The following is a 57,671-nucleotide window of genomic DNA, read 5'->3' as shown; positions in this document are numbered from 1 at the left end:
CACTCAGGCGTGATTGTCTGATAGCAGGCTGTCACGCTTTCCGTCATTCCTGCGCTCTTGCTTTCTTGCATTCCTGCAATCTTGCTGGCAGGATAACCTGCCATCTTGAATGTGTGCCGTCAGCTCGTCCTGAAGCACGGGCAGTCTGCCTGCCTGCCAACATTCATGGGCAAAGAACTCATCAAATTCATTTAGTTGTATAGTGGTGGCAGTGTTTGGCGTTCAGAGGCAGCATTTGGCACTGTGGTACAGTGCAACGCTATCGTAAACAGGGCTTTACTTTGTATTGTGATTTTTATTAACGGATTTATGCAAAAGTCTTTTGACATATCAGGGGGTAACGGGAACGGCATCGAGCCGTTTTTCCCTGTTACATTCAATCCGTCCCGCAGGGCGGATTTTTGTGTTCACCGGAACACGGCAAGTTGTGTTTTGAGCATCTCGGAATGATTTCCGATGCTCAAAACAACTTGCCCTTTGCAGGGGGCAGAAAATACCTTCCGAAGTCAGGGTTTTGTATGGATTTTAAAATGGATTAGTGATGAACGATAACAACAAAAAGCAATTGAAAAAGACCGGACGCCGCCCCAAAGAAGATCCGGCGACAATCCGCTATACAATTTCCTTTAACGAGCAGGAACACGCCCGTTTTCTTGCCCTTTTTGATAAATCAGGTATGCAGGTAAAGGCGCACTTTATAACGTCCTGCATCTTTGACAAGACTATAAAGACCATCCAGATTGACAAGGGAACGGTTGATTTTTATATGCGGCTGACCTCTTTTCACAGCCAGTTCCGTTCCATAGGTGTGAACTATAACCAAATTGTAAAGCTGCTGTACAAGAATTTTTCCGAGAAAAAGGCGGCTGCGTTTCTGTACAAACTGGAAAAACAGACGGCTGAAATGGCAATGCTGTGTCAGAAAATCATTCAGATTACCGAAAAATTTGAGGAAGAACACCTAAAAAAATAATGTAATAGTGATAGCGAAAATCGGAAGAAGCGGAAATTTATATGGTGCATTGGCATACAATCAGCTCAAAGTGGAGAATGAAAACGGGCAGATTTTGTTTGCCAATAAGATGATTGAAACCGCAAGCGGTCATTATTCCGTAGCACAATTAGCCCAGTCTTTTGCCCCTTACCTGATAGCCAACCGCAACACCGAAAAACATACGTTGCATATTTCGCTCAATCCTGACCCGAACGATAAGGTAAGCGATGATAAGTTTAGGGAAATGGCAGAACAGTATATGCGGGAAATGGGTTATGGCGAACAGCCTTTTATCGTATTCAAACATACCGATATTGACCGCAGCCATATACACATTGTATCGGTTTGCGTGGACGAGCAGGGCAAAAAGATTTCGGACAAATTCGAGAAAATGCGGTCTATGAACATATGCCGTGAACTGGAAAGAAAGTACCGATTGATACCCGCAACGGACAAGGAGCGCAAACAGACAGATAAGGTTTTCCGTCCGGTAGATTATCGGGCGGGCGATGTAAAAAGCCAAATCGCTTCGGTTGTTCGCCACCTGCCGAACTACTACCAGTACCAAACGTTGGGCGAATACAACGCCCTGCTTTCCCTGTTCAATATAACCGCCGAGAAAATCGAGGGCGAATTGCAGGGGAAAATGCAGCAGGGCTTATTGTATATTCCGCTAAACGAAAAAGGCGATAGAGCAGGGCATCCGTTCAAGGCTTCGCTGTTCGGAAAGAGCGCAGGGCTTCCGGCTTTGGAATTGCATTTTGCGAAATGCAAAACAGCTTTGAAAGACAGCCCGACCAAACAGACCCTAAAATCTGCCGTTACCATTGCCCTGAAAACCACAAACGATGAACAGGCTTTTAAAAAGCAGTTAGCAGCACAGGGCATTAACGTAGTCGTGCGCCGGAATGATACAGGGCGTATTTATGGCATCACATTTATTGACCACAATTCCAAAGCAGTTTGGAACGGTTCACGTTTGGCAACAGAACTTTCTGCCAACACCTTTAATGATTATTGGAACAATAACATCAAACCGGATATTAAAGAACCTGCCGTTTTACAACCCAAACTATCCACATCAAATGATGCGGATCTTCCTGCGGAAGAACCACACCATTTGTTCGACTTCTTAACTACTGACAAGCACGAAGACGGTTTGATTGAAGCATTGGGCGGTTTATTACCCGAAGCCCAGGGCGAAGATTACGAGGAACAGGACTTTGCCAATAAGATGAAGAAGAAGCGCAAACGCCAAAGACGGCAGAAATAATATTTAGCCAAACACTGCCACAGAACGCCACTGGCTGCCACATTTTTAGAGCCACTGCATAGAGCCTTTAAATTCACGCCCGAACATTAAAACTTAAAATAATGCAGGGAGAAGACGATTTAAGAGGACTTGCCAAGATAATGGCTTTTATGCGGGCAGTCAGTATTCTTTTGGTGCTGATGCACCTTTATTGGTTCTGCTACGGTTTCTTTTTAGAACGTGGCTGGACGTTGGAAGTAATCAACAAGATATTAGGCAATTTCGACCGGACAACAGGTTTATTTTCACATACCCTTTATACCAAAGCATTTGCTTTGGTTTTACTTGCTTTGAGTTGCTTAGGCACAAAGGGCGTAAAGAATGAGAAGATAACCTGGTCTAAAATTTACGTGGCTTTGGGCGTTGGCTTTGTGCTGTTCTTCCTGAACACACCATTGCTGAAGCTATCTCCGGCAACAGGCACATTCCTGTATATCCTTACTATCTCTTTAGGCTATATCGCTTTGCTGATGGCGGGGGTATGGATGAGCCGATTACTCCGTACTACCCTGATGGACGATGTTTTCAACAATGAGAACGAGAGCTTTCAGCAGGAAACCAAGCTGATGGAAAACGAGTATTCCGTTAACCTGCCCACCAAATTTTACTACAAAGACAAATGGAACAACGGTTGGATAAACATTGTAAATCCGTTCAGGGCATCAATAGTTTTGGGTACTCCGGGTTCAGGCAAATCTTATGCTATCGTAAACAACTACATCAAGCAGCAGATTGAGAAAGGCTTTAGTATGTACATCTACGATTTCAAGTTCGACGACCTTTCCACCATTGCCTACAATCATTTGCTGAAGCACAGGGATAAGTACAAAGTTCAGCCGAAATTTTACGTGATAAATTTCGACGACCCACGCAAGAGCCACCGTTGCAACCCGCTCAATCCCGACTTTATGACGGATATTTCAGATGCCTACGAAGCCGCATATACCATAATGCTGAACCTTAACAGGTCGTGGATACAGAAGCAAGGGGATTTTTTCGTGGAAAGCCCAATTATCTTATTGGCTGCTATTATTTGGTATCTGAAAATCTATGAGGATGGCAAGTATTGTACATTCCCACACGCTATTGAATTACTCAATAAAAAGTATTCGGACGTATTCACGATTTTAACTTCATACCCGGATTTGGAAAATTATTTGTCGCCCTTTATGGATGCGTGGCAAGGTGGAGCGCAAGACCAGTTACAAGGACAAATCGCATCGGCAAAAATTCCGCTATCAAGGATGATTAGCCCACAACTTTACTGGGTAATGACGGGCGATGATTTTACGCTTGACATCAACAACCCGAAAGAACCTAAAATTTTGTGCGTGGGTAACAATCCCGACCGTCAAAATATTTATTCCGCAGCTTTGGGTTTATACAATTCGAGGATTGTAAAGCTGATAAACAAAAAGGGACAGCTAAAGAGTTCCGTTATCATAGATGAGTTGCCCACAATTTATTTCAGGGGACTGGACAATCTTATCGCAACGGCGAGAAGTAATAAGGTAGCGGTATGTTTGGGCTTTCAGGATTTTTCGCAATTAACAAGGGATTACGGCGACAAGGAAAGCAAGGTAATACAGAATACTGTCGGTAATATATTCAGTGGTCAGGTGGTTGGCGAAACAGCAAAAAGCCTTTCGGAACGTTTCGGTAAAGTATTACAGAAACGCCAAAGTATGACCATTAACCGCAATGATAAATCTACCTCTATTTCGACACAGTTAGACAGCCTTATTCCGGCTTCCAAAATCTCAACACTTACACAAGGTTTGTTTGTTGGTTCTGTATCAGATAACTTTGATGAACGTATCGAGCAGAAGATATTTCACGCCGAAATTGTAGTGGACAATGAAAAGGTAGCGGCAGAAAGCAAAGCCTATCAGCAAATACCGCAAATCTTATCTTTTGTAAATGAGCAGGGCGAGGATAAGATGAAGCAGGAAATAGAAAACAATTACAAGCAGATAAAATCAGACATTCTGAATATTGTTGTTAGTGAAATGGAGCGTATCAAGAATGACCCTAACTTACAGCATTTGGTGCAGAAAGAATGATTATACTAAATATTTTTGTGATTTTTCTATTAATATATTGTTAGAAGAATTAAAAGTAACAGCACCATTACGTCAACATATAAAATGCCAAATTTTAATACTCATAATTTAGCATTTGCTTAAATAAACAAATTAGTTACATTTGCATTATGGATAATACTTCTTGTACACGACAACAGGCAGACATTAAACAAATCAATCGCTGTAAAGAAAGAGTTTCGGAACTCCACAGTTCGTTTGACTATTTGTCGAACGCACTTGAATTGACTGGAAACAATGTAAGACTGAAAATTCTGTTTCTTCTTTATGAAGAAAAACGACTTTGTGTTTGTGATGTGAGTGAAATTCTTGGAATGACAATTTCAGCGATTTCTCAGCACTTGAGAAAACTTAAAGACCGAAAGCTTATTGAAACCGAAAGAGAGGCGCAAACCATTTTTTACTCATTGACAAAAGAGTATGAGAAAATGTTGGACCCATTTTTTAAAATACTTGACGATAAAAAAAATTTAGAAACAATATGGTAACGGACGGAAAACTAATTGGGACTGGACTTTTGACAGCAATAGCAGCTTCATTATGTTGCATTACACCTGTTTTGGCTCTCATAGCAGGAACAAGTGGACTTGCTTCAACTTTCTCTTGGCTCGAACCTTTTCGTCCATATTTTATCGGGTTAACTATTTTAGTGCTTGCTTTTGCTTGGTATCAAAAATTGAAACCACAAAAGAAAATTGACTGTAAATGTGAAACAACTGAAAAACCAAATTTTATGCAAACAAAATCATTTTTAGGAATTATTACCATTATGACGGCTTTACTTTTATCATTTCCAATTTATGCCCACATCTTTTTTCCAAAGACTGAAAGTAAAGCAATTATTACCCAAACTTCAAAACTTCAAAAAGTTGAGTTTACAATTAAAGGAATGACTTGTTCAGGTTGTGAACACCACGTTAAAACAGAGATTAGCAAACTAAAAGGAATTGTCGAAGTTGTGGTTTCCTATGAGAAAGGCAATGCTATTGTTAAGTTTGACAACAAACAAACAAGTATAACAGAAATAGAAAAAGCTATCAATTCGACAGGATACAAATCACTAAAAAGTAAAATTATATCATAATGGAAATTAAATTACAATCAGTAATAACTTGTCCAAACTGCGGATACAAAAAAGAGGAAACAATGCCGACAGATGCTTGCCAATATTTTTATGAATGTGAAAATTGCAAGACGAGATTAAAACCATTGCAAGGCGATTGTTGTGTGTATTGCAGTTACGGGACTGTTCCTTGTCCTCCAATACAACAAGACAAAAAATGCTGTTGACAAACTGGAAGCAACCTCGTCCGAGAGAATGCAGATTTCTCTGGATATTTAATAAATAATTGGATATGTTTTGGTGAAAATAAATGACAATGACTGAATTAGAAAATGTTTTACAACAAAGAAATATAAAACCTACAGCAATGCGTTTGTTGGTGGTAGAAAAATTATTGCAACAAAAATATGCCATCAGTCATAAGGAATTAGCAGAACAGTTTGAAAATGCAGATAATGTAACGCTATTCAGAACGCTGAAAACTTTTTTAGAGCACAAACTTATCCATACTATTGACGACGGAACAGGAGTTGTAAAATATGCACTTTGTCAATCGGGTTGCAATTGCAAACCTTCAGAACAGCATACGCATTTTCATTGCTCCCAGTGCCAGCGAACTTTTTGTCTTACCGATACCGAAATTCCAAACATCAATATTCCACAAAATTTTAAATTAGAAGGCATCAATTTGGTACTTAAAGGACGATGTGACAGATGCAACTAACATGCTATGAAACTTTGCAATCGGATTGCAAGGATTATTTTTCTATATTTGTACTATAAATGAGATGGATAATCACAATATTGACTTTTTACCTGATGGTACTTTCTTCATTGCCTTGTAGCGATGGAAGTAATCAGTGTGAGGATACCATTCCTAAAATTGAAACCGTTCAATCTCACGACCACAATCAAGATAGCGATGACAATTGCAGTCCTTTTTGTTATTGCAATTGTTGTAGTATAAGTATTGCTACTTACCATTTCAAACCTTTTGAAATCAAGCAACCTAAACCCACTCTTGTTGTTAAAAAAATTACACTTCGTGATTTTACTTTAATTTCCTTCTACTCAGGAAGTATTTGGCATCCTCCCAAATTTACTGTTTAATTTTTTCAGATTTTCTTAATGCTATTGATGGTTTGTTGCAAGCCTCAGTAATTGTATGCCTTTTATTAGCTTTACGGTACTGTTAGCGTGATCGTGTTATGTATTTTCTATGAATGTTTGTTTATAGAAATAATTACAGGCATTATCCACTTCATCCAATAGTTATTTGATTATCTGTTGGCTTCTTATGGCAAGAGGCAATAATTTATTTATCAAAAAATTAAACAGATACACGTGTTAGATAACATTATAAAATTCAGCATCAAAAACAAGCTCGTCATTGGGATAATGACCTTGTTACTCATCATTTGGGGAGTGTGGAGTGCCACAAAACTACCCATTGATGCCGTACCCGATATTACTAATAATCAGGTGCAAATAATTACGGTTTGCCCTACATTGGCAGGGCAAGAAGTAGAACAATTAGTAACCTTCCCTATTGAGCAAAGCATTGCCAATATTCCAGATATAGAAGAAACAAGGAGTATTTCAAGATTTGGCTTATCGGTAATTACAGTAGTATTTAAAGATAAAGTAGACATTTATTTTGCCCGTCAGCTTATCAATGAAAAACTAAAAGAAGCAGAGGAAAATATACCTAAAGGTATTGGCAAGCCAGAACTTGCACCAGTAAGTACCGGATTGGGAGAAGTCTATCAATACATCATCCATCCGAAAAAAGGCAGTGAAAAAAAATACAATGCAAAAGACCTACGCACAATGCAGGATTGGATTGTAGCTCGTCAGCTTTTCGGTACACCCGGAATTGCTGAAGTAAATAGTTTTGGAGGCGAACTGAAACAATACGAAGTAGCCGTAAATCCAAATCGCTTAAAAGCAATGGGTGTAAGCGTTACCGATATTTTTACCGCATTAGAAAAAAACAACCAAAATACTGGCGGTGCTTATATTGATAAGAAACCAAATGCTTATTTCATTAGGGGGATTGGCTTGGTTACTTCATTAGATGATGTAAAAAATATCAGTGTAAAAAATAATGTAGGCAGTATCCCAATTTTTATTAAAGATGTAGCAGATGTACGTTTTGGAAATGCGGTAAGATATGGAGCAATGACCTACAATGGCGAAGTGGATGCCGTAGGTGGTGTAGTGATGATGCTTAAGGGGTCAAACAGCAACGAGGTTGTTAACCGTATCAAAGAAAAATTGCCTATTATTCAAAAATCCTTACCCGAAGATATTATTATTGAACCTTATTTAGACCGTACAGAATTAGTTGGCCGAGCAATAAGTACTGTAGAAAAAAACTTGATAGAAGGTGCATTGATTGTCATTTTTGTTTTGGTTCTTTTCTTGGGGAATTTTAGAGCGGGATTGATAGTAGCATCCGCTATTCCTTTGGCAATGCTATTTGCTTTGGCTTTAATGAATGTGTTTGGCGTAAGTGCCAATTTAATGAGTTTGGGAGCAATAGATTTTGGATTAATTGTAGATGGTGCGGTAATTATTGTAGAAGCCACATTGCATCATTTAGGTTTAAGGAAATCTACACAAAGGCTCACACAGCAAGAAATGGATAATGAAGTATTTACCTCAGCTTCCAAAATTCGTAATAGTGCAGCCTTTGGTGAAATCATTATCCTTATAGTTTACATTCCTATCCTTACGTTGGTTGGTGTAGAAGGTAAAATGTTTAGACCAATGGCACAAACAGTAGGTTTTGCAATCTTTGGAGCGTTGATTTTGTCTTTGACCTACATCCCGATGATGTGTGCTTTGTTTCTATCAAAAAATCCTACGCATAAAGAAACTATTTCAGATCGAATGATGAATTGGCTACAAAGAAAATACCAGCCATTGTTAGAAAAAGCCATCAGAATAAAATATTGGCTAGTAGGTATAACCGTTGCCATATTTGCTTTTAGCCTTTTTTTATTCAGCCGAATGGGTGGCGAATTTATACCACAGTTACAGGAAGGAGATTTTGCCTTTCATTGCATTTTGCCACAAGGAAGTTCATTGAGCCAGAGTATAGAAACCTCAATGCAAGCTTCAAGAATTATTAAAGAATTTGACGAAGTAAAAATGGTAGTAGGCAAAACCGGAGCCGCAGAAGTACCAACCGACCCAATGCCACCTGAAGCGACAGATTTAATGGTTATTTTAAAACCGCAAAGTGAATGGAAATCACATAGAACTTATGATGAATTAGCTGATGCTATTAATGAAAAACTGGAAGCAATACCTGGTGTATTTTTCGAAAAGAACCAGCCAATACAAATGCGTTTCAATGAGTTGATGACAGGTATTAGGCAAGATGTTGCAGTAAAAATATTTGGAGAAAATTTAGATACGCTTGCCTTGAATGCTGATAAGGTTAGTAAGGTTATACAAACAGTAGAAGGCGCTACATCTCCACAAGTAGAACGTGTGAGTGGCTTACCGCAAATAAATGTGGAATATGACCGTACTCGCTTAGCCAATTATGGGATAACGGTAGAAGATGTAAACAATGTAGTAAGCACTGCATTTGCAGGAAAAAGTGCTGGTGTAGTATATGAAAACGAAAGAAGATTTGAATTAGTCGTTCGGCTGGATAGTGTTTACCGTAACAGTATCGAAGATGTAAACAATTTGATGATACCAACTTCAACTGGTAATCAAATTCCGCTTTCGCAAGTAGCAACTATTGATTACAAATTAGGACCGGCACAGATAAGCCGTGAAGCAGGAAAACGTAGAATTGTAATCGGGTTCAACGTTGCAGGCAGGGATGTACAAAGTGTGGTAGAAGAAATTCAGCAAAAATTAAATACACAGGTAAAATTACCATCGGGCTACTATTTCACGTATGGCGGTCAATTTGAAAACTTGCAGGAAGCCAGTAACCGATTAATGATAGCCGTTCCAGTTTCTTTGTTATTGATTTTTGTATTGCTCTATTTCACGTTCCGTTCCTTTAAACAGGCAGGCTTAATATTTACAGCTATCCCAATGAGTGCGATCGGTGGTATATTGGCTTTATTACTTCGTGGTATGCCATTCAGCATCAGTGCAGGAATTGGATTTATTGCTTTGTTTGGTGTAGCAGTACTCAATGGAATTGTATTGATAGGCACTTTCAACCAATTAGAAAAAGAAGGTGTAAGAGATGTTTTCAAACGAGTAATAGAAGGAACTAAAATCCGACTGCGACCAGTATTGATGACAGCAACTGTAGCCAGTTTAGGATTTTTACCAATGGCATTAAGCAGTAGTGCTGGTGCAGAAGTACAAAAGCCTTTAGCCACGGTAGTAATTGGCGGATTAGTTACAGCAACATTCCTTACCCTATTTGTACTGCCATTACTCTATATCATTTTCAATTCAAAAATTAAATTAAAAAGAAAGCCACAAGTGAAACCCATTGTAACCATAATTGTATTGCTTTTATCAATGGTAGGCTTTACAGCAAATGCACAGACAAAAAGTTTAACTAACGTTGACGATGCGATAAATATTGCACTTCAAAATAATCAAACCATAAAAGCTTCAGATTTAGAAATTGATGCCAGCAAAGCCTTAAAAAAAACTGCTGGAGAATTACCCAAACTTGATTTTAATGCACAGTTGGGGCAGTACAACAGTATCAAATTCGACCAGTCTTTTCAGGTGTCGCAAACCATTCCATTTCCATCATTATTTGGAGCAAAAAAACAATTGATTAATGCCGAAATAAAAGGTAAAGAATTACAGAAAAATCTTTCAGTGTTGGAGTTGAAAAATCAAGTACGTACTTATTATTATCAAATTTTGTACTTGCAACACAATGAAAAACAGTTACAGCAATTGGATAGTTTGTACAACGATTTTATTAAAATAGCCCAGCTTCGCTATAAAACGGGAGATACCAAAAAAGTGGACATCAGCACCTCGGAAGCTAAGAAAGGCGAAATCAATTTATTGTTAAAACAAAATGGAGTGTTCTTATCCAATGCTGTTGCCAATCTGAAAACATTGATGAACACAAAAGACGATTTTACCATTGCAGAAAACGGAATATTTCAGCCTCTACAAATCAGTAATTTGTTGGATAATGAAGCCGTAGCAAATCATCCTGCCATTCAATCTTTGTATCAGGATGCCATTATTGCCGAGCAAACCAAAAAGGTAGAACGTTCGCAAGGTTTACCAGATTTTACGATTGGCTACGTCAATCAGTCTTTAATTGGTTTTCAAAATGTAAACGGATCCGAACAATTTTTCAATGGTGGAAACCGATTTAGTTCTGTAAACATTGGTATTGCTATTCCCATCACTTATGGTGCTACCAAAGCCAGAATAAAATCTTTAGATTACAGAAAACAAGCAGCCGAAGCCAATGCACAGCAACAGCAAAAAACATTAGCTACGCAAATGCAAAATGCCTTGCAACAATACCAGCAAGACTTACAGCAGTTCAATTATTTTGAGAAAGAAGCATTGCCCAATGCCAAGGAAATTGTATCAGCAGCACAATTGGGTTACAGAACAGGCGAAATCAGTTATGTAGAATATCTTTTTGCACTGCAAACTGCCACCGATATTCAGTTGAATTACCTCAAAAGTATTCAGCAAGTAAACCAATCTGTAATCACTATTTATTCATTCATCAATCAATAAGAAAAAATGAAATTCAATATAAATAAAATCACGTTTATAGCAACGATAGTTGTTTTAATATTTAGCTTTTCGGCTTGTAAGAACGATAAGCAAAACGAAGGTCAATCTACAGAAGCAGCAGCAACCGAAAAAGCTGAAGCTCCTCACGAGGAAGAAGCACCAACCATTGCCACACTAACTGAAGAACAAATAAAAACGGTAGGCATACAATTGGGCGTAGTAGAGCAAAAAGAATTAACGGCAACCATCCGAGCAAATGGTTTGCTGAAAGTTCCCAATAACAACAAAGCCAACGCAACTTCTTTGTATGGTGGTGTAATAAAAACACTGAACGTACAAATTGGAGATTATGTGAAAAAAGGACAAGTAATAGCCACTATTGCCAATCCGCAGTTTATACAATTGCAGGAAGAATACTTGAGTACAGCAAGCAGAATAACTTTTGCTGAACAAGAATTGGCAAGGCAAAAAGAACTAAACCAAGGCAATGCAGGAGCGAAAAAAAATCTACAAAGTGCCACAGCCGAACTCAATAGCTTACGAACCAGAAGAGCTTCCTTACAACAACAGATACAATTAATGGGCATCAATCCAGGTTCTGTTTCAAATGGTAATCTAAAATCGGCATTGGTTGTAACCAGTCCTTTGAATGGTACGGTTAGCAACGTTTTTGCCAAGATAGGAAGTTATGCAGATGTATCTTCGCCTGTGATAGAAATTGTAGATAACAGTTCATTACATTTGGATTTACAGGTTTTTGAAAAGGATTTACCACAGGTAAAAGTGGGGCAAACCATTCACTTTACTATAACAAACAACCCATCAACCAAATATGATGCTACTGTTTTTAGTATTGGTTCATCATTTGAAAATGATAGTAAAACCATAGCCGTACACTGCCGTGTAAATGGCAATAAAAAGGGTTTAATTGACGGAATGAACATCACTGGTATTGTCAGTCTTAGCAATGTAACAACTCCAGCTGTACCCAATGATGCTATTGTAAATGCCGACGGAAAATATTATATTTTTGTGCAAACCGATAAAAAAGCAGAAGAACATCACGAAGAAGGCGAAGAAGAAGGAAGTCAAAAAGAGGGCGAAGAAAAAAAACATAAAAACAGTAAGAATTTTGAAAAAGTAGAAGTACTGAAAGGCGTGTCTGATATGGGTTATACCGCAGTAACTTTTGTAAACGAAATTCCTGCAAATGCAAAAATTGTAACAAAAGGAGCATTCTTTGTAAATGCAAAATTGAGCAATACTGGTGGTCACGAACATTAATTTTTTTGTTATGAAAAATATTGAACAGAAACTTTTAAAAAAAACACCAACCCTACCAGTATGCGGATTTTGGTGTATGACTTTTTGGAAGAACAACAGATAGCGATGTCATTATCTGAAATAGAAAGTCATTTTTATAAAGCAGATAGAATTACTATTTATAGAACCCTGAAAACTTTCGAGGAAAAAGGTATTGTACATAGTATTCAAGACAATAACACGAGTAAGTATATTTTATGTGACGATGGGTGCGATGAGAAAACTCATAAAGATTGGCATCTGCACTTCTACTGTAAAATTTGTAAACAGACAACCTGTAAAGAAGATTTTACAATACCACAGGAAATTAACTATGAGTTTAGAATTGACGAGATAAAACTATTTGGCAAGGGTATTTGCGAGAAGTGCTTAAAGGAGAGTTTGCAATAGCATTGAAGGCTCTCTATAATTAACTTTGATATTAAAAAGAAAGATATGGAACATAAACATAAATATGATGCACAAGGTAAACAGCTTTGTTGCACAGCACAAGAACAAAAAATATATACCGATGCCAACGCTAAAAAGCTATTGGGAAAGCATCACAACGAAGATGGTCACAATCACGAACACAGCGATGATGGCGGTCACAATCACGGAAGTACCGATAAATCTACCTTTCAACTATTTTTACCAGCCATTATCAGTTTCGCATTATTGATGATAGCCATCGCTTTCGATAATTGGGTGCCGCAATCTTGGTTTACAGGTTGGGTAAGAATTGTTTGGTATGTAGTAGCGTATGCACCAGTTGGATTACCCGTAATTAAAGAAGCATTTGAAAGCATCAGAAAAGGCGATGTATTTTCAGAGTTTTTATTAATGAGTATTGCAACCATCGGAGCTTTTGTCATTGGCGAATACCCTGAGGGTGTTGCTGTAATGTTGTTTTATGCCGTTGGTGAAGTATTCCAGACTTTGGCAATAACAAGAGCGAAAGCTAACATTAAAACGTTGCTCGATCAAAGACCAGATGAAGTAACTATTTTAGAAAATAATCAAGCTAAGACCATAAAAGCAGAAACCGCAAGTATTGGCAATATAATTCAATTAAAACCCGGAGAAAAATTAGGACTAGATGGAGAATTATTATCCGAAACCGCTTCATTCAATACAGCAGCACTAACAGGAGAAAGTAAGCCCGACACCAAAACCAAAGGTGAAACCGTATTGGCGGGAATGATAAATTTAACGACCGTTGCACAGGTAAAAGTAACGACTGCTTATACTGATAGCAAACTTTCTAAAATTTTGGAATTGGTACAAAATGCCACTGCACAAAAAGCACCAACAGAATTATTCATTCGAAAATTCGCAAAAATATACACACCGATTGTTGTATTGTTGGCAGTGCTAATTACCATAATTCCTTATTTTTTTGTGAGCGATTATGTATTTAGTCAGTGGTTGTACAGAGCATTGGTGTTTTTGGTTATTTCTTGTCCTTGTGCTTTGGTTATCAGTATTCCTTTGGGTTATTTTGGTGGAATTGGAGCAGCTTCCAAAAATGGAATTTTGTTTAAAGGAAGCAACTTTTTAGATGCCATTGCCGATATTAAAAACGTAGTGATGGACAAAACGGGTACAATGACCGAGGGCGTTTTCAAGGTACAAGAAGTGGTATTAAAATCTGAATTTAATAAAGATGAAATCCTGAAAATGGTCAACGCTTTAGAAAGCCAAAGTACACATCCGGTCGCGACCGCTATTCATCAATACGTAGGCGAAATTGATAACTCAATAAGGTTAGATAATACCGAAGAAATTGCAGGTCACGGTTTGAAAGCCAATGTAAACGGAAAAGAATTATTGGTCGGAAATTTTAAGTTGATGGATCAATTTAACATCAAATATGATTTAGACCCAACCACAATTGTGTACACCCTAATTGCCATTGCTTACGATGGAAAATTTGCAGGATATATTACCATTGCGGACAGCATAAAAGAAGACGCACAGGAAACCATAAATCTATTGCATAAGCTCAATGTTAAAGCTACTATGCTTAGCGGAGATAAAAGTACGGTTGTAAAGTATGTAGCGGAACAGTTGGGGATAGATAATGCTTTCGGAGATTTATTGCCTGAAGATAAAGTAAACAGAGTTAAAGAAATTAAAGCCAAAGGCGGAAGCGTTGCTTTTGTTGGCGACGGTGTAAACGATGCGCCTGTTGTGGCTTTGAGCGATGCGGGTATTGCAATGGGCGGTTTGGGAAGCGATGCGACCATTGAAACGGCAGATGTGGTAATACAAGACGACAAACCGAGTAAAATACCTATGGCAATCAATATAGGCAAGCAGACAAAGAAAATCGTTTGGCAAAATATAGCTTTAGCATTCGGAGTAAAAGCTATTGTACTAGTTTTGGGAGCTGGGGGCTTAGCGACTATGTGGGAAGCTGTTTTTGCCGATGTTGGGGTTGCCTTATTAGCTATACTAAACGCAGTAAGGATACAGCGGATGAAATTTTAAGATTAGAACATCCTAATGATGAATAAAACAGACAATTCGTAAGAAAGGCAAAAGTTATCAAATGTCAATTTGTCGAAGGAGAAGAAGAAGAAGAAAAGACCTTCGCTCTTTATGATACTTTTTGGGATATTTTTTAGCTCTGTGTCTTATTGCTTTGATATACATAAAATTAGACACTATTATATCTATCCCTATCACTAAAAATGGACTTATTAGTTCTGTATCGAGCAAAAACCAAAGTTCCAAAAGAGAAACCCGAAAATGCAAATTTCTTTCAAATATGACAGTATTTGGGCTTCTCTATTATTGTTTAAAAAATAGATTTAGGATAACGGATGGATAAATTTTATAACGAAACGCTGGCTAAGCTGGAAAACGAAATCAAAGAATTTGAGATTGAAGCAGACTGTTCGATAGAACGCATTGAAGCAGTTATACAACTTATTATCAAATGTTTATTCGACGTAAAAAAATATATTTTAAAAAGAGGATTTAAGAATGTTGATGAAGAAATTCGCTTTTTTAAATATCAAAAGCCAATTATCGTTTCAAAGCTCATCTATTATAATGCCATCTATAAAATCGAAACGAGAAGACCGTATGGAAATAAGCGTACCAAGAAATATTTTGTCAAAGAACTGAAAAAGCTAAAAAGGTTCTTTGAAAATAACCTTGATTTTTATAAGTATTACCGTAGCAATAATTCTTTCTTTGACGAACAATTTTTTGTACGTGGCAAGCACGATATAAGACTATGGTTAGACACTTTTTATTTTGAGGCAGACCATCGCTTTTCTACTTCGCACGATTATAAGGTTGCCAAGATAATTGCTAATGACCTGATACAGGTATATTTGGAAGACAGGTTAAATAACATCAACGTTAAAAAGGTTTCAGATAATTCGTTGATATGGACAGCAAGCAAAACTGCACTCACGGAACTCATTTATGCACTGTACTCCCACGGTGCATTTAACAATGGGAATACAGAAATAAAATTGATAGCCAAAACGTTTGAAGATGCCTTCAATATTGAGTTAGGCGACTTTTACCATACGTTTATGGAACTTAAAGCCCGCAAAATAAACCGAACGAAATTCCTCGACAGGCTGTGTGAAGCACTGATAAAGAAAATGGACGAACAAGATGAAAAACAGTAAGTATATATGTACACAGGCTTTATTCCTCTTGGCAAGAAGTCAGAGTAATTAAACTTAAATTGTAAATTTGTTTATTGCTTATGTATTAAATACTAAACGTAGTCAGTAAATAAATATGAATACAATCTTTATTAAAAATATGGTTTGCGACCGTTGCATTATGGTGGTACAAAACGAATTGGAAAAACTGGGATTAGATGCTAAAAATATAAAACTGGGCGAAGTTATTCTTTCCAAAGAAATAACATCTCTGGAAAAAGAGAATTTGTCCAAAACTTTAGAGCCATTAGGATTTGAAGTAATTGACGATAAAAAAGGCAGGATAATAGAAAAGATAAAGAACATTATCATTGACCTGGTACACCATCAGGATAGTGATGTAAAAACCAACCTTTCCGATGTATTGAGTGACAAATTGCATCACGATTACAATTACCTGTCCAATCTGTTTTCAGAGGTAGAGGGTACAACCATTGAAAAATACTTTATCGCCCAAAAGGTGGAGAAAGTCAAAGAATTGTTGGTGTATGATGAGTTGTCATTAAGTGAGATTGCGAACCGCCTAAATTATTCGAGCGTGGCATATTTGAGTAACCAGTTTAAAAAAGTTACCGGGCTAACACCAAGCCATTTCAAACAGATTAAAGAGGATAAAAGAAAACCGTTGGATAAAGTGTAAGTAAATCTTACAAATCAAATCCAAAATTTCACAACAGTACCCATAAATATAATAGCCAATTTTGTATTGTAAATTAAAGCAGGCAAATATGGCGACAAACAGAGAAAATATATACATTCCATTGGAGGATGTAGAAAGCGAACACTGTGCACTTATCGTTGATAAGGGGTTGGCACAGGTAAAAGGAATTGAAAGCCACAATGTAGAGTTGAACAACGGTAGGGCTGCCATTACCGTAAAGGACAATGCCGTTATAGGCGAAGCCGTGAAAGCTATCAAGGATCTCGGATATGGAGTTCCAACCGTTAAAAACACATTACCTGTACTTGGAATGACCTGTGCATCCTGTGCGGGCAGTGTGGAAACGTCCGTAAAAAACACACCGGGCGTATTGGCTGCATCCGTGAATTTTGCTACCAGCAATCTTTCGGTTGAATACCTGCCCAACATGACGAATGCTTCTTCGCTTCAAAAAATTGTTCAGTCATCCGGTTATGACCTGTTGGTCGAAGATGAGACCAAGCAGCAGGAAACACTGGAAGCAATCCATGCACAGAAATTCAAGGCACTGAAGAACAAGACCATCTGGGCGATAATTTTGTCACTTCCCGTTGTGGTAATCGGTATGTTCTTTATGGATATGCCTTATGCGAACCCGATCATGTTCGCATTCTCTACCCCGGTGCTTATATGGTTGGGAAAAGACTTTTTTATCAACGCATGGAAACAGGCAAAACACCGTTCTGCCAATATGGATACATTGGTGGCATTGAGTACGGGTATTGCATACCTGTTCAGTGTCTTCAATATGCTGTTTCCGGAGTTTTGGCACAACAGGGGGCTACATGCCCATGTTTACTTTGAAGCGGCAGCAGTTATCATTGCATTCATTCTACTCGGAAAACTGTTGGAAGAAAAAGCCAAGGGCAACACTTCGTCTGCCATCAAGAAACTGATGGGACTACAGCCCAAAACGGTTATCATCATCCAAGCTGACGGAACAGAAAAGCAGACCGCCATTGACGATGTGAATGCAGGCGATATAATTCTTGTTAAGCCCGGTGAAAAGATTGCGGTTGATGGTATCGTCACTTCCGGTACTTCGTATGTGGACGAAAGTATGCTGAGCGGAGAACCTGTGCCGGTGATGAAAAAAGAAAACGAAAAAGTTTTTGCCGGAACGATCAACCAAAAAGGAAGTTTCCAGTTCAAAGCCGTTAAGGTCGGCAAGGAAACCATGTTATCTCAGATTATAAAAATGGTGCAGGATGCACAGGGAAGCAAGGCACCCGTACAGAAACTCGTGGATAAGATCGCAGGGATCTTTGTTCCGGTAGTGATGGGAATTGCCGTTCTAACCTTTATTATCTGGTTGGTATTAGGTGGAGATAACGGTATCGTTCAGGGGCTACTTGCAGCCGTTACCGTGCTCGTTATTGCCTGTCCGTGTGCCCTGGGACTTGCCACGCCTACTGCAATCATGGTGGGCGTTGGAAAGGGAGCGGAAAAAGGTATTCTTATCAAAGATGCCGAAAGCCTTGAACTGGCAAAAAAAGTAAACGCAATAATCTTAGATAAAACAGGAACCATTACCGAGGGAAGACCAGAAGTAACCGGTATCCAGTGGCTCAATGATGACGACAGAGCAAAAGACATCCTGTTAAGTATCGAAAAACAATCCGAGCATCCATTGGCTGAAGCCGTAGTAAAACATCTCGACGGAGTACAGCCTACAACACTGTCACTGTTCGACAGTATAACCGGTAAAGGGGCAAAAGCAGATTATAATAATGAAACCTATTTTGTAGGCAATAAAAAGCTATTGGCTGAAAACAACATCACTATCGCTGAGGTATTGCTACAGCAGGCTGTCGAATGGGGCAATCAGTCCAAAACGGTCGTATGGTTTGCCAGCAGCAAAGAGGCACTTGCAGTCATTGCCATTGCCGATAAGATCAAGGAAACTTCCGTTCAGGCAATCCGTGAAATGCAGGAAATGGGCATTGACCTATATATGCTTACCGGAGATAACGAGGCTACGGCGAAAGCCATTGCCCAGCAAACAGGTATCAAACATTACAAGGCAGAGGTTTTGCCACAGCATAAGGCAGACTTTGTAAAAGAACTGCAACAGCAGGGAAAAGTAGTCGCAATGGTTGGGGATGGTATCAACGACAGTACAGCATTGGCAACAGCCGATGTAAGTATAGCAATGGGCAAAGGTTCGGACATTGCGATGGACGTAGCCAAAATGACTATCATCTCTTCTGACCTGACCAAGATACCTATGGCAATGAGATTATCAAAACAAACCGTGGCTACCATAAAGCAGAACCTGTTTTGGGCATTTATCTACAACCTGATCGGTATTCCCATCGCTGCGGGTATCCTTTATCCTATAAACGGTTTCCTGTTGAACCCGATGATTGCAGGTGCGGCAATGGCGCTGAGCAGTGTGAGTGTGGTGAGCAATAGCCTGTTACTGAAATGGAGAAGATAAAACAGTAAATATCACAAATCAAACAAAGAATATCGCAAGGGTTTCGACCTGATTAATGGCGACCTTTACACTATAAAATAACAATACAATGAAACAGTTTAAAATAAGCGTTCCCGACATGCAAAGTACACATTGCCAAACAAGGGTAAGCAACGCAGTCAAGGATATCAACGGTGTACAGATAGACAATTTGCAGGCAGGTGAAATAACAGTTTCGGTTGCATCCGAGGACACAAAGGAGGAAGTCGTAAAAGCCATCGAAAAAGCAGGTTATTCCGTTTCCGGTAAAGAAAATTGCGACACTTCGGAAAAGTCCAAGGGAGGCTGTTGCAGTAAATAAGAATTAATCACTATAAAAAATTAAGACAATGGAAAATAAAGCAATTCAATTCAAAACCAACATCAACTGCGGTGGTTGTGTGGCATCGGTAAAACCTCATTTGGATAAGACCGTAGGTTCGGGGCAATGGCAGGTAGATACCGCCAATAAAGATAAGATACTTACAGTTACATCCGAAGCCGTAACGGAAAACGAAGTGATCGAGACCGTGAAAAAAGCAGGATTTAAAATAGAGGCTTTGTAAGCGTTAACAATCCTCTAAATATAGAATGCCCACTGTTAAAGGATGTAAATCTTTTAGACAGGGGCATTCGTTTTTTATTACCAATGCAAATTATTAAATAATATTTTGGCAAATATTCATTCCACAATCTTCAAAAATGATAAATAAATGGATAAACTTCTGTAAGTGAATAATTTTATTTCTAAATTTGCCGAGTTGAAAAATGTGAGCATACATATCGGGATTATTACGTTGTTCTGTTTGGGCTTCTTTATGATGCCCAGCCAAAGTTTTGCATGCTCCAAACATTCTGCTAAAACAGAACAGAAGTCCTGTCATAAAGAGAAATCTAAAGATAATAAAGAGAAAGATTGCTGCAAGACCAAATCCTGCAAAAAAAGCAAGAAGGAAAACGGACATTGCAGCGGTAATTGCAACGACAAATCCTGCAACAGTACGTCCTATTCTTCAATGGGGCTTCCTATATTCCTTGAGATCAAAACAAAAAGCTATTTTGCAGATGCAAAAAAGCAAAAATTCGGATTCAAAGAAGCCTACTATTCTTCAGGCTATTCCTCTATCTGGCTACCGCCTAAAATAAGCTAAAAACCACCCTGTATAGCCAATGGTGTGACCTGTCGTATCTACACGCTATACCTTCCAATTACTTTTCCGGTAGTGGTGCATAGCTTTTTAGTTTCGTAAATGTTTAGCTACTGCTTTCTTGGCGTTTAATATACTTTAGAAATGTGTTTCTAAAGTATTGCTGTCCGTCATTGTTTTAACAGAACAGAGATGGCGTACGGCCATCAACCTACAAAGAATTTTACCGGACCAACCCGCACAGATACAGCATTGCCGTATCTGATACGACATATTGCTTAGTCAAATCAATTTAAAACATTCAAAATTATCATACAATGAAAAATAGATATATCTCAGGCCTGATGGCTTTATTCACTCTTTTTATGGCAGCATGTAATCAGAACACGGGAAATAAATCGGAACAGGCAAAACAGGACGATCCGGCCAATGTTTCAGCTACACCTGCATCCCAACAGGAAAACCAAGCTGCTAAAAAAGACAATTTTGCAGAACTCTTTTCACATTATCAACATCTTGCCTTAGCCCTATCTTCCGATGACGACAAGGAAGCCGCACTTGCTTCCAAAGGAATTTTAGAAGCTATACCAAATATAAATACCGGGAATTTTACTGCCGAGCAAAATTCCAAGTACGATGAAATCATAGCAGATGTAAAGGAACACGCAGAACATATACAGGAAAACATCGGAAACATTGCACACCAGAGGGAACACCTGGTCGGACTAAGCGACGACCTGTACGACATTACCAAAACCTTCGGTTCGGAAAAGACCATCTATAAAGTCTATTGTCCGATGTACAACGACGGAAAAGGTGCTTTCTGGCTGAGCAGCATCAAAGAGATCAAGAACCCGTACCACGGTCAGGAGATGCTGGGTTGTGGCGAGATTCAGGAAGAGTTAAAATAGTACCAACAAAATTCCCCGGCATACAGGGCGGAACCTGTATGCCGATTGTAAAACTGAATATGTTATGCTTAATAAAATAATCAAGTATTTTCTTGAAAACAGGGTAATAACATTGTTATTGCTTGTAGCGCTGATTATATGGGGACTATCAACAGCTCCATTTAATTGGCAGGCAGGGGTACTACCGAGAGATCCGGTACCTGTCGATGCCATTCCCGATTATGGGGAAAACCAACAGATCGTTGCCACAGAATGGATGGGGCGTTCTCCCAAAGACATACAGGATCAGATAACCTATCCGCTCACCACCTCACTTTTGGGTATTTCGGGAGTGAAAACCATTCGTAGTACATCGATGTTCGGTATGTCTTTCATCTACATCATTTTTGAAGAGGATGTAGAGTTCTATTGGAGCAGGTCAAGGATTTTGGAAAAACTGAATTCCTTACCGCCCGGCACCTTGCCCGAAGGCGTTCAGCCAGGTCTTGGACCCGATGCTACCGCACTTGGACAGATATTCTGGTACACACTGGAAGGACGAAATCCCAAGACCGGGGAACCTGCTGGAGGATGGAATCCCGATGAGCTCAGGACGGTTCAGGATTTTTATGTCCGCTATTCGGTTTCGTCCGCTGATGGCGTTTCCGAGGTTGCTTCCGTTGGAGGTTTTGTAAAGGAATATCAGGTAGAGATTAATCCCAATGCCATGCGGGCTTTCAACGTTTCCATTATGGATGTGATGGGAGCCATTCAAAAAAGCAACCTGGATATCGGTGCAGAAACGGTCGAGATCAATAAAGCAGAATATCTTGTCAGAGGATTGGGATATATCAAGAACGTATCCGATCTGGAAGAGGCTGTGGTCGGTATTCAGAACGGAGTGCCCGTAAAAATAAAAGATGTAGCATTTGTCAATCTCGGGCCTGCTACCCGCAGGGGCGGATTGGACAAAGAAGGTATCGAAGCGGTGGGTGGCGTTGTTGTAGCCAGATATGGTTCAAATCCACTGCATGTTATTGAAAACGTCAAGGAAAAAATAAAGGAGATAGAAGCGGGTCTTCCGGAAAAGGTACTACCCGACGGTACTGTTTCCAAAGTAACGGTCGTTCCGTTCTATGACCGCTCCGGTCTGATTATGGAAACCATAGGAACGCTTGAAACAGACCTTTCTCACGAGATACTGATCAGCATCATCGTCATCATTATCATTATTGTCAATCTACGTGCATCTGTAGTCATATCGAGTTTGCTCCCCATAGCGGTGCTGACCACATTTATAGTCATGCGGCTGTTGAATATCGATGCCAATATTGTTGCTCTTTCCGGTATTGCCATAGCCGTTGGGGTTATGGTCGATATAGGTGTGGTCTTTGTCGAAAATGTCATACAGCACATGGAAAAACCGGAGAATAAAGGAGTTACCAAAGGAAAGGCATTTGTGGATCTCATATTCAGAAGTGTGAGTGAGGTGTCTACACCTACAATCGTTGCGATGCTGACCACTATTATCAGCTTCCTGCCGGTATTCTTCTTGGAAGCACAGGAAGGTAAACTTTTCAAACCATTGGCCTATACCAAAACAATTACCCTGATATCGGCTCTTGTACTTGGGATGATGATCGTTCCAACACTAACGTATTATTTCTTTTCGATAAAGGTATCTTCAAAAAAAATCCGTAAAATACTGAACATATTGCTTGTCGCCGGAGGAATTATACTATTTCTGGCAACAGGTACCTATATCGCTCTGATCCTGCCATTATTTGGATTGAATAACCTGTTCGCCCATAAATGGAAGGATGAAAAGATCCCGAACTATATCAATGCCGGAATTGCAATATTGGGAGCAGTGTCATTCCTCACTTCCGAATGGCTCCCGGTCGGTCCGCAGGCAGGGTTCATTTCCAACCTGCTTGTTGTAGCGACCTGTATCGCATTGATATTGGGCTTCTTCTCATTGCTTATTGCTAATTATGAACGCCTGATAAGATGGTGCCTGGACAATCGTCTTAAATTTATGATGATCCCTGTCCTGACCCTATTGTTCGGTATTACCATCTGGCTTGGTTTCAATACCGTTTTCGGCTTTGCCGCCAAAGGCTTTGAAACATTGGGATGGAAAAATTTCAGGCAGACCGCCTTCTGGGAAAGTGCATCCGGCAAATTCCCCGGTATCGGACAGGAGTTCATGCCGAGCCTGAACGAAGGTTCATTCCTGTTGATGCCAACAAGTATGCCCCACACAGGCATTGAGCAGAACCTTCAGTTCATAGGAGCGTTGGACAAACGGATCAGCAGCATTCCCGAAGTGGTCACTACAGTTGGAAAATGGGGACGGGCAAATTCGGCCCTCGATCCGGCACCGACCCAGATGTTTGAGAATGTGATCAATTACAGACCTGAATTTATCGTGAATGAAGACGGGCACCGTATGAGGTTCAAGGTGAATAATAAGGATGAGTTCATACTTAAAAATGGAGGCATCTACAATCCCGAAAACGGATTCCGTCTGATTCCTGCCGACAGTTTGATCATTGATGAAAAAGGCGATTATTTCAGGCAATGGAGACCTCACATCAAGACAAGCGATGATATCTGGCAGGAAATAGTTAACGTATCCCATATGCCAGGACTGACCTCTGCACCCAAATTACAGCCTATAGAAGCAAGACTGGTTATGCTTTCTACAGGTATGCGGGCTCCGATGGGGCTAAAGGTGTCGGGTCCTGACCTTGAATCCATTGAAGCGGGTGGAAAATTACTGGAAGCTGCTTTAAAGGAAGTTCCGTCCGTACTTCCTTCAACGGTCTTTTATGACCGGGCTGTTGGTGCACCGTATATAGAAATCAAGCTCAACAGACAGAACATGGCCCGTTACGGCATCACTGTGGCTGATTTGCAGGAAGTCATCAGTGCTGCTGTCGGAGGTATGCCACTTACCACTACGGTTGAAGGTCGTGAACGGTTCCCTGTAAGATTAAGGTATCCAAGGGAATTACGGGAGAATCCAGAAGAACTCTCCAAACTGCTTATTCCTACAGCCATCGGAGCACAGATACCGATGAAAGAGGTTGCCGATATCCAATACACCAAGGGGGCACAGATGATACAGAGTGAAAATACCTTCTTACTCGGCTATGTCATCTTTGACAAGGTAGCGAATGCCGCAGAGGTTGATGTGGTCAGGGAAGCCGACAATCTGCTGAAGCAAAAAATAAGCTCGGGAGAGATAAAACTACCTAAAGGAGTCACCTATAAGTTCGCAGGAAACTATGAACAGCAACAAAGAGCCAGCGACCGTCTGATGATATTGATACCATTATCACTTATCCTTATACTGGTCATCCTCTATTTTCAGTTCAAGAGCGTTACGGCATCCCTGATACATTTTTCGGGCGTATTCGTGGCATTCGCCGGAGGTTTTATCTTCCTGTGGCTCTATGGGGAACCTTGGTTCCTCAACTTTTCGATTGGCGATGTGCAGATGCGGGAGCTGTTCCAAATACACCAGATCAATCTAAGTATAGCCGTTTGGGTGGGCTTCATCGCCTTATTTGGCATATCTACGAGTGATGGTGTGCTGATGGGCTCATTCATACACGACACCTTTGTCGAGCGTAATCCACGTACCAGGGAATCCATCAGGGAAGCTGTTGTTTATGCAGGTAGAAGACGTGTCAGACCAGCTGCCATGACCACCGGAGTTACCCTTATAGCCCTTTTGCCTATTCTGACCTCTGTCGGTAAGGGTTCCGATATTATGGTTCCCATGGCCATACCAACTTTTGGCGGTATGCTGATCCAATCCATGACCATGTTTGTCGTACCTGTACTGCAATGCTGGTGGCGTGAATGGGTCATTAAAAAAGAGGGGCATATTAACGAATAAAACGAAATAAATTATGTCAAAAAATAAGATCAAATATTTAATAACGATGCTTCTGTGTTCGGTCATAACGGGCGTTACGTTTGGGCAGACCGATTCATTGAGCCACTACCTGGAAGTAGCCGCCCGAAACAATCCGGGTGTAAAAGCCAGCTTTTCGGCCTATCAGGCATCGTTACAAAAAATCCCGCAGGCAGGAGCCATTCCCGATCCCCAATTGGATATGGGATTTTTCCTTCAGCCAATGGAGATTATAGATGGAAGACAATACGGGAATGTACAGGTGATGCAGATGTTCCCTTGGTTCGGTACACGAAAAGCAGCCCGTACCGAAATGACACATATGTCCAAAATGGCTTTCGAAGAGTTCCGGCAAAGCAGGGATAATCTTTACCTACAGGTATATACACAATGGTTTATACTATGCCGTTTGCAGGAACAGCTGAACAACAACCGTGAAAATAAAAAATACCTTGAACAGTTGGAACAGCTTGCATTGAGAAAGTTTTCGGCATCGGGAGGAAAAGGCACTACCAATACACCGGTGCCGTCTCCACAGCCTGTAATCACCTCTCAGGGTAGTTCTAACAGTGGTATGTCCGGCATGGGTGGTATGGGAGCTAAAAGCAATCAGCCCGGCAACCGTAACCAGCCCGCAATGGCTCCGATGGGCGGTGGTATGGGAGATAATATGCCCGCATCTTCCGGTATGTCGGATGTACTTCGAATCCAACTGGAAATAGCAGAGATCGACAATAACATAGAAAGTTATCTTTCGGAAATTAAAGCAGCGGAAGCAGCTTTTAATGCCATAATGAACCGTCCTGCACACCATGAGGTCATTTTGCCCGATAGCCTTACCCAAATTCCATTTTCGCTCGATATTGCATCCGCAATGGATCAGATAACTGAGCAGAACCCCATGCTGGGGATGCTGGTCGAAAAAGGAGAAGCTTTTAAGGCCAAAGCCGAAATGGACAAAAAAATGAGCTATCCCATGATTGGCGTAGGGCTTCAGTACATGATGATCGGAAAGCGTAAGCCGATGGGAATGGGTATGGGAATGGATGAGTTACCTATCACCAGTATGAACGGAAAGGATATGATTATGCCAATGGTTTCTTTAACGATACCTATTTATCGTGGCAAGTACAGGGCACAGCAACAGGAAAGTAAATATTGGTGGCAGGCCAGCCGTGATGAATACGACAATACACGGAACTCTTTGGAAGCAGAACTATATCAATCCAAACATCTTTTGGATAATGCTTCACGAAAAATAGAGCTCTATGCAAAGCAGTCCCAGCTTGCCCAGGCTACCTATAATTTAATAACCCAGGAGTTTATTACAGGTAAAAGCGACCTGAGCGATGTGATACAGGTACAACGTCAGTTATTGGACTATCAGTTGAAAAAAGCAGAGGCTATAGCTGAGTATAACACAATGGTTGCAGGTATCCAAAAACTGATTTCATTCAAAGACGATGAACAAGCAAAAACAAATTAGATTATGAAAACCAAGATAATGAACATCATACAAAACAGGTATTTAAAATACGGTACGATCCTTTTGGTCGGCCTGCTGCTGGGCTGGCTGATTTTTGGTGGCTCATCAGGTGAAGTAGATCATTCTACGCACGACCATTCAAAGGAAGGAGCGGAAAAAGAAGTCTGGACCTGCTCCATGCACCCACAGATAAAAATGGATAAACCGGGGAAATGTCCCATCTGTGCAATGGATCTGATTCCATTAAAAACGTCGGGGGGTGGTGATGAGGCCATAGACCATAATGCTATCCAGCTTTCAAAAGAAGCAGTAGCATTGGCTAATATCCAGACATCCGTGGTCAGTCGCCAAAATCCCATTAAAGAAGTACGGCTGTATGGTACGATACAGGAAGATGAACGTCTTTCGCAATCCCAGACATCACACGTAAACGGAAGGATAGAAAAACTGTTCATCAATTTCACGGGAGAAACCATACGTGAAGGACAGACCATTGCCACAATATATTCACCTGAACTACTTAGTGCACAGCAGGAACTATTGGAAGCCGTAAAAATGCAGGGATATCAACCTGCATTATTGGCCGCCGCAAAGGAAAAACTTCGTTTGTGGAAATTGACGGATAGACAGATTGCTGCAATAGAAAAATCAGGGGTAGTGAATCCCCTTGTTGAGATCAAAGCTACTTCAAGCGGGATTGTTACAAGTAAGAAAGTAAACCAGGGAGACTACATTGGTCAGGGTAGCGTATTGTTCAGCGTAGCAAACCTTTCAAGGGTTTGGGCAATGTTTGAAGCTTATGAAACTGATCTTCCATTCTTAAAGGTCGGAGAGAAATTGGAGTTTACCTTACAGGCCATGCCGGGAAAATCTTTCTCAGGTACAATATCCTTCGTTGACCCATTGCTCGACCCCACAACACGTACTTCAAAAGTTAGGGTGGAAACTGCCAATCCGGGAATGCAGCTAAAACCGGGGATGTATGCCAATGCTATCGTAACTGCCGCATTGAAGCAGTTCAATAACGAAATCGTTATTCCAAAATCGGCTGTTCTATGGACAGGGAAACGTTCCATCGTTTATGTCAAACAACCCAATGTTGAATCTCCTGCATTTTTATTGAGAGAAGTAGATTTAGGACCTTCCCTTGGGGATAGCTATGTCGTTACCGGAGGGATCAATGACGGAGATGAAATCGTAACCAACGGTGCTTTCACCATAGACGCAAGTGCGCAGCTGGAAGGCAAACAGAGTATGATGAACAATGACGGCTCTTCGGTAGCAAGTACAGGGCACAATCATGGCACTGCCGAACACAAAGAGCACAAAGGCGAGAAATCCCATGAAATGTTTAAGGTTTCGGGATTATGCGAGATGTGTAAAAGCCGTATAGAGAAAGCCGCAAAAGGAGTGAAAGGTGTAATCAACGCAAATTGGGATATGAAAGCTAAGGTCATACATCTTGATTTTGATCCAAAACAGACATCAAAAAGTAAGATAAGTAAAGCTATTGCCGGAGCAGGACACGATACGGAATTGGATAAAGCCCCAAAATCTGTTTACGATGCTTTACCAAGTTGCTGTCACTATGACCGATAAGCGTAAAACGCAAAGCGTAATTTTTGTAAAACAAACAAAGAAAAACGCAACTTGTAAAATCAAGGATATGCCAACTTTGTACTGTTAGAAAGTAAGAACAAAGATTTTGAATGCCCTTTGTTGGAAGATGAAAATCTTTTTAACGGGGCATTCAATTTTTAAAACAATTAATAAGAATGAATATGATATTGCTAATATTTTATCATATACGCCTGTAAAACGGCAAAAAAAAGATACAAACTACTGTAACAGAATAATTTTATTTTTAACTTTGTCATGTTGAAAAATTTGAGCATACATATTGGCATAATTATTTTTTTCTGCTTAGGTTTCTTTTTGATCCCTAACCAGTCCTATGCCTGTGCCAAACATTCAGCAAAAACCGAAAAGACATCCTGCTCAAAAACAAAATCCAAGGATTCCAGGGAAAAAGATTGCTGTAAAACCAAGTCCTGCAAAAAAAGCAGGGAAGACAAAGGGCATTGCAGCGGAAACTGTAAAGACCAATCATGTCATAACAGTAATTCCTATTCTTCCATGGGGCTGCCCGTAGTTTTGGAAATCAGAGACAAGAGCTATTTTGCGGAAGCAAAAAAACAAAAATTCGGATTCAAGGAAACCTACTATTCTTCAGGCTATTCCTCTATCTGGCTCCCCCCTAAAATAAGCTAAAATGGTGGCTGTATAGCCAAAAGTACGTCCTTTCATATCTTTTTTGAAAGAATAGACTATCAACATTTTATCTAATTCAGTAATTTTTATTTTAATGAAATCCATAAATAAAATATTTATGGCGATGGTACTATCGCTATATTCAGTTGTCAGTTTTGCCCAGATCAAAAATGCCAAAACAGAAACCCTACACATCTATGGCGAATGCGAGATGTGCAGGGCAAGAATCGCAAAAGCAGGCAATGTTAAAAATATTGCACTGGTAAATTGGGATGAAAAGACCAAGAAAGCCGAAATTACCTATGACAGTGAAAAGACCAATACCGACGAGATCCTCAAACGCATTGCGCTGGCAGGTCATGATAACGAAAAATTCTTAGCTCCGGACGATGCCTATGCTAAGCTGCATGGCTGTTGCCAATATGAGCGGACACTAAAAGCTTATGTCAACAAAGAGCAACAGAAAGCTTCTGTACCGGATGAGCATATAGGCCATCATGCCAACCAGGCAAGTAATGCCGAACCTGCACAGGACATCCCACAGTTAAAACAGGTATTCGATCACTATTTTTCCCTGAAAGATGCGCTGGTAAAAACCGATGGAAATACGGCAAAGACAAACGCTACAGAGCTTTCCAAAGCGATCAAGGCTGTGGATATAGCGAAGCTTTCTGCCGAAGAACGTACAATATGGGAAAAGTATGTAAAGGATTTTGGCGCAAGCGTGGATAAGATTATTGCTGCAAAAGATATTTCGGGACAAAGAAAATCTTTCTCTGAACTTTCAAAAACCGTTTATGAGCTTGCTAAGGTTTCCAAGCAGGACAGCCCTGTTTACTATCAGCACTGTCCGATGTTCAATGGTGGTGCTAACTGGCTCAGTAAAGAAAATACGGTCAAGAATCCTTACTATGGTTCCCAGATGCTTACCTGCGGAAGTATTGTTGAAACCATAAAATAACACGCCCGTTACATGAAGAACAATACAAATTGGTACGTCATTACCGGAGGACCTTCTACAGGAAAAACTACGGTAGTGAACCTCTTATCCGAAAAGGGATATAATACGGCAATTGAACACGCAAGACATTACATCGATACGATGGCCGTCGGTGGTAAAACCGTAGAGGAAATAAGGGAAAATAAGCTGGAATTTCAGCAGGGTGTACTCAGGATGCAGATTGAACAGGAAGCAGATCTTGATCCAAAAGAAACCGTGTTTCTGGACAGGGCAATTCCCGATGCCCTTGCCTATTATCGTTTTTTGGGTCTGCAACCCGACGACCTTATAAATGATGCCTTAACAAAAGTTGATTACAAAAAAGTATTCATACTTGAAAGGCTACCTTTTATCAAGGATTACGCACGTACGGAAAATGAAAGTGAACAGCTTCACATACATTCACTGATCATAGAGGTCTATGAATCCCTGTCCCTGCCCGTAGTCCACGTTCCCGTACTTCCGCCGGAAGAACGGGTTCAGTTTATTCTTAACAATCTTTAATTTTCAATCGATCATGAAAAAATATACGTGCCCGATGCACCCACAGGTGATAAAAGACGAACCCGGCAAATGTCCGCTCTGCGGAATGGACCTGGTGCCAATGGGTGCAGGCAATCACCACGATGATACCGCTCACCACGGGCATCATCATGGACATGACCATCATCATGACCACGATAACCATAGCGATTACAACAAACATGCGGGCCACCATACAGGCGATTTCCTGAAAAGGTTCTGGGTCAGTCTGGTCATTACGGTTCCTATCCTGCTGTTATCGCACATGATACAGCACTGGCTTGGTTTTAACCTGAAATTTACGGGCGACAACTATGTGCTGCTTGCCCTGGGAACAATAATCTATGTGTATGGCGGTATGCCTTTCCTAAAAGGCATGGTCGGAGAAATCAGAGCCAAAGCTATCGGCATGATGACTCTGGTAGCCATCGCTATTACCGTTGCCTATGTATATTCGGTAGCCGTGGCACTGGGATTGAAAGGTATGGATTTCTTTTGGGAGCTGGCTACCCTTATAGATATCATGCTCTTGGGACATTGGCTGGAAATGCGTTCCCAAATGGCGGCATCCAAAGCATTGCAATCATTGGTCGCATTGCTTCCCAACAGTGTTACCGTAGAGCGAAACGGTGAAGCTGTAAAGATAAAACTGGAAGAACTGCAAAACGGAGAAACGGTTATTATCAAACCGGGTGAAAAGACTCCTGCCGATGGGCTGGTTACCGAAGGGCTTTCTTATATCAACGAAAGTATGCTTACCGGAGAAAGCGTTCCCGTTAAGAAAGAGGTAAATGATAAAGTAATAGCAGGTTCCATCAATGGTGACGGTGCCGTTAAGATCAAGGTAACGGGAGTTGGTAAAGACAGTTACCTGAATAAGGTCATCAACCTTGTACAGGAAGCCCAGGCAACAAAATCAAATACCCAGAACCTTGCAGATAAGGTAGCGAAATGGCTGACCTTTATTGCCATAGCCGTCGGGATCATTACATTCGTTTACTGGTTCTCCAGCACGGGCGATATGGCTTTTGCCCTGGAAAGAATGGTAACGGTAATGGTAACAGCCTGTCCGCACGCTTTAGGGGTAGCTATACCTTTGGTAGTCGCTATTTCCACGACCCTATCGGCCACAAACGGACTGTTGATCAGAAACCGTACTGCATTTGAAACCACAAGAAAGCTTTCCACCATTATTTTTGATAAAACGGGAACACTTACCAAAGGCTCCCATGCGGTAGAAAAGGTTATTCCTTTAACGGACGAGTACAGTGTGGACGAAGTGATCCAATACGCTGCCGCTGTACAGCAAAACTCTGAGCATCACATCGCTAAAGGTATGATCGCTAAACTGAAGGAAAAAGGACTTGCTTTATGGAAATCCGAGAACTTCAGCTATATGCAGGGTATTGGCGTACGGGGAACTGTCAACGGTAAGAATGTCGTGGCGGCAGGTCCGAACTATTTTAGCGAAAACAAGCTTTCATTGCCCGAAATCCCAGCTGAGATCAACCAGGAGGCAGAAACCGTAAATTTCGTACTGATCGAAAACAAAGTTATCGGAATCATTACCCTCGCCGACAGTATCCGTGAGGGTTCACAGGCTGCGATTGATGAGCTGAAAAAAATGGACATCAAATCATTTCTCCTGACAGGGGACAATGAGAAAATTGCTGCCGCCGTAGCCGGAAAATTAGGTATGGATGGCTATCTGGCAAATGTGCTTCCGCACAACAAGCAGGAAAAGGTAAAGGAGTTTCAGGCAAAAGGAGAAATCGTAGCCATGACCGGTGATGGTGTGAACGACGCTCCCGCACTTGCACAGGCTGACGTGGGGATCGCAGTTGGTTCAGGAACCGATGTAGCGGCAGAAACGGCTGACATTATACTGGTCGATAGCGACCCGAAAGACATCGTGAAACTGATAGACTTTGGAAAACTTACCTACAAGAAAATGGTTCAGAATCTGATATGGGCCGTTGGCTACAACGTGGTAGCCATCCCCCTTGCAGCAGGTCTGCTTTACCCGAATTTTGTTTTAAGCCCTGCTATGGGTGCTGTACTGATGAGTGTGAGCACAATTGTTGTGGCTATCAATGCAAGTTTATTAAAAATCAAAAAGTAACAGAAAATGAAAAATATAACACTATCCATATCCGCTGCTGTACTGATGACAATAGCAGTATCTTGTAACCAGTCGTCCAATAAAAATTCGGAAAAATCTGAAAACGGTTCAACGGCTGTAGCAGAAGATCAATCTACACAACAGTCAGAAAAGAAAGCAACCGATTCAGCTACTATTGAAGACGGGACATCAACAGCACAGGGCGATAACAATAGCTTTTCCATTGCACCTATCGTAACAGATTACCTGTCATTGAAGAATGCTCTGGTATCGGATAATGACAAAGCTGCCGCAAGTGCGGGCAAAAAACTGTTGGCGACTTTAAACAAAGTGGACATGCAGTCCGTACCTGCCGATAAACATCAAAAATATATGGATATAGCTGATGACGCCAAGGAACATGCAGAACATATCGGTGAGAATGCAGGCAACATTCACCACCAGCGTGAACATCTTTCATCCCTTAGTGAAGACCTGAAAGACCTGATAGCATTGTTCGGTGCGTCCCAGATCTTATATCAGGATCATTGCCCCATGTTCAATGATAATAAGGGAGCGATATGGCTGAGTGAAAGCAAGGACATCAAGAATCCATATTATGGATCAGAAATGTTGACTTGTGGTAATGTGCAGAAGACCATTGCTGCCAAGTAAACCCAATATGGATCACATTGCCGGTAGTATAGCTTGAATTTGCAGATGGGCTTAATTGTGTGAGATTTACTGAGAAATCAGTAAATCTCACAAATCTAACAAGAAAAATCACAATAGCCGGGTCTGTTAGAATCCTCAATTTTGTACTGTTGCCCGGTAATGGATAAGCAATGTAATAATGGGTCTAAAAAAGAAAATTATTTTGGGGGTGGCTGTCATCCTGATCGGTATACAGTTCTTCCAGCCGTTGCGAAACCAGTCGGAGGAAGTAACTGAAGCTCATTTTGAAAAAGTATATGCCGTACCCCAAAATATAAAGGCAATCCTTGTTCGATCCTGTTATGACTGCCATAGCAATAATACCCGGTATCCATGGTATGGTCGCATCCAGCCGGGAGCATGGTATATGGCAGACCATATCCGTAAAGGGAAACAGGAACTGAATTTCAGCGAGTTTGGCGATTATTCTCAACGTAGGAAACGCAGCAAACTGAGATCTATAGCCGGACAGATAAAAGATGGAGAAATGCCACTGTCGTCTTACACCCTGATCCACCGTGATGCCGCTATTTCAGAGGAAGACAGACGGACTTTAACGCAGTGGTTCGAAGCTATGGAAGACAGCGATAAATAAAATTTGGAACAATGTACAAACATCAAAATATAATTATAAAAACAGTACAGACAGTATTTATGCTACTGTTTACACATACACTATTCGCCCAGAAAGTAGTGCATTACGATCTTTATGTTAAGGATACCCTTGTGAATTATGCAGGTAAGGAAAAAAGGGCCATTGCGGTAAACGGGCAGATCCCGATGCCGACATTAACCTTTACGGAGGGCGATACTGCCGAGATAGTCGTGCACAACCTGCTGAAGGAAAGCACATCACTACATTGGCACGGCGTATTTTTGCCCAATAAAGAAGATGGTGTGCCCCATCTTACCCAACAGCCTATTCCCCCCGGTTCTACCTATACATATCGTTTTCCCATTATCCAGAACGGTACCCATTGGTATCATTCCCATTCAGGATTGCAGGAACAGATCGGGATGTACGGAAATTTTGTCATGAAGAAACGTGAAGATGACAAAACCTTCAGGAAAGGGATCGATGATCTGCCAACGGTACCTATTATCCTTAGTGAATGGACAAATTTGAACCCGAACAACATCAACCGGATGCTGCACAACGCCAACGATTGGGCCGCTATCAAAAAAGGGGCTACGCAATCCTATGGTGAGGCTATCAGTGAAGGTCAGTTTGGCACAAAGGTGAAAAATGAATGGAAGCGAATGCTTGCAATGGATGTAAGTGATGTGTACTATGACAAGATACTTATCAACGGAAGCAACTCGCCCCAGCTGAAGTCCGTGGACGGCAAGCCGCTCAAAGCAGGCGATAAAGTACGCTTACGTATTTCAAATGGTGGCGCTTCCTCTTATTTCTGGTTACGCTATGCAGGCGGTAAGATAACCGTGGTAGCCAGTGACGGAAATGATGTGGAACCGGTTGAAGTAGACAGATTGATCATAGCCGTATCGGAAACCTATGATATTGTGGTTACGATTCCTAATGAAGGAACTGCGTACGAATTATTGGCTACTACGGAAGACAGAACGCAATCGGCAAGCTATTACATTGGAAATGGCGTAAAACAACTGATTGCCCCCTTACCAAAATTGAAATATTTTGAAGGGATGAAGATGATGAACGACATGATGAAGATGAACGGCGACCTGGATGATATGGGAATGAACATGAGCCTGAACCAGATGGATATGAATGTGGTGATGTATCCCGAAATTACAGGAGAGGCAGGAAAAAAAGCTGACCATAGCAAACACGGCGGTATGGATATGAGCAATGACCCCAACCGCTATAACGCCAATGCACTTGGCGATATCGTTACCCTGAACTATGCGATGCTAAAATCTCCACAAAACACTACACTTAAAAAAGATGCCCCTGTCAGGGAACTGAAATTTACACTTAGCGGCAATATGAACCGCTACGTGTGGAGCATGGACAACAAAGTACTTTCAGAAGTTGACAAAATTCCGGTAAAGAAAGGTGAGATATTGCGTATCACGCTCCATAATAATTCCATGATGCGCCATCCGATGCACCTGCACGGTTTCGACTTCAGGTTATTGAATGGCAAGGGTGATAATTCGCCTATGAAGAACATCATAGATATTATGCCGATGGAAACCGATACGATAGAGTTTGCGGCAAACGAGGAAGGCGACTGGTTCTTTCACTGCCATATCCTTTACCACATGATGGCGGGCATGAACCGTGTTTTTGCTGTGGGCGATTATGAAAACCCTTATCTCCCTGATAAGCAAAAAGCATACAGGGCATTGCAGAAAGAGGCCAATATGCCGCACTTCATGGCACAGAATGATTTTGCGACCAATGGTAATGATGGTGAAGCCATGCTTCAGAATGCCAGATGGAGCCTGGGAACGGAGTGGCGATTAGGGTATAACGATATGCACGGATACGAAGTGGAGACCCATTTGGGAAGATACATCGGCAAGATGCAATGGCTGATGCCTTTCATCGGATTTGACTGGCGTTACCGTAAAATGGGTATTGATGAGCACGAAAAAAATATTTTTGGGCAGACCAACAAAAAAGACAACCGGAGTGCCGTTAGCCTTGGGGTAATGTACACCTTGCCCATGCTGGTAAACTTCCAGGCCGAGGTGTATCATGACGGGATTGTCCGGCTATCATTGATGCGGGAGGATATCCCGATATCCAAACGCTTGCGTGCAGGATTTATGGTCAATACCGATCTGGAATATATGGGTGAACTCAGGTATATTTTTACCAAGAATATCGGCCTGAGGGCACATTACGACAGCGATATGGGATTTGGTGCAGGGATCGCATTGACATACTGATAATTTAAAATTTATAAACAATGAAATTTTTAAAATGGATCTATAATACATTCTTCAAAAAGAAATGCTGCCGTTAAAAACGGTCAAAAGAACAGTTGAAAAAAAGCAAATAATTTAAACGAACAGATATGATCACAACAGAGAAAACTTTATCGGAAGTTATGGAGATCCTCAGACAGCGGGGTTATACCGAAGACTTCAACCTATTGGAAGTTTCCGCATCCTATACGCCGGAAAAACATTGCATCAACATCAATGATCTGGTCATTGATAAGATCTACCGTTTTACCGGGCAGAATGATCTGGATGACGAAGCCATCCTTTACGCTATGCACAATAAGAGCGATGGGGCAAAAGGCGTTTTTGTAAACGGTTACGGGACTTACACGGACACTGAAGCAGACGAGATCATCAGTAAAATTTCCGTACATGAAAATGATGCGGATGATTGGACAATTGATTGCTCAGGTAACTGCTAAAAATGTATAATTAACTGTAATTTTTATTAAATTTGCATAATAATTCATGAAAAAACTATTCGTCATATTCCTTTCCATGTTATATCTGGTATTGTCTACGGGCTTTATCCAGTACTCACATATGTGCAAGGGAATGGCTGTAAAACTTTACAGTCTGACGAATAGTAATACCCATGCCGATTCGGACAAACCCTGTCCGATATGTTCTAACAAGAATAAAGAACTAAAGGAAAAAAAGAAAGGCTGCTGTAAGCACGAAACCAAAATCGTTAAGGTAGATAATGCAGCACATAAGTATTCAGGATTTGACCTGTCGGTTAAATTCTGGGGCGAAGCGATCCCGAATGAAACATTGGGAGCCTTGTTTGAATTTTCAGGAATATACCCTGAACCTTCCAAACCGACCTACCTTTCTACCAAGATCCCGATAAGGGGCAATCCACTCTACATACTTCACTGCGTTTATAGAATTTAGGATCTGACGTTCCGAAACTAAGAATTGCATGCCCATACTTAGGGTTATGCCTTAATTCGTTATGTCTAATTTCTAATTTTTATAACAATGAACATAAAGATCATTGCATCTGTTGGTGTAGTGCTCCTGTGCAGTCTTAATGGCTATGCACAGGTACTGCATCTGGACAATGCACTCCAACGTTCCGCTGAAAACTATGACAGGATAAAATCCAAAAAATCGATAGTTTCTGCGTTTGAACAAAATACCGTTTTTCAAAAACAACAATACCTGCCTGATGTAACCCTTGCAGCACAACAGAGTTTCGGAACCATCAATATGGTACACGGTTCCATGTACGCCTACGGAGGTCTGGCTTCTGCATCCACTTCGCTGCCACTGGCGGAACAGAACTGGAATGCCGCTTTTGGGTCACTCTATTTTGCCAATGTAAACTGGAACCTGTTCACTTTCGGCAGGATAAAGAATGAGGTAAAACTGGGACAGTCCAAAGAAAAGACTGCCATTGCAGATCTTGAACAGGAGATTTTCCAGCTTCAGGTGAAAACGAGTGCTGCCTATCTGAACTTATTGGCCAGCCAGCGCCTACAGTTTGTGCAGGAAAAAAACCTCGAACGGGCACAGGTATTTTTTGAAATGACCGACTCCCGTGCAAAAAGCGGCCTGATCCCTGAAGTAGATGCTTCATTGGCCAAAGCGGAAGTTTCCAACGCAAAATCCTTGCAGATTAAATCTTATGATAAGGTATTGGAATACTCGAAGCAGCTTGCCGTATTCTTGGGTGAAGAATTTCAGACCTATCAGCTTGATAGCCTATACAGTACAACCATACCAAAAAATATACTCAGCCCTGAAAATAGTGATGTCAGCAAACATCCTCTGCTTCAATTACAGCAAAGCAAGGTAGACCAGAGCCTTCAATCCGAATCCTTGGTAAAGACCCAAAGGCTTCCCAATTTGTCTGCCTTTGGCGTACTTCAGGGACGTGGATCAGGTTTTGAATCCAATTATATGCAGGATAACAGTGCCTATTCAGGCTCGTACCTGAAAGGTGTCGGTATTGACAGGGGAAATTACCTGCTCGGTTTTACGTTAAGCTGGAACATTACCAATCTTTACCGTTTCAACAGTAAGGTAAAGGAACAGCAGTATTTTACCCAATCATTGAAGCAGGATTATGATCTCCTGCACAAGGAGCTTAACGCCCAGTCCAAGCTTGCCCAGTCACAGCTGGCCAATGCTTACGAAAACTTTGAGGAAACCAAAGTGCAGTTATCCGCTGCACAATTGGCCTACAGACAGCACACGGCATTGTACGAAAACGGACTGACCACGTTAGTGGATTATACGCAGGCATTATACGCACTGAACCGTGCCGAGATTGACTACGAGATTGCCCAGAACAATGTATGGCAGGCACTCTTGCTGTTGGCATCATCACAGGGCGATCTTGAAATATTGACCCAAAAACATTAACTAAATAATTTAATCAATGAATTTGATAAGTTTTGCTTTAAAAAAGCCACTTTCCATATTAGTCATTGTACTTGGCTTACTGTTCTTTGGGATCAAAGCGACCAGAGATGTGAAAGTGGACATCTTGCCGGAGATGAACCTGCCGGTAGTTTATATAGCCCATTCCTTTAACGGTTACACACCGCAACAGATGGAGGGGTATTTTACAAAAATGTACGTGAACATGATGCTGTTTGCCAACGGTATCAAATCCATCGAAAGTAAGAATACACAGGGACTTACCCTGATGAAGATTACTTTCTATGAAGGTACCGAAATGGGTGAAGCGATAGCCAGTATCAATGCACTGTCCAACCGTTCTCAGGTATTCCTGCCACCGGGCGCTCCGCCGCCGTTTATCATCCGTTTTGATGCTTCATCACAACCGGTTGGGCAGTTGGTATTCCGCAGTAACACAAAAACAAATAACCAGTTACAGGATATTGCAAACTTCAACGCCCGTCCGTTCCTGATTAAGATACCCGGTTTGACAACAGCCCCACCTTTTGGAGGGAGCCCCCGTACCATTGAGATCAATATCGATCCCTACAAGTTGCGTTCACATAATCTATCTCCGGAACAGGTTGTTGAAGCCATCAGCAGGAACAATATAACATCCCCTTCAGGGAATATCTATATTGGGGATAAAAATTATCTGACCCCGACCAATAATACGGTAAAGAATATTGAAGAACTGGGTGATGTGCCGATCTTCAAGGGTACAGTGGATAATGTGTATATCCGTGACGTAGCAACCGTTAAGGACGGTGCGGATATTGCGACGGGCTATGCCCTTATTGACGGAAAACGTTCCGTATATATCAATATTGCAAAGGCCGGTAATGCTTCTACACTCGATGTGGTCAACACACTGAAGAAACAGTTGCCGGACATTCAGCGTAATATGCCTGATGACGTGAAGATATCCTACGAATTTGACCAATCGGTGTATATTTCCAACGCCTTGAAAAGTCTTGTCGTAGAGGGCGTACTGGGAGCTTTGCTGACCGGATTGATGGTATTGTTGTTCCTGAATGACCGCAGGGCGGCACTGATCGTGATTATGACCATTCCGATCTCTATTATCTCTGCTGTCCTGTTCCTTAAACTTTTCGGACAGACCATCAATATCATGTCGCTTTCAGGCCTTGCACTTGCAATTGGTATATTAGTGGACGAGAGTACGGTAACCATCGAGAATATCCACCAGCACTTTGCCATGGGTAAAACAAAGGCACAGGCAATATGGGATGCGTGTAAGGAGATTGCTTTTCCAAAACTGCTCATCATGCTCTGTATCCTTGCCGTATTTGCTCCGGCCTTTATGATGACAGGCATACCAGGGTCGCTGTTTATGCCATTGGCAATGGCTATTGGTTTTTCGATGATTATTTCCTTCCTTTTATCACAGACTTTCGTTCCGGTGATGGCCAATTGGATGATGAAACATAATATTGAAAACTGCGAAAACCCTGCACATAAAGAAGACAGGTTTACAAAGTTCAGGGAGAAATTTGCAAACTTCCTTTCGGGTCTGATGAAATTCAGAAAACCTGTTGTGGGAATTAGCCTGATTGCCGTTATCCTTGCCGGAGCCGGTCTTTACCTGATTACCGGAAAAGACGTACTTCCTGCCTCTAATTCCAAACAATTTCAAGTAAGGCTTAAAGCTGCCGACGGAACCCGCATAGAAGTAACCGAGAAAAAGGTGAAGAATTTCCTTGAACTGCTAAAAGCCAAGGTCGGTAAGGATAATGTTGCCATATCATCGGTTTTTATCGGACAGCACCCTTCAACATTTGCCGTGAGCCCGATCTATCTGTACAATGCGGGACCGCATGAAGCCCTGATGCAGGTTGCCCTTAAAGAATTTAACGGTAATTCAGATGAGCTGAAAGATGAACTTCGTCAATATTACAAAGAAAAAATGCCCGATCTGCAACTGTCATTTGAACCAATTGAACTGACAGAAAAAATCCTGAGCCAGGGAGCTAATAATCCTGTTGAGATCCGTGTTTCGGGGATGATGAAGAAAATGAACATGATGACGGCAAATAAGCTTCTTGCAAAACTGAAGGAACTTGACTACATGCGTGATCAGCAGATCCCACAATCCATGAACTATCCGGCAATGCAGATCAATATTGACCGGACAAGGGCTGCCCAGTTGGGACTGGACGCACAGGATATCGCTAAATCACTGGTTGCCGCAACAGCTTCGACACGTTATACCAATAAAAACTTTTGGGTTGGAGGTATGATGGGTATTGCATACGATGTACAGGTTCAGACCCCTCAGAATATACTGAACAGCAAAGAGGAACTGGAAAATCTTCCCCTGACCAAAAATCAGGACAGACCTGTATTAAGCGATGTTGCTACGGTAATGCCTACCAAGGAAATGGGAGAAAGTTATAACCTTGGAACAATGGGCTATACAACGGTAACAGCCAACTTGCATAAAAAAGACCTTGAACAGGCATCCAAAGACGTAAAAGCAGCAATAGCTTCTCTTGGTGAATTGCCAAAGGGTATCAATATTGAGGTTGCAGGACTTGCTCCTGTTCTGGACGAGACATTAGGAAGCCTTGCTTCAGGACTATTGATCGCTGTCGTAGTCATATTTCTGATGCTTTCTGCCACATTCCAATCCTTCAGGGTTTCGTGGGTAATTTTATCAACTGTTCCTTTTGTAATCGTGGGTGCGTTGGTTGCCCTGAACCTGACAGGTTCTACGCTGAACCTTCAATCCTATATGGGAATGATCATGTCGGTCGGGGTATCGATTGCAAATGCAGTGTTATTGATTTCAAATGCCGAAACGATACGCAAATCTTCAAATGATGCACTTGGAGCCGCAATAGAAGCAGCCAAATTACGTATCCGTCCGATTGTCATGACCACATTGGCAATGGTAGCCGGTATGTTACCGATGGCCATCGGATTTGGAGAAGGCGGAGATCAGGTATCTCCGTTGGGACGTGCCGTGATTGGTGGTTTGATTTTCTCTACTTTTTCGGTATTGATCGTTCTCCCACTTGTATTCGGTTGGGTTCAGAAAAAAGCATCCATCGTATCCAATTCGCTGCATCCAGAAGATGAGGAAAGTATTCACTTTGTAAACCTAAAAAAATAAAGAAATGAAATATATAAAAATATTGGCAGCTTCATTTATAGTGTTGCTGACCGCCTGCAACAACGAAACAAAAGAAGCAGCAAAGGAAGAACCTAAAAAAGGCGGCATGCCTGGTATGGGAATGGGAATGGGAATGATGATGAACCCATGGGAAACTGTTGAAATATCAAAGTCCAACCCTAAGGTTATGCTGAAATTAGCCGGTGAGCTAAAACCCGACCAACAGACGGCCCTGTTTGCAAAAGTAAACAGTTATGTAAAAAGTATCCGTGTAGATATCGGAGATAAAGTATCGGCAGGTCAGGTTCTGGCGGTATTGGAAGCACCTGAAATCCAGTCGCAGGTAGCAAGTGCCAAAGCGAAATTGGAAGCTCAGGAAGCCATCTATTTCTCGACCAAAGCTACTTACGATAGAACGATGAAGGCCAACGAGACACAGGGAGCTATTGCAAAAGATGCACTTGACCAGATCAAGGCCCGTAAACTTTCCGATGAGGCTCAGTTGAATGCAGCAAGATCTGCCTATAATGAGATCAAGGATATCAACAATTACCTGGTGATCAAAGCTCCGTTCAGCGGAACAATTACAGATAGAAACGTGGATCTGGGTGCCTATGTAGGACCAATGAACAAAGAGCCTTTGTTGGTGGTCGAGAACAACCAGAAATTACGTTTAAATCTTTCCGTTCCGGAAGCCAATACCCCTTATCTAAAATTGGGTGACACCATCCGTTTCCACGTGAGATCACAGCCCCAGCAAAAGCATATCGCACTGGTTAGCAGAAAATCGGGAAGCCTTGATTTAAAACTCCGTTCTGAAAAGATAGAAGCGGATTTCATCAACAAGAATAATATCCTGAAACCGTATATGGTTGCTGAAACGACTATCCCTTTACAAAATACGGAGCCTACATTTTTTGTTCCTAAAACGGCAGTTGTTGAAAGCGGAATGGGTGTATACGTGATACGTGTTGAGAACGGGAAGACCAAAAATGTCCCGGTGAGCAAAGGACGTATAATGCCGGAGCAGGTAGAGGTTTTTGGAGAACTTAATCAGGGAGACAAAATATTAAAAATGGGATCAGAAGAAGTTCAGGAAGGTACTGAAGTTCCGAACAAACCAAATAATCCTAATAAAAAATAATCAAAATGAAAGTACAGTTCAAATTTTTGAGTATCGTGGCACTTGCCACGTTACTTTTCATCGGATGTAGCCAGAACAAAAGTAATGAAGCAACTTCCACTAATGAAGTTTCAACAGCTACGCAAACAAGCAACGTAAAAACTAACGAACCTAAAAAAGGCGACCATGTTCCAAGCAATCTTGTCTGTATGGTAAATGATGCCTACATGGGAAAACAGCAATTGGAAGTTCCCTTTGATGGAAAGACCTATTATGGATGTTGTGAAATGTGCAAGAAACGTATTCCACAGGATGAAAGTGTGCGCTATGCCATAGACCCACAGAGCATGAAAAAAGTGGATAAGGCAACAGCATATATCGTCCTGATTGCAGATGGTGGTGAGGTCGCCTACTTTGAAAATGAGCAAAATTATACGGCATTTAAAAATGGGGCGAAATAACACGAGGTTATTGGTCATATCGTCTGTCCAACATTTGGGCAGACGATTTCTATTATAATCATCAAATCATACAATCCTTATGAAAAAGATTCTGAATATAGTTCAAGATGTGGAAGATGAGATAAATTCCATTATACTGGAAGCGAAGTACCCCGTGCATCAGGTAGAAGATACAATCAATATTATTTTACGTCATTTGACCACCTTACGGAAATATGTTCAGGAAAATGGCTTTAAATCTGAGGAAGATGAAATCCACTTTTTCAAAAACGTAAAACCAAAGGTAGTTTCAAGGCTTATATTTTTTAATTCTGTTTTTAAGATCGAGACAAAAAGGCCAAATGGAGGTAGAAAGATAATCAGAAAATATCTGAATGCGGAACTTCATAAACTGCAACGCTTTTTCGAGAACAATCTCGAATTTTATAAGTATTACCGAACCAACAATACTTTTTTAGACCGTAAGTTGTTCTTAAGAGGTAATGCCGATGTAAAACTAAACCTTGATACATTCTTCTTTGAGGCAGATCCTACCTTCTCAACTTCACATGATTATAAGGTTGCCAAAATCATCGCCAATGATATGATCCAGGTTTATCTGGAACATCAACATGATCTGAATGAAAAGGGAACCAATATATTACCAAGCCCGGCATCAGTTAATTGGACAGGTAGTAAAACTTCACTCATTGAATTGATATACGCTTTACATCACAGCGGGACTTTTGACAATGGTAATGTCGAAATAAAGGTGATTGCAAAGGCTATGGAAAATGCTTTCAATATTGACTTGGGAGATTTTTACCACTCTTACTTGGAGATCAGGAATAGAAAAGTCAACCGAACCAAGTTTTTGGACACCCTGAAAGATACCATGCTATCAGCGATGGATGAACAGGATGAGAAGTAAATTTTGAAGAAGTAATGATCTAAATTTATAAAACAATATCATGGCAATAGATACAAAAGTTAAAGTAGGTGTTGTACAGGCAACTCCGGTGCTGTTTGATATAGAAAAAACAGTCGAAAAAGTAATCCAATGGATACAGAAAGCAAAAGCCGAAAATTGTAAGTTACTGCTTTTTCCCGAAGCATTCATACCTGCTTACCCACGTGGGCTCTCTTATGATGCCGTAGTCGGTAAAAGAACAGAAAGAGGACGGGAACTGTGGCTGGACTATTGGAACAACAGCATTGAGGAAAATTCCGGGTATGTTAAGCTAATCCAGGAAGCTGTCAAAGAGGCCGGTATATTTGTTGCCCTTGGTGGGCACGGAACGCAGGTTGTACGAATAAATAACACATACTATGTAGCAGCTGGATGTGCACATCGTGGCGGGTCACCTGAATTAAATGATATTGAGGTAATATCCTTAGACGATAAAAATTGATGGTGCTTTTCAAATTTATCCACGTAAAAAATGGGCAGATAAACTAAAATTATCTGCCCATTTTTTTATCTTTGTCTTTAGATTTACAAGGAAAGTTAGTGAGAATGAATGCATTAAGCACCATTACCAAATCGTTACCGATTGCAATTCAATCCATCGTAAACTACTCACGATAAACCTACTTGTCTTTTTTAAAGTTTTTCTCAAAAAAAATTTTTAGGCCTATTTTGGGTTACTTTTAATAGACAAACGTATTAAAGACACAGACAGTGAAAGGAGATACGAACGAACAAGCATTACTGAAAGGTCTGGCTCACAACGACTCTAAAGCAATTGAGATCATATATAAAGATAATTTTAATATGATTCAGGCTTTTATTCTGAATAACAATGGGAGCTACGACGAGGCTAGGGATATTTTTCAGGAAGCAATGATTGCTTTATACGAAAAGTCCCAAACAGATTCTTTTGTATTGACTTGTCAGATTAAAACCTATCTCTATTCCATTTGCCGGAGATTATGGTTAAAAAGATTACAGCAAATGGGAAGATATACTGGCTCAATTGACGGATTTGAAGAAACGGTAGCTGTTGAAGAGGACTGGGAAAACCATGAGAAGAGAAATGCAGAGTTTGCTATAATGGATAGGGCTTTGAATAGTTTGGGGGAACCCTGTAAGAGTTTATTGCAAGGTTACTACCTGAAAAAAATGGACATGAATGCACTGGCAGCTGAATTTGGCTACACCAATGCAGACAATGCCAAAAACCAGAAGTACAAATGCCTGATGCGATTGAAGAAACTTTTCTTTTCACAATATAATATTGGTGAATAGGCCTTAATAGAAGATTTACCAGATAAAAGAATAGAACCTTGATGGATGATATTTTATTACTAGACGCAATTGAACGATATCTCAGCGGTGAAATGAGTGCTGAAGAGCGCAGCTATTTTGAGAACCTGAGAAAAACAACACCTGAAATTGATCAGATGGTGGTTGAGCACAATATGTTCCTTCATCAAATTGCGGACTATGCCGCCAATATTCAGATCAAACAAACTTTGCATGAAGTTCACCAATACCTGTTAGAAAGAGGTGATCTAAATGAAGGTGGAGCCATAAGCACAAAGGGAAAAGTAATTCAATTCTGGAATAAATATAAAAGAGTTACCGCTATTGCTGCCTCTGTAGGCGGTGTTATTGCGCTGTTTATTAGTGGGCTGGCCATGTATTTTTCTACTTCGGTAAATGATCCAAAATTAGAACAGTTAGGTAAAGACCTGGAAGTGGTAAAAAAGAATCAGCAGGCACAGGTAAATATAATTAACGAAGTGACTTCCAAAATTCCAACCAACGCAAGATTATTAAGCGGAGGTTCAGGATTTCTGGTTGATCCCAAAGGCTATATCGTTACCAATGCGCATATCCTTAAAGGAACAGGAGCCATTGTAGTAAACAGCAAAGGCGCTGAATTTAAATCTTCAATTGTATTAATTGACCACGATAAAGACCTGGCCATTTTAAAAATCAATGATGAAGAATATGAATCTGTAAAGTCCATTCCTTACAGCATTCAGAAAACCAACTCTTCTTTAGGAGAGGAAATATTTACTCTGGGTTACCCAAGAAATGAAATCGTTTACGGAATGGGGTATCTGAGTGCTAAAACAGGCTTTAACGGTGATTCATTGTCTTACCAGATTCAGATAAGTGCAAACCCTGGCAACTCCGGAGCACCTGTATTTAATAAAAACGGAGAAGTAATTGGCGTACTAAGTACCAGACAGGCACAGGCAGACGGAGTGGCATTCGCTGTAAAATCAAAAAATATTCATTCCATCATTGAAGACCTGAAGAAATCGGATACAGCATTCAGGAAAGTAAAACTTCCATCCAAGTCGGCGCTTAAGGGCGTTGAGAGAAAAACACAGATTACCAAAGTAGAAGATTGTGTGTTCTTTGTAAAAGCCTACACCAAATAAACCCACCATTTAGGGTATTCAATTCAGCCAGAAAGTACACAAAGAGTCTTCATATCTTAAACTCATAAACACAAAAAACCCGATCAAATTTTGATCGGGTTTTTAAATATTGCGTGTTGTTATTTCCAGAGTGAAGCAGGATATACTTTAGCATCCACTAGCGCATTAATTGCCGCCTGAACACCGGGAGCATCTTCCTTATAGGTAACACCGAACCATTGCGCTGATGTAGGAAGTACTTTTAAAACGCCTTTTCCGGATTGTATGAACTCATTGGCTGCATAAGGAATAAAGAATTCTGACTTTAGTTCCTGACCCTTCGCCTGAAGAAATGCAGTAAACATATCTTCGCACATATCAATAAAATCTGGTGAAAAACAGAAGTAATTCATGCTTACTAGACTATTTCCTGGCAATGGGTGCTTACCGGCTTCATCTTCGTAAACTATTTCTCCATTCTCCCGGTAAATTTTAGTTCGCTCGTTAATTTCTGTCAGGTTATCATTGGCATCCGCAGTGCAAACCCCACGACTGACGCTTCCGTTTTCACTAAGCGTTTTCTGTAACTCATAACCCACCAAAGCAAAAGTGGATGCGTTGCATTGGTTATTTAAGAAGTGAACTGCCTTATCAAAAGCATCCCTTCCATAATAATCATCTGCATTAATTACAGCAAAAGGCTCGTTTACCTTACCCTTACAGCATAATACTGCATGAGCTGTACCCCAAGGCTTAGCCCTGTCTGCAGGGATGGTATAGCCCTTGGTATAATCTTCTAGATGCTGGTATACATAGTCGGTTGCAATTTTCCCAGCAAGCTTGGGTTCAAAGATGGCTTTGAATTGTTCGGCAAATTCTTCACGAATGATAAATACAACTTTACCAAAACCCGCTTTGATGGCATCATAAATGGAATAATCCATTATGGTCTCTCCATCCGGGCCAAAAGACTGAATTTGTTTCATACTTCCGTAGCGACTGGCCATACCAGCAGCGAGAATAACTAGGGTAGGTTTCATAGTTTTATTTTACCTATCAAAGTTAAAACAATTAACATTGCAACAATTCATTATAATATGTTTCCTGACATAAATCATATACGGTTAGACAGATTGGGTAATTTAAACGGCAGTAAGATTGCAATGTCTGTATTGAGAACCGACCTGATTCACCCTATTATAAGTGGAAATAAGTGGTTCAAGCTTCGGTTTTACTTGGAAGAAGCGGTAAAACAAGGCTACAAAACAATTGGAAGTTTTGGTGGGGCTTACTCCAACCATATTGTGGCATTGGCTGCCGCAGCCAACCTGAATGGGCTGGCATCTGTTGGTATTATCCGGGGCGAAGCAGACGACTCCCCTACTTTACAGGAAGCCAGAGAATGGGGAATGAAAATCATACCAGTATCCAGACAATCCTTTAAAGTAAGAGAAGAAATCATAGAATCATATCCCAACCACCATGAAATTTATTGGGTGGATGAAGGGGGCTATGGAATGCAAGGGGCAAAGGGAGCAGCCACCATCTTATCTGCAAAGGATTGTAATGAGTTCACCCATATTCTCTGTGCCTGCGGAACAGGTACAATGGCAGCCGGGTTGATAATGGGAGCTGCTGAATATCAGAAAATTATTGGGATCAGTGTGTTAAAAAATAATACAGCACTGGAAGACAGTATTGCCGGATTGTTACCGGAAACCCTTCATAATAAGATTACTTGTCTGCACGATTATCATTTTGGTGGTTATGCCAAGCATCCCAAAGAGTTAATTGCCTACATGAATGATTTTTACCAAAGAACCCAGATTCCTACAGATATTGTTTACACTTCTAAACTTTTCTATACCGCAGAAGAGCTAATACCAAAAGGGTATTTTGAAGAGAATGCAAACCTATTGTTAATACATAGCGGCGGATTACAGGGCAATAGAAGCTTATCTAAAAACACCCTTTGCTTCTAAAGACTTCAAATTATATTTGCATTCGTATGAAAGTCTTGTATTTAATTCTCTTCCTTTTTTTGTGCACTCAAACAGCAACAGCTCAAAAAAGAGGCAAATTAAAGCGTAATACCAAGTCAGATACACAAAAGGTTTTATTAAACAATAAACTCTTTAAGGAGCTAAAACAGCAAGACTACAAGAAATTCAGAGACTCTATCTTTAATTTTACAAAAGACAGTTTAAGTCGCATCAATAAAAATACAGTTGCTTATTTTCCTGCCAAATCTGATAGCCTTGCCGTAAGCTGGACTCCTTCCCCATATGTATATACCAACAACTTTGGCAATTTAGTAATCAGCCTGAATAATACCCAACATAAAAGATACAGTTTGTTTATCTACAGCGGGATGAAACTTTTAATCAACCTTACCAATATTAAGGAAGACAAAATCATTCTGGAAAAAAGCAATTTTTACCACAGCGGATGGTATCAGTTTGAACTGTATTGCGATGGTATCATACTGGAAAAAAATAAATTCCTGTTACAATAACTATACCCAGCTTTATGAATTGATTTGTAGGTTTTACTGAGACTAAACCAACTTACAATTGAAGAGCTTTTCGAAATGCTTTTTCACCCTGTATTTAACTTCTGACAAGTCTACTACCTTTCCTAATTCTTGTGCCAATGAAGTAACTTGTTTATGCTGAATACCACAGGGGACAATATGACTAAAATAACTTAAATCGGTATTTACATTAAAGGCAAAACCGTGCATGGTAATCCATCGGCTACATTTGATTCCCATGGCACATATTTTCCTTTCTTTTCCTTTTATATGAGCATCCAGCCATACACCGGTCTCTCCAACACTTCTCTCTCCTTTTAATCCATAATCGGCCAATGTATTGATAAATACTTCTTCCAATGTTCTTAAATACCAGCCGAGGTCTGTTTTAAACCTTTCCAGATCCAGGATCGGATATCCCACCAATTGACCGGGACCATGAAAAGTAATATCCCCCCCACGGTTAATATGAAAATATTCTATGCCCTTTTTCATTCTTTCTGCCTCAGAAATTAATACATGCTCTTCCTTCCCATTCTTACCCAATGTATAAACGGGTGGATGCTCTACGAACAACAGGTGATGAGTTGTTGGAATTTGATCTGGCCTTGTTTGGGCTGCTTCCCCGAATTTAAAATTCATCTTAATATCAGCATTGGCCTTCAACAGCTTCTCCTGATTATCCCAGACTTCTTTGTATGGCTTTACACCCAAATCTTCAAAAAGGACTTCTTGTAGCATACCGCAAAAATAAAGCTAATTTTGCCCTATGCACGTAGATACAGAATTAATTTCAGAAGAACAGTCTGATGCATTATATGAACGTAAGGCCTTTATTGTAGATAAAGGTCAGGAACCTTATAGAATTGACAAATGGGTCCAGATGCACATGGAAGGATCTACCCGTAATAAGGTGCAACAAGGCATTGAATCAGGATTTTTAACCGTTAATGGCAAAACAGTTAAAAGCAATTATAAAATAAAACCAGGTGATGAGATAGTGCTGATGAGTCTGGTAAATCCGGAACATACCGTCTTAAAAGAAGAGCCCATACCCCTGAATATTGTTTATGAAGACGATGCATTGATGGTGATTAATAAGCCAGCCAATATGGTTGTTCACCCGGGAGTGGGGAATTTTAGCGGGACTTTATTAAACGGTGTTGCCTATTATCTGCGTCAGCAAAATCCAAATATCAGCGAAGAAAGTTTACCCAGGTTTGGGTTGGTACACCGAATAGACAAGAATACAACTGGTTTGATTGTACTAGCCAAAACAGGAGAAGTTGCCGCGAAATTAGCAAAGCAATTTTTTAATCATACTGTTAAAAGGAAGTATACTGCACTGGTTTGGGGAAATATGGAAGCCGAAGAAGGAACTATCAACGCCCATATTGCACGGCACAAACAACACCGTAAAATGTTTGATGCTTACCCAGACGGTGAAACCGGTAAACATGCCATTACCCACTATAAAGTAATGGAAAGATTTAATTATGTTACACTGGTTGAATGTCATCTGGAAACAGGCAGAACCCACCAGATCAGGGTCCACATGAAACATATTGGTCATACCCTATTTAATGATTTTGAGTATGGGGGGGATAAAATTTTAAAAGGCACTATTTATGCCCGGTATAAACAATTTGTAGACAACTGTTTTGACATTTGTAATAGGTGCGCATTACATGCAACTACGCTGGGATTTGTGCACCCGATTACCGGCAAGGAAATTTTCTTTGAATCTGAACTTCCACAAGACATGAAGCAGGTAATAGAAAAATGGAGGTCGTACAGTAAGGTTTAACATTTTATTAGCAGCCGCTTCATTGAACAGCTCCTTAATGAATTGATAAATAAAACCGGAAGCTGAAAAAAATCCGTAGTATTACGCAAATTTGTACGGAGAGAAAATTTACACTACATGATTCGCGGAAATGTGCTTGCCACCGTTATAGGGATGTGCTTTACGTATGCTACTTATGCTCAAACGGAAACACCTAAGGGTTGGCATCTAATGGATTGGGAAACCAGTAAGTTGCATGGGATTAGTTTGAAAAAAGCTTACGATTTATTGCAGCAAAAAAACAAGAAAGCACAACAGGTAATTGTTGCAGTGCTAGACTCTGGCGTTGACACCACACACGAAGACTTGAAAGATATTTTATGGAAAAACCCAAAAGAAATTCCGGGCAACGGTATAGACGATGATAAAAACGGATACATCGATGATATTTATGGCTGGAATTTTTTAGGAGGTCCAAATGGCAAGAGCCTGAAAAAAGCAGGAGACGAAAGGGCACGTGTTTACCACAGATGGAAAGAACAGTTTTTAGGAAAATACATTGACACTGCTCAATTGGATCTTCAGCAAAAATTAAATTACAGAATGTGGCTGAAAGCAGCCAATGAACTCAATTTCAGTCAGGAGGAAATGACCGAGCTTATGTTCATTGAAGTTACTGCGAAAGCATTGAAAAGACACGATAAGGTTTTAAGGCAGGAAATGGGGGTTGAAGAATATAGTTGTGAAAAATTGGAAAAATTTGATCCCATTACTAAAACAGCAAGGGATGCCAAACTTGGCTTTTTAACAGTGATGAAAATGTTGCAAATGGATCCTGAAGAAAAAAACACGCTTGCGCTGAAGGAACTAGATGAATACATTGAAGGGAAAAAATTGGCATTTGAATCAAAGGAAGTGGCCCCTTATAATTTCAGAGCTGAAATTGTAGGTGATAATTATTTTGATTTCAACGATCGATATTATGGCAATAACGACGTAATGGGACCAGGCCCTACACATGGTACACACGTTTCAGGAATCATTGCTGCAAAAAGAAATAATATTGGAATTGATGGAGTTGCAGACCAGGTTAAGCTCATGACATTAAGAATAGTTCCGGATGGTGACGAATATGACAAAGATGTAGCATTGGCTATTCGTTATGCGGTAGACAATGGCGCAAAAATTATCAATATGAGTTTTGGTAAATCTTTCTCTCCAGAAAAATCCTGGGTAGACAGCGCCATTAAGTACGCAGAACAAAAAGATGTATTACTGATTCACGCTTCTGGTAACGATGCAGAAAATATTGATTCGGTTGAAAATTTTCCCAACCCATGGCTAAGTCCTTGGAAAGTATTTGCTAAAAATTATGTTACAGTAGGTGCAAGCAGCGATTTAACCTTGGGACCTAGCATAGCTGCTGATTTCAGCAGTTATGGAAAAACACAGGTAGATTTATTTGCTCCTGGAGTTAAAATTTACTCAACCATGCCAGGTGGAAATAACTATGGAAATCTGAAAGGTACCAGTATGGCAACTCCTATTGTTACAGGAATCGCAGCTATTTTAAAATCCTATATCCCTCATCTGTCGGCTATAGAAATAAAAAATATTCTAGAGCAATCTGTATTTAAACCAGAAGCCGATATCGCTTGCATTAAACCTGGATCTGACCAGGAAAAAGTCTCTTTTGCAAACCTCTCTAAGACTGGAGGTATTGTAAACGCCTACAATGCTGTTAGAACAGCACTAGAATATAAACCTGTTATACCAGCAAAAAATAATAACAACACAAAAAAGTAAAATGGCCAAACCTCAATCGGGAGATTACCCCTCCTACTTCAACGGTTATATCCAAAAAGTTGAACAGGACAATGTTCAGGAATTGGTGAATACCTTATCGCACCCATTAACCTATTTCTTTTTAAATTTAGCAGACGAAAAAGCCGATTACCGGTATGCTGAAAACAAATGGACATTGAAAGATATGTTACAACATATCATTGATACAGAAAGAATCATGCAATACAGGCTGTTGCGAATTTCCAGAAATGACCAGACCCCTTTGCCAGGTTTTGACGAAAACCAATATGCAGCTTCAGCTGAAGCCAATAGCAGAACATTTATTGAACTGAAAGAAGAATTTAAGGCGTTGAGAAAATCAACCGATTTGTTGCTGAAATCATTAAAAGAGTCGCAATTACAGCAGTCAGGGATTGCGAGCAATCTTCCGGTAACCGCAACTGCAATTGCCTTTATCATATTCGGTCACTTGCTTCATCACAAACAAATAATTGAGGAAAGATACCAATAGCTTAATTGCTTAAAACCAACCGACTTATAAAAATAAAACCCGGATCAAAATGATCCGGGTTTTTCACATAGTCTTTTTCACTTATCTAGTTGGGGTATATACCTTCATTATTTAGTAGCGAACAAGTGTACTGCTACCTGTACTTCTTTAGCGATATTACCAATTCCGTAGTTGATACCGAATAAAGTTCTGTCCATTGAGAAGAAAGCTTCGGCAAACAAACCCTTATCATCAGCACTTCTGATAACCGCATTAAAACTTACTGGTAAGCTTGCGCCTTTTAAATTCAATGTACCGTTGATGGTTGCATTGTTCTCATCAGCGTAGGTTACAGTATTGATCTTGTAAGTAGCTTCTCCGAATTTAGCAACTTCAAAGAAATCAGCAGCCTTTAAGTGACCCTCCAGTTTTGCTCCTGCAGCATCCGTAACTTTTAAGTTTGCCAAATCAATTACAAACTCACCTCCGGTAACTTTACCATTGTTAACCTGAACCGCTCCGCTCTTTACAGTGAAGTATCCTGTATGAAAATCATTTTTCTTAGAGCCTACCCAGTCTACTCTGCTTTTACCTGCTTCTACTTTGTAAGTAACTACATCCATTGTTTTATTCACTGTAGTAAATGAATAAACACCCGCTAAAAAAGCTGTACCTAACAGCGCTAATGCAATTTTTTTCATGTTGATTTTGTTTAATGTTTCAAAAATAGTGAAATTTAATGTTACAACAACAAATTTTTTAAAAGGTTTAAAATCTGCATGTTGGATTATCTTATCTTCGCAAAAATTGTTCCATATGAATCTTCATGAGTACCAGGCAAAAGAATTACTCAAAAAATACCAAGTTCCAGTGCAGGAAGGTATTGCAGTAGATACGGTGATGGCTGCAGAGGAAGCTTACCGTCAAATTAAAACCCAGACTGGCAATAATTTTGCAGTTGTGAAAGCCCAGATTCATGCTGGCGGACGCGGGAAGGGTAAAATTGTGGGAACCGAACAAAGAGGGGTTGCCGTTGCAAAAAGCGCTGAAGATGTAACCAATATTGCAAAAAATATTCTTGGAGGCACATTGGTTACCATCCAAACAGGTGAAGCAGGTAAGAAAGTAAACAAAATACTGGTTGCCCAGGATGTTTATTATTCTGGCCCCAATCCTGTTAAGGAATTTTATTTGTCTATCCTGCTGGACAGGGCTACTGGAATGAATGTGGTAATGTACAGTACAGAAGGGGGAATGGATATTGAAGAAGTGGCACACAATACTCCTGAAAAGATTTTTAAAGAGTGGGTTCACCCTGGAGGCGGTTTACAAGGTTTCCAGGCAAGAAAAATAGCCTTCAATCTTGGCTTAAGCGGAGAAGCTTTCAAGAACTGCGTAAAGTTTGTAACCAACCTGTACAATGCATATGTTGGTTTAGACTGTGGTATGTTAGAAATTAATCCACTGTTTAAAACAAGTGATGAAAAAATCATTGCAGTAGACTGTAAAATGAATATTGACGATAACGCATTGATGCGTCATCCTGATGTTGCTGCGCTAAGAGATGTAACAGAAGAAGATCCTACTGAAGTTGAAGCAGGTCAGTACAACCTTAACTTTGTAAAATTAGATGGCAACGTAGGTTGTATGGTAAATGGTGCAGGTCTTGCTATGGCTACCATGGACATGATTAAATTAAGTGGAGGAGAACCCGCCAATTTCCTTGACGTGGGTGGTACAGCGAATGCCCAAACCGTTGAGGCTGGATTCAGAATCATCATGAAAGACCCTAACGTAAAAGCAATCCTTATCAATATCTTTGGTGGTATCGTAAGATGTGATCGTGTTGCTGCGGGGGTAATTGAAGCCTATAACAAATTAGGTAACATTAATATCCCGATTATTGTAAGATTGCAAGGAACCAACGCTGTTGAAGCTAAAAAATTAATTGACGAAAGCGGACTTAAAGTACAATCTGCTATCCAGTTAAGCGAAGCAGCTGCCTTAGTAAAGCAAGCAGTAGCCTAATTTCAATTAGCTAAATATATCAAAGCCATAGAAAAATCCTCTATGGCTTTTTTATTACCCCTTATTTTCCGGAATGGGCTTAACTTCAGTGATGGCGCTAATGGTGTACAATAGCCCTGTCTTTAATTCTGCGCAAACATATCTTTTTCTGCGAAGCTCCCCTTTTTGAAAAATTTTTCCATTAGAGATCATGAAAACCGTACCAAGGGGAACATCACAAAGCAAGCAAATGCCTTCGGGTTTATGGGGATTATACTTACGAAGCACTTTTAGTAATTCTGTTTCCCCGTTGGCAGTTGCCGCAGGAGAAATGATGGATTTTTCCAGGGCTTTTACTATATCATCGGGAAATACTTTCAGCTGTACAAAATGTACCAGCAACTGACTGTATAGTTTTTTCCACTCTGTTCCATGCGCAGGAACGGTATTCCTATACTGTTCAAAAGTTAATAAATGTGCCAGTTCATGAAGGAGTGTAATCAGAAATTCATACTTATTCAGATTCCCGTTAACGCTGATTCGGTGATTGTTTCCACGAAATGCATGCCTGTAATCCCCAAGTACCGTTTTACGGCTTCTTGCAACAGTAAGATGTACTTTATATTGATACAGGTATTGAACTACGTGATCAAAACTGCCTTCAGGCAAAAACTCAGCTAGGTCTTTCAGCGGATGTTCAGTTGCCGCCATCTTTACTTGAATGATTTATTTTCAGTGAAAGTTTAACTTCCAGCCATGTATACATAATATATAAAGCCATTCCTAAAAAAATGGCATTCACACTTTTATTTTCTCCTGCATTGTAGAGGTAAACAATAGCAGCAGATCCCAGCACAAACAATTTAAGTACTACCGTACTCATTACACCTCTTACCATGGCATGAGGATTGGTATCTTTCGACTGTTTCAATTGTTGTTGCAAACTAAACATGCTGATGGCAAACAACAACAAATTTGTAGAAGCAACTACCCAGGGATTAATATCCTGCTTTTTAAAAAAAACGCCGAGAAACAAACACAATAGATTTACCAGAATAAATAAATAAAGTACAGGTCGGAATGGCTTTATGAAAATTGACGACATAGTAATAAATTAATCATTTGAAGCTTCCACTTTTGGCAGGGCCAGCGGAACAGTATCCAGTGTTGCAGGCTTATCCCCTGCCAATACTTTCTTAATGCCCTCTAGGTATTGTTCCTTGTATCGTATTTCATTTTCCAAGGAATCTGTCCTGATCTTTAAAAGCTGAAGTGCGGTTCTGCTTTCCTTGGTTCCATAACCAGGGATATAGTATTTTAAAGGAGAAAAGGCAATTAATGCTATGGTGAGGCCAATTAACAATACAAAAACAGTACTCAAACCTATGTAAACACTTAATCTGGATAATCGAAACGCAATCATTTCCTCATAGGTATCATCGTTCATGATAACCAGCCGATAGGTATTGCGCAACCTTTTAAAAGTACTTTCTTTATTTATTTTGTCCATACTATAAAAACTGGGTTAAAGGTACGGATTGGTATGGTTTTATATGGGTATGCTAAAGAAATAACTGTAATTTTAATGGATTTTATGCACTATCGGAAATTTAGACATAACTGGATCCTGACAGGTATTTTACTATTTTGTTGCTCACTGATTAATGCGCAACCCAATACTTCCGTTGAAATACCCAAGCAGGAGAAATACCAGAACAGGGTATTGGCTTCTGAAAAAACGGGGAACAAAAAATTTACCATACCCAAAAGGCTGTACAATAATACTGTAAGTCACTACAATTATTATTTTAATGCCAACAGCAAATTAAATGACATCATAAGCACTGCAAAATTGCAGCATAAAGAAAACTACAGGGAACTTTTACCTTTCTATAATTATTCCCTGAATGAAACTTCAAAAGGGCAAATAGACAGCATTATTTATAAATGTACTGCGGGTATCCTTTTACATGACCTCAGAAGCGACTGGGTTGATCAGTTTTATTTATTAATGGGTAATGCTTATTTGCATCGCAAAGATTTTGACTCTGCTACTTACGTATTCAATTACATCAATTATGCTTTTGCAAACAAAGAAGATGGATATGATATTCCCATAGGAAGCAACGTAAGCAGCAAAGGAGGTTCCTTCTCTGTGAGTACGGATGAAAAACGCAATTTCTGGAAGAAAATATCATCTCCTGCTCCGGCCAGAAACGAAAGCTTTCTTA

52 protein-coding genes (1 of these 52 only partly in view) are annotated in these 57,671 nt (G+C 40.4%); 45 read left to right on the top strand and 7 right to left on the bottom strand.

Annotated elements, in window-relative coordinates:
• Nucleotides 1–541: 541 nt before the first annotated feature.
• The 22 genes from mobA (at nucleotide 542) to P767_RS0102000 (ending at nucleotide 28,386) form a co-directional block, all read left to right on the top strand.
• The gene (gene mobA / locus P767_RS0102105) at nucleotides 542–973 is read left to right on the top strand and encodes a conjugal transfer protein MobA (protein WP_026763222.1); all 432 of its coding nucleotides are present in this window, start codon (nucleotides 542–544) and stop codon (nucleotides 971–973) included.
• 7 nt (nucleotides 974–980) lie between these two features.
• A complete protein-coding gene (gene mobB, locus P767_RS0102100; RefSeq protein WP_026763221.1) occupies nucleotides 981–2,267 on the top strand; it encodes a conjugal transfer protein MobB in 1,287 nt (428 codons plus the stop codon).
• Between the two features lie 101 nt (nucleotides 2,268–2,368).
• Nucleotides 2,369–4,369, top strand: coding sequence for a conjugal transfer protein MobC (mobC, locus tag P767_RS0102095; RefSeq protein WP_026763220.1), 2,001 nt, complete (start codon nucleotides 2,369–2,371; stop codon nucleotides 4,367–4,369).
• A gap of 149 nt (nucleotides 4,370–4,518) precedes the next feature.
• On the top strand, nucleotides 4,519–4,896 hold the full coding sequence (locus P767_RS0102090; RefSeq protein WP_024566613.1) for an ArsR/SmtB family transcription factor: 378 nt from the start codon (nucleotides 4,519–4,521) through the stop codon (nucleotides 4,894–4,896).
• Nucleotides 4,890–5,492 (top strand): mercuric transport protein MerTP, encoded by a 603-nt coding sequence (gene merTP, locus P767_RS0102085; RefSeq protein ID WP_026763219.1) that lies wholly within the window; start codon nucleotides 4,890–4,892, stop codon nucleotides 5,490–5,492. Before P767_RS0102090 ends, merTP begins: the two co-directional genes overlap by 7 nt.
• Nucleotides 5,492–5,698 (top strand): GDCCVxC domain-containing (seleno)protein, encoded by a 207-nt coding sequence (locus P767_RS19030; RefSeq protein WP_071840018.1) that lies wholly within the window; start codon nucleotides 5,492–5,494, stop codon nucleotides 5,696–5,698. The genes merTP and P767_RS19030 overlap by 1 nt, the downstream gene beginning before the upstream one ends.
• 89 nt (nucleotides 5,699–5,787) lie before the next feature.
• Nucleotides 5,788–6,195 carry a Fur family transcriptional regulator gene (locus P767_RS0102080; RefSeq protein ID WP_026763218.1) on the top strand — a complete coding sequence of 136 codons (408 nt, stop codon included), beginning with the start codon at nucleotides 5,788–5,790 and terminating at the stop codon, nucleotides 6,193–6,195.
• Between the two features lie 59 nt (nucleotides 6,196–6,254).
• Entirely contained in the window at nucleotides 6,255–6,581 is a 327-nt protein-coding gene (locus P767_RS19115; RefSeq protein ID WP_051416991.1) for a DUF6660 family protein, read from the top strand.
• 234 nt (nucleotides 6,582–6,815) lie between these two features.
• Nucleotides 6,816–11,183, top strand: a complete 4,368-nt coding sequence (locus P767_RS0102070; RefSeq protein WP_026763217.1) for a CusA/CzcA family heavy metal efflux RND transporter — start codon at nucleotides 6,816–6,818, stop codon at nucleotides 11,181–11,183.
• Nucleotides 11,184–11,189: 6 nt separating this feature from the next.
• Nucleotides 11,190–12,467: an efflux RND transporter periplasmic adaptor subunit gene (locus P767_RS0102065; RefSeq protein WP_026763216.1), complete on the top strand. Its 1,278-nt coding sequence runs from the start codon at nucleotides 11,190–11,192 to the stop codon at nucleotides 12,465–12,467.
• Nucleotides 12,468–12,527: 60 nt separating this feature from the next.
• A complete protein-coding gene (locus P767_RS15350) occupies nucleotides 12,528–12,896 on the top strand; it encodes a Fur family transcriptional regulator (protein WP_037351553.1) in 369 nt (122 codons plus the stop codon).
• A gap of 45 nt (nucleotides 12,897–12,941) precedes the next feature.
• Nucleotides 12,942–14,978, top strand: coding sequence for a heavy metal translocating P-type ATPase (locus tag P767_RS0102055; protein WP_026763215.1), 2,037 nt, complete (start codon nucleotides 12,942–12,944; stop codon nucleotides 14,976–14,978).
• 335 nt (nucleotides 14,979–15,313) lie between these two features.
• Nucleotides 15,314–16,138, top strand: coding sequence for an RteC domain-containing protein (locus P767_RS0102045; protein WP_002981101.1), 825 nt, complete (start codon nucleotides 15,314–15,316; stop codon nucleotides 16,136–16,138).
• Between the two features lie 115 nt (nucleotides 16,139–16,253).
• Nucleotides 16,254–16,817: a helix-turn-helix domain-containing protein gene (locus tag P767_RS0102040; protein WP_024566623.1), complete on the top strand. Its 564-nt coding sequence runs from the start codon at nucleotides 16,254–16,256 to the stop codon at nucleotides 16,815–16,817.
• 88 nt (nucleotides 16,818–16,905) lie between these two features.
• Entirely contained in the window at nucleotides 16,906–19,317 is a 2,412-nt protein-coding gene (locus P767_RS0102035) for a heavy metal translocating P-type ATPase (RefSeq protein WP_026763213.1), read from the top strand.
• A gap of 88 nt (nucleotides 19,318–19,405) precedes the next feature.
• Complete coding sequence (locus P767_RS15345; protein ID WP_051416988.1) at nucleotides 19,406–19,657, top strand: heavy-metal-associated domain-containing protein; 252 nt, start codon at nucleotides 19,406–19,408, stop codon at nucleotides 19,655–19,657.
• Nucleotides 19,658–19,685: 28 nt separating this feature from the next.
• A complete protein-coding gene (locus tag P767_RS0102025; protein WP_026763212.1) occupies nucleotides 19,686–19,901 on the top strand; it encodes a heavy-metal-associated domain-containing protein in 216 nt (71 codons plus the stop codon).
• A 165-nt stretch (nucleotides 19,902–20,066) separates the two neighbouring features.
• Nucleotides 20,067–20,486 (top strand): hypothetical protein, encoded by a 420-nt coding sequence (locus P767_RS18570; protein ID WP_216593183.1) that lies wholly within the window; start codon nucleotides 20,067–20,069, stop codon nucleotides 20,484–20,486.
• A gap of 314 nt (nucleotides 20,487–20,800) precedes the next feature.
• Nucleotides 20,801–21,394, top strand: coding sequence for a DUF3347 domain-containing protein (locus P767_RS0102015; protein ID WP_026763211.1), 594 nt, complete (start codon nucleotides 20,801–20,803; stop codon nucleotides 21,392–21,394).
• 64 nt (nucleotides 21,395–21,458) lie between these two features.
• On the top strand, nucleotides 21,459–25,283 hold the full coding sequence (locus P767_RS0102010) for an efflux RND transporter permease subunit (protein WP_026763210.1): 3,825 nt from the start codon (nucleotides 21,459–21,461) through the stop codon (nucleotides 25,281–25,283).
• A gap of 13 nt (nucleotides 25,284–25,296) precedes the next feature.
• A complete protein-coding gene (locus P767_RS0102005) occupies nucleotides 25,297–26,787 on the top strand; it encodes a TolC family protein (RefSeq protein ID WP_026763209.1) in 1,491 nt (496 codons plus the stop codon).
• Nucleotides 26,788–26,805: 18 nt separating this feature from the next.
• Complete coding sequence (locus P767_RS0102000) at nucleotides 26,806–28,386, top strand: efflux RND transporter periplasmic adaptor subunit (protein WP_216593182.1); 1,581 nt, start codon at nucleotides 26,806–26,808, stop codon at nucleotides 28,384–28,386.
• Nucleotides 28,387–29,016: 630 nt separating this feature from the next.
• Here the strand turns inward: P767_RS0102000 and P767_RS18245 are convergent.
• Entirely contained in the window at nucleotides 29,017–29,163 is a 147-nt protein-coding gene (locus P767_RS18245) for a hypothetical protein (RefSeq protein WP_157611321.1), read from the bottom strand.
• A 13-nt stretch (nucleotides 29,164–29,176) separates the two neighbouring features.
• On the opposite strand from P767_RS18245, the gene P767_RS0101985 reads away from it, so the two are divergent.
• The 16 genes from P767_RS0101985 (at nucleotide 29,177) to P767_RS0101910 (ending at nucleotide 46,839) form a co-directional block, all read left to right on the top strand.
• The gene (locus tag P767_RS0101985; RefSeq protein ID WP_245586812.1) at nucleotides 29,177–30,019 is read left to right on the top strand and encodes a DUF3347 domain-containing protein; all 843 of its coding nucleotides are present in this window, start codon (nucleotides 29,177–29,179) and stop codon (nucleotides 30,017–30,019) included.
• Between the two features lie 12 nt (nucleotides 30,020–30,031).
• On the top strand, nucleotides 30,032–30,562 hold the full coding sequence (locus tag P767_RS0101980) for an AAA family ATPase (protein WP_026763206.1): 531 nt from the start codon (nucleotides 30,032–30,034) through the stop codon (nucleotides 30,560–30,562).
• Nucleotides 30,563–30,575: 13 nt separating this feature from the next.
• Nucleotides 30,576–32,702, top strand: coding sequence for a copper-translocating P-type ATPase (locus P767_RS0101975; RefSeq protein WP_026763205.1), 2,127 nt, complete (start codon nucleotides 30,576–30,578; stop codon nucleotides 32,700–32,702).
• 6 nt (nucleotides 32,703–32,708) lie between these two features.
• Complete coding sequence (locus tag P767_RS0101970) at nucleotides 32,709–33,356, top strand: DUF3347 domain-containing protein (protein WP_026763204.1); 648 nt, start codon at nucleotides 32,709–32,711, stop codon at nucleotides 33,354–33,356.
• A gap of 178 nt (nucleotides 33,357–33,534) precedes the next feature.
• Nucleotides 33,535–33,990, top strand: coding sequence for a heme-binding domain-containing protein (locus tag P767_RS0101965; protein ID WP_026763203.1), 456 nt, complete (start codon nucleotides 33,535–33,537; stop codon nucleotides 33,988–33,990).
• Nucleotides 33,991–34,001: 11 nt separating this feature from the next.
• Complete coding sequence (locus tag P767_RS0101960) at nucleotides 34,002–36,275, top strand: multicopper oxidase family protein (protein WP_026763202.1); 2,274 nt, start codon at nucleotides 34,002–34,004, stop codon at nucleotides 36,273–36,275.
• Between the two features lie 128 nt (nucleotides 36,276–36,403).
• Nucleotides 36,404–36,754, top strand: coding sequence for a hypothetical protein (locus P767_RS0101955; protein ID WP_026763201.1), 351 nt, complete (start codon nucleotides 36,404–36,406; stop codon nucleotides 36,752–36,754).
• Nucleotides 36,755–36,800: 46 nt separating this feature from the next.
• A complete protein-coding gene (locus P767_RS0101950; RefSeq protein ID WP_026763200.1) occupies nucleotides 36,801–37,229 on the top strand; it encodes an HYC_CC_PP family protein in 429 nt (142 codons plus the stop codon).
• A gap of 87 nt (nucleotides 37,230–37,316) precedes the next feature.
• The gene (locus P767_RS0101945) at nucleotides 37,317–38,705 is read left to right on the top strand and encodes a TolC family protein (protein WP_026763199.1); all 1,389 of its coding nucleotides are present in this window, start codon (nucleotides 37,317–37,319) and stop codon (nucleotides 38,703–38,705) included.
• A gap of 16 nt (nucleotides 38,706–38,721) precedes the next feature.
• Nucleotides 38,722–41,880, top strand: coding sequence for an efflux RND transporter permease subunit (locus tag P767_RS0101940; protein WP_026763198.1), 3,159 nt, complete (start codon nucleotides 38,722–38,724; stop codon nucleotides 41,878–41,880).
• Nucleotides 41,881–41,884: 4 nt separating this feature from the next.
• On the top strand, nucleotides 41,885–43,024 hold the full coding sequence (locus tag P767_RS0101935; protein ID WP_026763197.1) for an efflux RND transporter periplasmic adaptor subunit: 1,140 nt from the start codon (nucleotides 41,885–41,887) through the stop codon (nucleotides 43,022–43,024).
• Between the two features lie 5 nt (nucleotides 43,025–43,029).
• On the top strand, nucleotides 43,030–43,464 hold the full coding sequence (locus P767_RS0101930; protein ID WP_026763196.1) for a hypothetical protein: 435 nt from the start codon (nucleotides 43,030–43,032) through the stop codon (nucleotides 43,462–43,464).
• Nucleotides 43,465–43,543: 79 nt separating this feature from the next.
• The gene (locus tag P767_RS0101925; RefSeq protein WP_026763195.1) at nucleotides 43,544–44,374 is read left to right on the top strand and encodes an RteC domain-containing protein; all 831 of its coding nucleotides are present in this window, start codon (nucleotides 43,544–43,546) and stop codon (nucleotides 44,372–44,374) included.
• 40 nt (nucleotides 44,375–44,414) lie between these two features.
• Nucleotides 44,415–44,855 carry a nitrilase-related carbon-nitrogen hydrolase gene (locus P767_RS15325; RefSeq protein ID WP_026763194.1) on the top strand — a complete coding sequence of 147 codons (441 nt, stop codon included), beginning with the start codon at nucleotides 44,415–44,417 and terminating at the stop codon, nucleotides 44,853–44,855.
• Nucleotides 44,856–45,124: 269 nt separating this feature from the next.
• Nucleotides 45,125–45,691, top strand: coding sequence for an RNA polymerase sigma factor (locus P767_RS0101915; protein ID WP_026763193.1), 567 nt, complete (start codon nucleotides 45,125–45,127; stop codon nucleotides 45,689–45,691).
• A gap of 41 nt (nucleotides 45,692–45,732) precedes the next feature.
• Nucleotides 45,733–46,839 carry a S1C family serine protease gene (locus P767_RS0101910; protein WP_037351536.1) on the top strand — a complete coding sequence of 369 codons (1,107 nt, stop codon included), beginning with the start codon at nucleotides 45,733–45,735 and terminating at the stop codon, nucleotides 46,837–46,839.
• Between the two features lie 119 nt (nucleotides 46,840–46,958).
• Here P767_RS0101910 and P767_RS0101905 read toward each other — a convergent pair whose 3' ends face one another.
• Nucleotides 46,959–47,858, bottom strand: coding sequence for a nucleotidyltransferase family protein (locus tag P767_RS0101905; protein WP_026763191.1), 900 nt, complete (start codon nucleotides 47,856–47,858; stop codon nucleotides 46,959–46,961).
• 57 nt (nucleotides 47,859–47,915) lie between these two features.
• Here P767_RS0101905 and P767_RS15320 point away from each other — a divergent pair, with 57 nt between their 5' ends.
• Nucleotides 47,916–48,800, top strand: a complete 885-nt coding sequence (locus P767_RS15320; protein ID WP_051416986.1) for a 1-aminocyclopropane-1-carboxylate deaminase/D-cysteine desulfhydrase — start codon at nucleotides 47,916–47,918, stop codon at nucleotides 48,798–48,800.
• Between the two features lie 26 nt (nucleotides 48,801–48,826).
• Complete coding sequence (locus P767_RS0101895; RefSeq protein WP_026763190.1) at nucleotides 48,827–49,333, top strand: hypothetical protein; 507 nt, start codon at nucleotides 48,827–48,829, stop codon at nucleotides 49,331–49,333.
• 42 nt (nucleotides 49,334–49,375) lie between these two features.
• Here P767_RS0101895 and lipB read toward each other — a convergent pair whose 3' ends face one another.
• Nucleotides 49,376–50,092, bottom strand: coding sequence for a lipoyl(octanoyl) transferase LipB (lipB, locus tag P767_RS0101890; RefSeq protein ID WP_026763189.1), 717 nt, complete (start codon nucleotides 50,090–50,092; stop codon nucleotides 49,376–49,378).
• 28 nt (nucleotides 50,093–50,120) lie between these two features.
• Here lipB and P767_RS0101885 point away from each other — a divergent pair, with 28 nt between their 5' ends.
• The 3 genes from P767_RS0101885 (at nucleotide 50,121) to P767_RS0101875 (ending at nucleotide 53,454) form a co-directional block, all read left to right on the top strand.
• Complete coding sequence (locus P767_RS0101885; RefSeq protein ID WP_026763188.1) at nucleotides 50,121–51,158, top strand: RluA family pseudouridine synthase; 1,038 nt, start codon at nucleotides 50,121–50,123, stop codon at nucleotides 51,156–51,158.
• Between the two features lie 117 nt (nucleotides 51,159–51,275).
• The gene (locus tag P767_RS15315) at nucleotides 51,276–52,943 is read left to right on the top strand and encodes a S8 family peptidase (protein ID WP_051416984.1); all 1,668 of its coding nucleotides are present in this window, start codon (nucleotides 51,276–51,278) and stop codon (nucleotides 52,941–52,943) included.
• Nucleotide 52,944: 1 nt separating this feature from the next.
• Nucleotides 52,945–53,454, top strand: a complete 510-nt coding sequence (locus P767_RS0101875) for a DinB family protein (protein WP_026763187.1) — start codon at nucleotides 52,945–52,947, stop codon at nucleotides 53,452–53,454.
• Between the two features lie 107 nt (nucleotides 53,455–53,561).
• Here P767_RS0101875 and P767_RS15310 read toward each other — a convergent pair whose 3' ends face one another.
• Nucleotides 53,562–54,134 carry a YceI family protein gene (locus P767_RS15310; RefSeq protein ID WP_051416982.1) on the bottom strand — a complete coding sequence of 191 codons (573 nt, stop codon included), beginning with the start codon at nucleotides 54,132–54,134 and terminating at the stop codon, nucleotides 53,562–53,564.
• A 115-nt stretch (nucleotides 54,135–54,249) separates the two neighbouring features.
• Between P767_RS15310 and sucC the strand changes: the two genes are divergently transcribed.
• Nucleotides 54,250–55,461 (top strand): ADP-forming succinate--CoA ligase subunit beta, encoded by a 1,212-nt coding sequence (gene sucC / locus P767_RS0101865; RefSeq protein ID WP_026763186.1) that lies wholly within the window; start codon nucleotides 54,250–54,252, stop codon nucleotides 55,459–55,461.
• A gap of 54 nt (nucleotides 55,462–55,515) precedes the next feature.
• On the opposite strand, the gene P767_RS0101860 is transcribed toward sucC, so the two are convergent.
• From P767_RS0101860 to P767_RS0101850, 3 genes are read right to left on the bottom strand one after another with little or no spacing between them, the layout of a single operon-like run.
• Nucleotides 55,516–56,151, bottom strand: a complete 636-nt coding sequence (locus tag P767_RS0101860) for a SprT-like domain-containing protein (RefSeq protein ID WP_026763185.1) — start codon at nucleotides 56,149–56,151, stop codon at nucleotides 55,516–55,518.
• Nucleotides 56,138–56,545 carry a hypothetical protein gene (locus P767_RS0101855; RefSeq protein WP_157611319.1) on the bottom strand — a complete coding sequence of 136 codons (408 nt, stop codon included), beginning with the start codon at nucleotides 56,543–56,545 and terminating at the stop codon, nucleotides 56,138–56,140. The genes P767_RS0101860 and P767_RS0101855 overlap by 14 nt, the downstream gene beginning before the upstream one ends.
• Before the next feature lie 9 nt (nucleotides 56,546–56,554).
• The gene (locus P767_RS0101850) at nucleotides 56,555–56,950 is read right to left on the bottom strand and encodes a hypothetical protein (protein WP_026752208.1); all 396 of its coding nucleotides are present in this window, start codon (nucleotides 56,948–56,950) and stop codon (nucleotides 56,555–56,557) included.
• Between the two features lie 84 nt (nucleotides 56,951–57,034).
• Between P767_RS0101850 and P767_RS0101845 the strand changes: the two genes are divergently transcribed.
• Nucleotides 57,035–57,671, top strand: the 5' portion of a protein-coding gene (locus P767_RS0101845; protein ID WP_157611317.1) for a hypothetical protein. Its footprint extends 95 nt past the window's final position; the window shows 637 of its 732 coding nt (coding positions 1–637); its start codon is at nucleotides 57,035–57,037; its stop codon lies beyond the right edge, outside the window.

Origin of the sequence: Sediminibacterium salmoneum NBRC 103935, from assembly GCF_000511175.1 — a bacterium.
Taxonomy (GTDB): domain Bacteria; phylum Bacteroidota; class Bacteroidia; order Chitinophagales; family Chitinophagaceae; genus Sediminibacterium; species Sediminibacterium salmoneum.
This window is presented reverse-complemented; position numbering and strand designations above follow the sequence as displayed.

Bases quoted from the DNA above. Each gene is read 5' to 3' on its own strand.
- mobA (WP_026763222.1), top strand. From the start codon at position 542: ATGAACGATAACAACAAAAAGCAATTGAAAAAGACCGGACGCCGCCCC.
- mobC (WP_026763220.1), top strand. From the start codon at position 2,369: ATGCAGGGAGAAGACGATTTAAGAGGACTTGCCAAGATAATGGCTTTT.
- P767_RS0102090 (WP_024566613.1), top strand. From the start codon at position 4,519: ATGGATAATACTTCTTGTACACGACAACAGGCAGACATTAAACAAATC.
- merTP (WP_026763219.1), top strand. From the start codon at position 4,890: ATGGTAACGGACGGAAAACTAATTGGGACTGGACTTTTGACAGCAATA.
- P767_RS19030 (WP_071840018.1), top strand. From the start codon at position 5,492: ATGGAAATTAAATTACAATCAGTAATAACTTGTCCAAACTGCGGATAC.
- P767_RS0102080 (WP_026763218.1), top strand. From the start codon at position 5,788: ATGACTGAATTAGAAAATGTTTTACAACAAAGAAATATAAAACCTACA.
- P767_RS19115 (WP_051416991.1), top strand. From the start codon at position 6,255: ATGAGATGGATAATCACAATATTGACTTTTTACCTGATGGTACTTTCT.
- P767_RS0102065 (WP_026763216.1), top strand. From the start codon at position 11,190: ATGAAATTCAATATAAATAAAATCACGTTTATAGCAACGATAGTTGTT.
- P767_RS15350 (WP_037351553.1), top strand. From the start codon at position 12,528: ATGCGGATTTTGGTGTATGACTTTTTGGAAGAACAACAGATAGCGATG.
- P767_RS0102055 (WP_026763215.1), top strand. From the start codon at position 12,942: ATGGAACATAAACATAAATATGATGCACAAGGTAAACAGCTTTGTTGC.
- P767_RS0102045 (WP_002981101.1), top strand. From the start codon at position 15,314: ATGGATAAATTTTATAACGAAACGCTGGCTAAGCTGGAAAACGAAATC.
- P767_RS0102040 (WP_024566623.1), top strand. From the start codon at position 16,254: ATGAATACAATCTTTATTAAAAATATGGTTTGCGACCGTTGCATTATG.
- P767_RS0102035 (WP_026763213.1), top strand. From the start codon at position 16,906: ATGGCGACAAACAGAGAAAATATATACATTCCATTGGAGGATGTAGAA.
- P767_RS15345 (WP_051416988.1), top strand. From the start codon at position 19,406: ATGAAACAGTTTAAAATAAGCGTTCCCGACATGCAAAGTACACATTGC.
- P767_RS0102025 (WP_026763212.1), top strand. From the start codon at position 19,686: ATGGAAAATAAAGCAATTCAATTCAAAACCAACATCAACTGCGGTGGT.
- P767_RS0102015 (WP_026763211.1), top strand. From the start codon at position 20,801: ATGAAAAATAGATATATCTCAGGCCTGATGGCTTTATTCACTCTTTTT.
- P767_RS0102010 (WP_026763210.1), top strand. From the start codon at position 21,459: ATGCTTAATAAAATAATCAAGTATTTTCTTGAAAACAGGGTAATAACA.
- P767_RS0102005 (WP_026763209.1), top strand. From the start codon at position 25,297: ATGTCAAAAAATAAGATCAAATATTTAATAACGATGCTTCTGTGTTCG.
- P767_RS0102000 (WP_216593182.1), top strand. From the start codon at position 26,806: ATGAACATCATACAAAACAGGTATTTAAAATACGGTACGATCCTTTTG.
- P767_RS18245 (WP_157611321.1), bottom strand. From the start codon at position 29,163: ATGGATTTCATTAAAATAAAAATTACTGAATTAGATAAAATGTTGATA.
- P767_RS0101985 (WP_245586812.1), top strand. From the start codon at position 29,177: ATGGCGATGGTACTATCGCTATATTCAGTTGTCAGTTTTGCCCAGATC.
- P767_RS0101980 (WP_026763206.1), top strand. From the start codon at position 30,032: ATGAAGAACAATACAAATTGGTACGTCATTACCGGAGGACCTTCTACA.
- P767_RS0101975 (WP_026763205.1), top strand. From the start codon at position 30,576: ATGAAAAAATATACGTGCCCGATGCACCCACAGGTGATAAAAGACGAA.
- P767_RS0101970 (WP_026763204.1), top strand. From the start codon at position 32,709: ATGAAAAATATAACACTATCCATATCCGCTGCTGTACTGATGACAATA.
- P767_RS0101965 (WP_026763203.1), top strand. From the start codon at position 33,535: ATGGGTCTAAAAAAGAAAATTATTTTGGGGGTGGCTGTCATCCTGATC.
- P767_RS0101960 (WP_026763202.1), top strand. From the start codon at position 34,002: ATGTACAAACATCAAAATATAATTATAAAAACAGTACAGACAGTATTT.
- P767_RS0101955 (WP_026763201.1), top strand. From the start codon at position 36,404: ATGATCACAACAGAGAAAACTTTATCGGAAGTTATGGAGATCCTCAGA.
- P767_RS0101950 (WP_026763200.1), top strand. From the start codon at position 36,801: ATGAAAAAACTATTCGTCATATTCCTTTCCATGTTATATCTGGTATTG.
- P767_RS0101945 (WP_026763199.1), top strand. From the start codon at position 37,317: ATGAACATAAAGATCATTGCATCTGTTGGTGTAGTGCTCCTGTGCAGT.
- P767_RS0101940 (WP_026763198.1), top strand. From the start codon at position 38,722: ATGAATTTGATAAGTTTTGCTTTAAAAAAGCCACTTTCCATATTAGTC.
- P767_RS0101935 (WP_026763197.1), top strand. From the start codon at position 41,885: ATGAAATATATAAAAATATTGGCAGCTTCATTTATAGTGTTGCTGACC.
- P767_RS0101930 (WP_026763196.1), top strand. From the start codon at position 43,030: ATGAAAGTACAGTTCAAATTTTTGAGTATCGTGGCACTTGCCACGTTA.
- P767_RS0101925 (WP_026763195.1), top strand. From the start codon at position 43,544: ATGAAAAAGATTCTGAATATAGTTCAAGATGTGGAAGATGAGATAAAT.
- P767_RS15325 (WP_026763194.1), top strand. From the start codon at position 44,415: ATGGCAATAGATACAAAAGTTAAAGTAGGTGTTGTACAGGCAACTCCG.
- P767_RS0101910 (WP_037351536.1), top strand. From the start codon at position 45,733: ATGGATGATATTTTATTACTAGACGCAATTGAACGATATCTCAGCGGT.
- P767_RS0101905 (WP_026763191.1), bottom strand. From the start codon at position 47,858: ATGAAACCTACCCTAGTTATTCTCGCTGCTGGTATGGCCAGTCGCTAC.
- P767_RS15320 (WP_051416986.1), top strand. From the start codon at position 47,916: ATGTTTCCTGACATAAATCATATACGGTTAGACAGATTGGGTAATTTA.
- P767_RS0101895 (WP_026763190.1), top strand. From the start codon at position 48,827: ATGAAAGTCTTGTATTTAATTCTCTTCCTTTTTTTGTGCACTCAAACA.
- lipB (WP_026763189.1), bottom strand. From the start codon at position 50,092: ATGCTACAAGAAGTCCTTTTTGAAGATTTGGGTGTAAAGCCATACAAA.
- P767_RS0101885 (WP_026763188.1), top strand. From the start codon at position 50,121: ATGCACGTAGATACAGAATTAATTTCAGAAGAACAGTCTGATGCATTA.
- P767_RS15315 (WP_051416984.1), top strand. From the start codon at position 51,276: ATGATTCGCGGAAATGTGCTTGCCACCGTTATAGGGATGTGCTTTACG.
- P767_RS0101875 (WP_026763187.1), top strand. From the start codon at position 52,945: ATGGCCAAACCTCAATCGGGAGATTACCCCTCCTACTTCAACGGTTAT.
- P767_RS15310 (WP_051416982.1), bottom strand. From the start codon at position 54,134: ATGAAAAAAATTGCATTAGCGCTGTTAGGTACAGCTTTTTTAGCGGGT.
- sucC (WP_026763186.1), top strand. From the start codon at position 54,250: ATGAATCTTCATGAGTACCAGGCAAAAGAATTACTCAAAAAATACCAA.
- P767_RS0101860 (WP_026763185.1), bottom strand. From the start codon at position 56,151: ATGGCGGCAACTGAACATCCGCTGAAAGACCTAGCTGAGTTTTTGCCT.
- P767_RS0101855 (WP_157611319.1), bottom strand. From the start codon at position 56,545: ATGTCGTCAATTTTCATAAAGCCATTCCGACCTGTACTTTATTTATTT.
- P767_RS0101850 (WP_026752208.1), bottom strand. From the start codon at position 56,950: ATGGACAAAATAAATAAAGAAAGTACTTTTAAAAGGTTGCGCAATACC.